The following is a 57,671-nucleotide window of genomic DNA, read 5'->3' as shown; positions in this document are numbered from 1 at the left end:
TGCATAAGCAGAAAGCTTTGCTTCCCTTCCAGAGCCGATTGAAGCTAAATAAGCATCCACACATGTACCAATATTAGATCCAAGCATAATAGCGATTCCAGTATCCAAATCCATCGTACCTGCTGTTAGGAAGCCCATTACGATACCTGTGGTTGCTGTACTAGATTGAATGATTGCTGTTATTACGATTCCTGCTAATACAGCATACAGATGGCTCTCGTTTAAAGTGAGCAGCAATTGATTAATAAATTCTATACTTTTTAACGTATCTGCAAAGTACTCAAATCCCCTCATGGCTGCGAAAACACATGAAATACCAAGTAAGGTAAATCCAGTACTGCGGAGATTTCTCTTTTTCATTAAAGCAAGGATGGATCCAATAATGGCAATCGGAATAAGATAGGCCTCTATATCAAAAGTGATGATTTCTGTCGTGAAAGTCGTTCCGATATTTGTTCCTAGAATGATCCCAATTGATTGGGGAAAACTAAGCATCCTGGCTGAAACTAAACCAATTGTAATAATCATAACTGCGGAGCTGCTTTGCAAAACTGCAGTAATTAATGTACCAACAATAACACCTTTCCATGGTGCATTCGTTAATTTTACAAGCCATATTTTTAATGAATCTGCAGATAAGTTCATTAGACCTGACCGCAAAAGCGTCATCCCGTAAATAAATAAACCAACTAACAGAATAAAAAAGATTAGCTGGGTCAAGCCCCCACCCCCTACATCTATATCTATTACACAATTATAGGGGACATGCCTCGAAATTATATTTCAAGCATGTTTTGCAGGGGCAATTCTCAATATTTTCATGGGAAAACACATTCATTACAGGCTAATTACAGTTGACCTCAGGTACGCTGTTATATTATAATTGCAAAGTACATGGAAAACATGTTGTGTTAGTGTGTTGTGTTCGGAGGGAGGGAATAGAATGTCTAAAACCGTCGTTCGTAAAAACGAATCGCTTGAAGATGCTCTTCGTCGCTTCAAACGTTCAGTTTCTAAAACTGGTACTTTGCAAGAAGCTAGAAAGCGCGAATTCTACGAAAAACCAAGTATTAAACGTAAGAAAAAGTCTGAGGCTGCAAGAAAACGTAAGTTCTAAGAGAGGGTGTATGTAATTTGAGTCTTCTCGAGCGTTTAAATGAGGATATGAAACAAGCGATGAGGAATAAAGAAAAAGTTAAGCTAACTGTTATCCGCATGGTTAAAGCTTCTTTGCAAAATGAGGCAATCAAGCTTGGAACAGAACTATCTGCAGAGCAGGAGCTTACTGTCCTTTCTCGTGAAGTTAAGCAACGCAAGGATTCCCTCCACGAATTTGATAAAGCAGGTCGCGAAGACCTTGTAGAAAAAATTCGGACAGAACTTCAGTTCGTCGAATTATATATGCCTGAACAGCTTTCTGAAGAGGAAGTTTCTAAGATTGTCCAGGAGGCAATTGCTGAAATGGGTGCTGCGTCAAAAGCTGAAATGGGTAAAGTAATGGCTGCCATTATGCCGAAAGTTAAAGGAAAAGCAGATGGAGCAGTTGTAAATAAACTTGTACAACAACACCTTTCATAAAAAACGAATATGTATAAAAGACCGTAAGCTTATTGCTTTCGGTCTTTTTATTAGGCTCTTTTCTAAAAAGATTGTTGCTTTTGAATCAAATGTTTTACCAATTAAGTCGGTTGATTGGAGCACACGTACGCGGAAATCAACCTTTAGCAACTTTATCTTAGTAAGAAACAATGTTTGCGAAAACAGCCTTTTATTAAGTTCTTTTCGATGGGCTGTCTTTCTTCATTTAGGCATTATTATTTTTATTTTCTGGAAAATAAGCTATCATAGATATATGAAATAAGAAAAAATAATGAAACCTTTCTTTATGTGAAAACGTATACAATAGAAGATAACTTTTGGGAGGGAGGGGGAAGCGTGAAGTTTAGAAGATATCTTATCGTTTTTTCATTTCTTTTTGCTATGATCTTACTCATCATTCCTTTTAAAGGAAATGCTACGAATGAAGTTGTATATGTTGCACCAATTGAAGAGACTGTTGAAAAAGGGTTGTATGCTTTTTTAAGCAGGGCAGTAAAAACGGCTGAAGAAGCAAATGCGTCTGCAATCATTTTTGAGATTGATACGCCTGGTGGAGTCGTTGATGCGGCAGGGAAAATTGGGAAATTATTATCCTCAACAGATTTGAAGACAATCGCATTTATTAATAATCAGGCATTATCAGCAGGTGCTTATATTTCTCTGAATACGGACGAGATTTATATGGTTCCAGGAGCTACGATGGGGTCTGCTGCTATTATTGACCAGCAAGGAAATACGGCCGGGAAGAAAGCGGAATCCTATTGGTTTGCGGCAATGGAAGAAGCGGCAAAGCAACATAAATTAAATCCAAGCTATGCACGGGCAATGGCGGATGAATCTGTTGATCTACCTAAGTATGATGCACCGAAAGGCGAACTATTAACGTTAGGAACAGAGGCTGCGCTTGAGGTCGGTTATTCAAAAGGGACAGTAGCTAACTTAACAGAACTAGTTGAAACGCTTGGATTTTCAAATGCAGAAATAAGAATGCTCGATGAAAGCTTTGCTGAAAAACTAGCTCGCTTTATTACGAATCCTGTTATTATTCCAATCCTTCTATCCATTGGAAGCATTGGGCTTGTTGTAGAATTATATTCACCAGGCTTTGGGATTCCAGGCCTTATGGGAATCAGTGCATTATTGTTATTTTTTTACGGGCATTTAGTTGCAGGTCTAGCAGGATTTGAGACGTTAATCTTATTTCTTATAGGTATTGGTTTGATCATTGCAGAGTTTTTCCTGCCTGGAGGGATAGCAGGTACTTTAGGAACTGCTGCAATTTTTGGAAGTCTTTTTCTCGCATCAGACAATGTCATTCATATGGGGATATCGATATTAATAGCGATAAGTGTAGCAATCTTAGCATCTATTTTAATGATAAAGGTGTTTGGTAAAAAGATGAAAATATTCAGGAAGATGATTTTAACGGATGCAACAAAAACAGAACAAGGCTATGTCTCAAATAAGAATAGACTTGAACTGATTGGCTTAGAAGGATATGCTGTGACAGCTTTAAGACCATCGGGCACGATTGTGATTGAGGATGAGCGAATTGATGCTGTGAGTGAAGGTGCGTTTATTTTGAAGGATGCACGGGTACGAGTTGTGAAAGCTGAAGGTTCACGAATTGTCGTTAGAGAGATCACAAATTTAAGTAAATAATAAAGATGTAGGAGGAAGAAATATGCCATTTGATGCAATTTCTATTATCACATTGCTCATTGTTGTAGGAGCTATTATTGTATTGGCCATTTTATTAACATTTGTTCCAGTTATGCTATGGATTTCTGCATTAGCAGCTGGTGTCAAGGTAAGTATATTCACGCTAGTAGGAATGCGTCTCCGTCGGGTTATTCCGAGTCGAGTTATCAATCCACTTATTAAAGCGCATAAAGCAGGATTGGATGTAACAACGAATCAATTAGAAAGCCATTATCTTGCAGGCGGAAATGTGGATCGTGTTGTAAATGCATTAATTGCTGCACATAGAGCAAATATTGAATTGAAATTTGAGCGCAGTGCTGCAATCGATCTAGCGGGCCGTGATGTATTAGAGGCGGTACAAATGAGTGTTAACCCAAATGTGATTGAAACACCATTTATTGCTGGTGTCGCAATGGATGGGATTGAAGTAAAAGCAAAAGCAAGAATTACTGTTCGTGCAAATATCGACCGTCTTGTCGGTGGTGCAGGTGAAGAAACGATTGTTGCCCGTGTAGGTGAAGGGATTGTATCGACAATTGGTTCATCTGAAAACCATAAAAAAGTATTAGAAAATCCTGATAGGATTTCACAAACGGTTCTTTCAAAAGGGCTGGATGCAGGTACGGCTTTTGAAATATTATCGATTGACATTGCAGATGTGGACATCGGTAAAAACATCGGTGCTGAATTACAAACGGAGCAGGCAGAAGCAGATAAGAAAATTGCCCAAGCAAAAGCAGAAGAACGCCGTGCGATGGCTGTAGCAGCTGAGCAGGAAATGAAGGCGAAAGTAGAAGAAATGAGAGCAAAAGTAGTTGAAGCTGAATCACAAGTACCATTGGCGATGTCAGAAGCGCTACGTTCAGGCAATATCGGTGTAATGGATTATATGAATTACAAAAATATTGCTGCTGATACAGACATGAGAGATTCGATTGGCAATGTGACGGATGACCGTAAAGATGGACGGAAAGAGTAATTCCTGCTACTAAACTGTAGGAAGGAGGGGTTTACCTTTGGAATTTTTAATGGATAATCCGTTTATTCTCTTCATTATTATTGCGATGCTTTCCTCCATGTTTGGCAAAGGAAAAGGGAAAAATCAGCAAAATCAGCAAAAACAGAATCAATCACGCCCAAGGCAAGCGCCTGTTCAATCTAATCCAATTGAGCCGATTCCTTCTGAAGCAAGGAATGCTTCAAGTCAAATCAAAAGAGAGTATTTAGAAAGAAAAAGACAAGAAGAAAAAAAACGGCAGGAAATAAAAAATAGGCCGCCGATCATGCAGGAAATGAGCAAGAAGCAGGCTGTGAAGAAGGAAGAAAAAACATTGTACAATCCAAGCATTGTACCTGTTGAAAAAAAGCCTGCACTCTCGATAGAAAAACAAAAATTAGTTGATGGGGTTATTTGGGCAGAAATTTTAGGTCCACCAAGAGCGTTAAACCCTCATAGGTCGATTAATCGAAAAATCAAGTGAATGAAAAAAGAAAAAAGTGCTAGAACCCCCCTTCATTTCATACATATGAGATGAAGGGGGGTTCTTTTTTTATGGCAAAAAACTTTGGTCAATTCATGAAAAAATGGATGACGAAAAATCTAGAGCTTCCTCAAGATGTCATGATGGATTTACCCCGCATTACGATGGTCGGACAAATTCATATATATATTGAGAACCACAAGGGTCTAATTTCATTTTCAGACAAAGAATTAAGGCTCCTTCTAAAACAGGGTCAGCTCCTTATTAAAGGGAATTCTTTTGTCATAAAAACGATTTTGCCTGAAGAAATATTGCTGGAGGGGCAAGTTGATCAAGTCACCTATTTAAACGAATAGGTGAGAAGTTAGTGGATCAGTGGGATAGCATCCAATACAAGTGTGCTCTCCCACAGTTAGCATGATGGTCATTTGCAAGAGGAGGAAGGAAATGAACAATTTATGGGTCGAGTTTATTGGGGGCATTATTACAGTTGAAATAAGAGGCAAAGGGATTGAACGATTAATTAATACATTCACACGGAATGGCATCTTAATTTGGCATGTGAAAAGGCATGGGACAGAATCAGTTACAATTAAGATGAGACTTAAAGATGTTCATAAAATAAGACCAATCATAAGGGGAAGTGAGTGTAAAGTTACCTTCTTGAGGAGGACAGGCATTCCTTTTCTGTTCAAAAGATTAATCAAGAATAGTGGGTTCATTATTGGTGCGGCAGCTTTTCTACTAGTCATCTTCTTACTATCTAATATGGTATGGGGCATTGAAATAAAGGGAGCTGGCCCTGAAACAGAGCATAAAATTCGTAAGGAGCTAGATGAAATTGGCGTAGAGAAGGGGAAGCTTCAGTTTTTACTCGAAAATGTTGAAGGCATTCAACGGCATCTCTCCAACCAAATTGAGGAAATTACTTGGGTAGGTGTTGAGTTAAAGGGGACAACCTTCCATTTTCAAGTAGTTGAGAAAAATGAACCTGAGCAACCTGAATATGCAAGCCCAGGACATTTAGTTGCCAAAAAGAAAGGTGTTATTGTGGACATGTTCATTGAAGAGGGGCAGCCGATAGTTAGTATTCATGACCATGTAAAGCCAGGGCAGCTTTTAGTTTCTGGAGAAATTGGAAAAGAGGGAAAGACAGAAATAGTAGCAGCTAAAGGAGAAGTATTCGCTGAAACATGGTACAAGACAGATGTTAAATATTCATTGAAAAGGACCTTCCAAGTTTTTAATGGGAATGAAAAACAAAAGCATTTTATAGGAATTGGTGATTGGCAAATGCCAATTTGGGGGTTTGGCAAAGTAGAGTATCAAGAATTTGAAACAGAGTACAATAAAAAGAACTTTCGTTTTTTAAAATGGGAGCTTCCTATTTCATATACACATACAACGATACGTGAACGGGAACAAGAAACAAAAATCCTCACGAATGAAGAAGCATTTGCAGCAGCAAAAGTTGAAGCAAGAAATGATATAAGAAACAAGTTAAATGAAAATGATAAAATAAAAGGTGAAAAGGTTTTACACAAGTCTGTAGAGGATGGTAAAGTAATACTATCAATACATTTCCAAATTATTGAGAATATTGCAGTAGCCCAACCTTTAATTCAAGGAGAGACAGAATGACAGAAGAGTTGAAAACAATCAATGTACAACTTGATAATCCGAATGAAGCCATTTCCTTATTAGGCAACTCAGATGCAAATATTATCATGATCGAACAAGAGCTTAATGTGTCAATCATTACCCGAGGAGAATCCATCTATATATCTGGAGAAATGAATCAGGTGGAGGATGCTGGACGCATATTGGCTGAATTATTAATGATCATAAGAAAAGGGATTACAATAAATCAAAGGGATGTAATGTATGCCCTTCAAATGGCTAAAAAAGGCACATTGGAATACTTTAGAGAGTTATATAATGAAGAAATAGCTAGGAATGCAAAAGGAAAGATCATTAGAGTTAAAACAATTGGACAAAGCGAGTATATTCGTGCAATTAAAAAGAATGATCTTATTTTTGGCATTGGTCCTGCTGGAACAGGGAAGACGTATCTTGCCGTAGTGATGGCCGTGAATGCATTGAAGAATGGTCAAGTGAAAAGAATTATTCTTACACGTCCGGCAGTTGAAGCAGGTGAAAGTTTGGGGTTCTTGCCTGGTGATCTAAAAGAAAAGGTAGACCCTTATTTAAGACCATTGTATGATGCATTACATGATATTTTAGGGACAGAGCATACAGAAAGAATGATTGAAAGAGGAACAATTGAAATTGCTCCATTGGCATATATGAGAGGGAGAACGCTTGACGATGCGTTTGTTATTTTAGATGAAGCGCAGAATACGACACATGCACAAATGAAGATGTTTCTTACCCGTCTTGGCTTTGGCTCAAAAATGATCATTACTGGAGATAAGACGCAGATTGACCTTCCTAAAGGGGCAAAATCTGGATTGATTGTTGGGGAGGAAATTCTTCAAAATGTAAAAGGGATCTCCTTTGTACATCTGGAAGAAAGCGATGTTGTGCGCCATCCGCTCGTCGCAAAGATTATTCACGCATATGGACAACATGAAAGCTAAAACCGTCGGAGGATCCGTACGGTTTTCTTTTGCATTAATTGACAATATTTTCTTTAATAAAGATGCATCTTACATAAAAAACTGTTATCATTTTACATAATTGCTTATTCTATTTAGTTAAGATTGGAGGGATTTTAATGGAAAAGCTCCATCACTATATGACAAAAGTGAAAAAACTGTTAGAAATGACTTTTTTTAAAGTATTATTATTTCTTTTGCTTGGAGTCATCTTGTTCTTTGCTATGTTCAGTAATGTAAAACCAGAAAAGCTTGATTTAAGCTTATTTTCAATTGCTGAACAAACCATTCGATCACCAATTACAATTGAAGATAAAGCAAGTACGGAAAAAAAGAAAACAGAAGCTGCCGACCAAGTGAAGGATGTCTATGTAGTTAAAAAAGAAATTGCCCAAAATCGGGTCGATCTGATTACTTCCATCTTTGGTTCAGCTACTGAGGTAAATGATGAAATAAAAGAAGAATTAGAAGCGAAGCAAAAACAGGCACAAATGGGAGATGACGGGGAAGTAGATTATGTCCCGCTAACAGAGCCAACAGAGTCAGAAAAATTAGCTAGAATGAAAGAAAAATTGACTGGAGATGTAATTAAGGAAGTTTCCAATCAAACATTGCTTTCGCTCGTACAAGCATCAAAAAATGAGTTGAATTTAGCAAAAGATGTGACAGTGACGGCGATTAACAATGTGATGAGTAGTCGAATTCCTGCTGATGAAGTTGAAAATGCTAAAAAACGTCTGGAAGAGGAATTAAAATATACGAGCCTGAATGCGAGCTTAAAAGCGGCTGCTATTGAGTTAGGCAGGTATGCGGTATATCAAAATGAGTTCTATGACCCTAATACGACAGAGGAGCATCGACAGCAAGCAATAGAAGTAGTTGAACCAGTTAAGATCTTGCAAGGACAAATCATTGTGGAAGAGCAGCAATTAATTAGCAGTGATATTTATCGCCAATTGGAGCTTGTTGGCCTTCTTGACAGTGTGAATTCTAATCAGCCATTCATTGGATTGGCTCTCTTTACACTGATTATTCTTGCTGCCCTTTATTACCACTTTAATGAGTTAAAAGTGCATGTGGAGACAAAGCAAAGCTATTTATTATTGTTTAGCATTATTTTCACATTATCGATTTTGCTCATGAAGGGCATCAGCTTTTTCCATGAATTTAAGTATTCAGAAATCAGCTATATTTTCCCTGCGGCCATGGGAGCTATGCTTATCAAAATTCTTATCGATGAGCGGATGGCAATATTGTTTACGATTATTATGGGCCTATGTGGCAGCATTATTTTTAATGAAGGAATTACGGGTACCTTCCATGTAACGGCGGGAATCTATATTATATCAAGTGGAATCGCAGGCATTCTATTCTTAACGAAACAAAATCAGCGTGCCAAAATTCTACAAGCAGGAATGTTCGTCTCAGGAATCAATATTTTAGTTATTTTATCTTTAATGTTTTTAAGGAATGGTCAATATGATGGGATGGAATATGGATTTTATTTTGCGATTGGCCTAATATCCGGCATACTCTCGGCTGTATTGACAATCGGGCTGCTGCCATTTTTCGAAGCAGGCTTCGGAATTCTTTCAACTATGAGACTTATTGAGTTATCAAGTCCTAACCATCCGTTGCTTCGCAAAATTTTAACTGAAGCACCAGGAACTTATCATCATAGTGTGATGGTTGCTAATTTATCAGAATCGGCGTGTGAAGCGATTGGTGCAAACGGGCTTCTTGCAAGGGTAGGATGCTATTATCATGATATTGGCAAGACAAAGAGGCCACAATTTTTTATTGAGAACCAAATGAATATTGAAAATCCACATGATCGACTGCCATCGCAAACAAGTAAAAATATTATTATTGCTCATGCAACTGATGGGGCTGAAATGCTAAGAAAGCACAAAATGCCACGGGAAATTGTTGATATTGCAGAGCAGCATCATGGAACAACATTGCTTAAATTTTTTTATCATAAAGCGAGTCAAAACGGTCTCGAAGTTAAGGAAGAAGATTATCGATATCCTGGACCAAAAGCACAAACAAAGGAAGCGGCTGTTATTGGAATCGCTGATAGTGTAGAGGCTGCTGTTCGTTCGATGTCACATCCAACACCGGAACAAATTGAAGGATTAGTTAGAAATATAATCGCCGATCGACTTCAGGACGGTCAATTGAATGAATGTGATTTAACATTGAAGGAATTGGAGACCGTTGCAAATGTGCTTTGTGAAACGTTGAATGGGATCTTCCATTCAAGAATAGAATATCCAGAAATGACAAAACAGAAGGTGAAAGAAGCATGAGTTTAAGTATTGACCTAATAGATGAAACGAATCAACTTTCAGAGAAAGAAATGGACGAGATGAACGCATTACTCAATTATGCAGCCGCATATGAAAAAGTAGAATCAGAAAGTGAACTATCCATTACAATCGTAAGCAGTGAAAAAATAAGAGAGATTAATAAAGAATATCGAAATAAAGATGCTGTAACAGATGTCATTTCTTTTGCGATGGAAGAGATGGGAGAAGGAGAAATGGAGCTAGTCGGATTAGACATGCCTAGAATATTAGGTGATATCATTATTTCAGTTGAACGTGCGAAGGAGCAGGCAGAGGAGTATGGGCACTCTTTCACACGTGAACTTGGTTTTTTAGCCGTTCATGGATTTCTCCATCTTCTTGGCTATGATCATGAAACAAAAGAAGATGAGATCGAAATGTTTTCTCGTCAGAAGGTCATTTTAGATGAGTTCGGCCTCCAAAGGTAAAAAGCACCGGCTCATTAAATCATTTGGTTTTGCTTTTACTGGGATTCGTACGGCAATTTTGAGTGAAAGAAATATGAAGATTCATCTTTGTATTACTATTATCGTGATCTTCGCTAGTATTGGGCTGTCCATATCGATGATTGAATGGCTATTTGTTATTCTCGCAATCGGTGGAATGTTGTCGCTCGAAATGTTGAATTCTGCAATCGAAAGGGTCGTTGATCTTGTAACTGAGGAATACCACCCTTTGGCAAAGCAAGGGAAGGATATCGCAGCAGGGGCTGTTCTTATTTATGCGATGATGTCTGTTATGATCGGATTGATCATTTTTTTACCAAAGCTTTTCCACCTATTCTTTTAACAGGAACTGCCCATTTTGGGCAGTTTTCTTTTTAAAATTGTCATTTTTATTTGATCATTTGAAATGGAACAGTAAATTCGTTAAAATGACTAAGCAGTAAATAATAATCCGTGCCTATTTTTAGAAAATTCAATATTTTTATATTACGATTTTGCTACAATCGATGATTTTGTTTTTAAAATGAGGTAAAATAAAGAAGAAATATTCTTCTGTCAGAAAGGAAGCATTTTAGTGAATGTTGAAGAATTAATTGAAGAAGCGAAAATTGCAAGAGATAAAGCATATGTTCCGTATTCGAAGTTTAAAGTAGGAGCGGCACTTTTAACAGAAGATGGAAAGGTGTATCATGGCTGTAATATAGAGAATGCAGCTTACAGCATGTGTAATTGTGCTGAAAGAACGGCACTATTTAAAGCGTATTCAGAAGGGGATAAAAAGTATACAGCAATGGCTGTTGTAGCAGATACAGATCGTCCATGTTCTCCATGTGGTGCTTGCCGTCAGGTTATTGCGGAATTATGCCCTAAAGATATGAAAATGATCTTAACGAATTTAAAAGGGGATATTCAAGAAATTTCAATTGAAGCGCTATTACCTGGTGCCTTTTCTCCGGAGGATTTGAATGAATAACATCGAACAAGAACATAAATCAGGATTTATTTCAATAATCGGCAGACCAAATGTTGGAAAATCAACCTTTTTAAATCGAGTAATTGGGCAAAAAATCGCTATCATGAGTGATAAGCCGCAAACAACAAGAAACAAGGTTCAAGGTGTTTTAACAACAGATGATGCTCAATATATTTTCATAGATACACCGGGGATTCATAAACCAAAACATAAACTTGGCGATTTTATGATGAAGGTTGCCCAGAATACACTGAAAGAAGTAGACGTAGTCTTATTTATGGTTAATGCAGAAGAAGGCTATGGCCGTGGGGAAGAATTTATTCTGGAAAAGTTTCAATCGATTCGTACGCCTGTGTTTCTAGTTATTAATAAAATTGATAAGATTCACCCGGATAAATTAATGACTATCATTGAATCCTATAAGGAAAAGTACGAATTTAGTGAAATTATTCCGATATCTGCTCTAGAAGGAAATAATGTTGAAACATTGCTTGCGCAAATCAAAAAATATATTCCTGAAGGACCGCAATATTACCCAGCAGATCAGGTAACTGATCATCCAGAACGTTTTATTGTTTCAGAGCTTATTAGGGAAAAAGCCCTTCATTTAACAAGGGAAGAAATCCCTCATTCTCTTGCTGTCGTTATCGATAAAATGGAGAGCCGTGATGACAAAGAGATTGTTAATGTGATGGCTACGATTATTGTGGAGCGCGATTCACAAAAAGGGATTGTCATTGGCAAGCAAGGAAAAATGCTAAAGGAAATTGGTCAGCGTGCACGTCTTGATATTGAAAATTTACTCGGTTCAAAGGTATTTCTAGAGCTTTGGGTAAAGGTTCAAAAAGATTGGCGCAACAAAATGTCCCAACTCCGTGATTTTGGCTTTAGGGACGATGAATATTAAAAAGGAAAAGCTATTTTCTAAAAGATTGTTGTTTTTAAATCAAATATTAGAATGAATGGTTTACCAAATAGGTCGGTTGATTGGAGCGGAAGGTGCGAGATCCTCGAAAATGCTATCACATTTCCTTCGTGCGGTGTGAATTCTAAGAAGCCTACTCAATGTCCTGCGGGATGCGTAGGACAGCTGAGACCCCACAGGAGCGTAAGCGACGAGGAGGCTCAAGCGGACTACCCCGCGGAAAGGGAGCACACGTGCGCGGAAATCAACCTTTACCAAAATTAAGTGTAAAATAGCAACAATGTTTACGAAAACAGCCAAAGGAAAAGTACAAGTGGCTTGCTATAAGGCGGCAAGTGTAAGTCAGATTGGTCTGAAGCATTGTAATCTCCCTATTTGGATTATGTGAAGCAAGTCAAAGACTATTTCATATCCATAACTAAAGTATTATGGACAAATGCAAAATATGTATGATTTAGATTTACAATATTTTTCTCTTATGAAATCGGAAAGACAGGCTATGATAAATGGTAAGGATTTGGGATAAATAAAATTGCGTTGAATAACGGAAAGGTGGGGTTTTCGATGATGGATTTTACCTGGAAGGTCTTTTCGCAGACAGGTAATATTGACACATATCTTCTCTTTAAGGAGCTAGAAAAGGAAACTCAAGATATACCCGGAAATCAGGACGCAGAGCAAGAAATTGACTTTCCCATCTCATAGGTTTGTCAGTAATTAGGGATGGTGCTAGAGATGCTTGAAAAATGTGAGGGCATCGTGATTAGAACAACGAATTATGGTGAAACAAATAAAATTGTTACCCTATACACACGTGAATGGGGAAAGATTGGTGTGATGGCACGAGGCGCTAAAAAGCCTAAAAGCAGACTTGCTGCCGTCACCCAGCTTTTTACATACGGATATTTTTTAGTTCAAAAAACAAGTGGCCTCGGAAGCTTGCAGCAGGGAGAAATGATTTCATCCATGCGAAGGATTAAGGAGGATATATTTCTTACTGCCTATGCAAGCTACATAATCGACCTAACTGATAAAAGTACGGATGAGCGGAAACCAAATCCTTATTTATTTGAATTAGTGCATCAAATATTAAATTATATCAATGAAGGCTATGACGCAGAAATCCTCGTGAATATTTTTGAAATGAAAATGTTGAATATACTTGGGCTGTATCCAGTATTAAATCAGTGTGCCATATGCGGGAATACGGATGGCCAGTTTTCCTTTTCCATTCGAGAAGGGGGGCTCCTTTGCCACCGCTGTCTCGAGAAGGACCCTTATCATTTCAAAATATCTGCTGCTGCCGTGAAGCTCATGCGAATTTTTTATTATTTAGATTTATCTAGGCTTGGAAACATATCTGTTAAGCCTGAGACAAAGGCTGAATTAAAAAAGATTATAGATGCCTATTATGATGAGTATTCAGGCTTACATTTAAAAACAAAGAGATTTCTTGAGCAAATGGCCAAGTATGATGGAATGTTTTAAAGAATATTGACTTTCAAGATGAATTGGGCTATGATTCAAATTATTATTAAATGTATAGTTGCATTGAAGGAGAAGAGTACTTAACTCACTCGATAAAAAGCGAACCTAGGATAGTGGAAGCTAGGGTATGGATAGTTAAGGAAGGCACTCTCGAGCAACAAGAGTCGTATTGACAATAAAGTGGCTGCTTCTATTAAGAATGCAGCAAATAGGGTGGAACCGCGGGTTAACTCTCGTCCCTATGCTTAAACGCATAGAGATGGGGGTTTTTTGTTTTTTCTCAAAATAAGAGTGATTGGCGGTTGCCAATTGTCACTACCCTCACCTCACATATCTAAAAAAAGGAAGGTGTCCTATGAATATTCAAAACATGATATTAACATTACAGAAACACTGGTCAGAACAAGGTTGTATTTTAATGCAATCATATGATGTGGAAAAAGGGGCTGGAACAATGAGCCCATATACGTTCTTGCGAGCGATAGGTCCTGAGCCTTGGAGTGTCGCTTATGTAGAGCCATCCCGCCGTCCTGCTGATGGGCGTTATGGCGATAACCCAAACCGTCTTTATCAGCACCATCAATTCCAGGTCATTATGAAGCCGTCGCCTGACAATATTCAAGAATTGTATCTTGAATCACTGAAGAAATTAGGAATTGATCCACTTGAGCATGATATTCGTTTCGTTGAGGATAACTGGGAGAATCCTTCTCTTGGCTGTGCTGGTTTAGGCTGGGAAGTATGGCTGGATGGAATGGAAATTACTCAATTTACCTATTTTCAACAAGTTGGCGGATTAGAATGTAAGCCTGTTTCTGTTGAAATTACATATGGAATAGAGCGTCTTGCGTCCTATATTCAGGATAAGGAAAATGTCTTTGATTTAGAGTGGACAAATGGATTTACAGTAAGAGATATTTTTGGGCAGCCAGAATATGAGCATTCAAAGTATACATTTGAAACATCTGATACAGAAATGCTATTTAATCTCTTTACAATTTACGAAAAAGAAGCACATCGTCAAATGGATGAAGGACTCGTACATCCTGCTTATGATTATGTATTGAAATGCTCACATACCTTTAATCTGCTAGATGCAAAAGGAGCCATTTCTGTTACTGAAAGAACAGGATATATTGGTCGTTGTCGAAACCTAGCACGGAAAATTGCCAAAACATTCTATGAAGAGCGTGAAAAACTTGGTTTCCCAATTTTACAAACAACAAAGGAGGAGAAATAAGATGGCGAAGAAAGATCTCCTTTTAGAAATCGGGCTGGAGGAAATGCCAGCAAGATTTGTGACAAGCTCAAGTGAGCAGCTATCAAATAAAGTACAGGCATGGTTAATGGAAAAGAAAATTGCCTTTGATCATATTACGGCTTTTTCTACACCGCGCCGGTTAGCCGTTCTTGTTGAAGGGGTTGCTGAATCACAAGAAGATATCCATGAAGAAGCAAAGGGTCCTGCCAAAAAAATTGCTCTAGATGTAAATGGGGAATGGTCAAAAGCGGCAATTGGCTTTAGTCGTGGCCAAGGAGCAAATGTTGAAGACATCTTTTTTAAAGAAATAAATGGTGTTGAATACGTTCATGTAAAGAAATTTATTAAAGGTCAAGAAACGATTACGTTATTGCCAGAGCTTGAGCATATTATTACAGCAATGACCTTCCCGAAAAATATGCGCTGGGCAGATAAGGAAATGCGATATGTTCGTCCGATTAAATGGCTTCTTGCTTTATACGGGAATGAGGTAGTTCCATTCAGTATTGCAACAGTCGAAACTGGCAATACGACAATGGGCCATCGATTCCTTGGAAATAAAATAGAAATTGTGGAAGCAAATGAATATGAAAAGTCATTACTAGGCCAATATGTCATCGTTAATTATGATGAACGAAAAAGTGCGATTGTTTCCCAATTAAAAAGAATTGAAGAAGAAAATAATTGGATCATCCCGATTGATGAAGATTTACTTGAAGAGGTTACAAATCTGGTGGAATACCCAACCGCATTATTTGGCCGTTTTGAGGAAGAGTTTCTAGAGATTCCTGAAGAGGTTTTAATTACATCAATGAAGGAGCATCAACGTTATTTTCCTGTTAAATCAGCGGGAGATAAGCTTCTGCCATACTTTGTGACCGTTCGCAACGGAGGACATGAGCATATTGATAAAGTAGCAAAAGGAAATGAAAAAGTATTAAGAGCAAGGCTATCTGATGCTTCATTCTTTTATAAAGAAGATCAGAAAACGGAAATAAATGCTTCACTCGAAAAGCTGAACGCGATTGTTTATCATGAGGAAATTGGTACATTATCAGAAAAGGTTGCACGTGTTCGTAATCTTGCAAATGAAATGGCAGATGTATTAGTATTCTCGGCTGAGGAAAAAGTGATTGTTGATCGAGCGGCTGAAATCGCTAAATTTGACCTCGTTACAAATATGGTCTATGAATTTCCTGAACTGCAAGGTTTTATGGGTGAAAAGTATGCACTCCAAAAAGGTGAAAAGCAGGAAGTTGCCAAAGCAATTAATGAGCATTATATGCCAAGAAATGCCGATGATGAAACACCTAATAGCCCAGCAGGTGCTGCTCTTTCTATTGCTGAAAAAATGGATACAATTGCTTCTTGCTTTGCTATTGGAATTATTCCAAGCGGATCTCAAGACCCGTATGCATTAAGACGTCAGGCAACAGGAATTGTACAAACATTATTAAATAAAGAGTGGGGCATCTCTCTTGAATGGCTCATCCATACGGCATTAAAACATATGGAAGCTGCTGGAATTGCGAAAAAGGATATCGGTGAAATTAGCAACGATATGGTTGCGTTTTTCAAATTACGCATTAAGCATATTCTTCAAGAAAAGCGGATTAGATATGATTTAATTGAAGCTGTGCTAGGCAATGAAATTAGGGCTCTTCCTTCTCTTGTGAAAAAAGCGGAAGTGCTTGAAGCAGCGAAGGAGCAACTGGACTTTAAAGAAAATATTGAGGCGTTAAGCCGCGTATTAAATATTTCTGCTAAGGCCGAAAAAGAAAGTCCTATCAATCGAGATCTATTCGAAAATGAATTTGAAAAACAATTGTATAGTAAATACATGCTTGTGAACGAGCAGTTTGAACAAGAGCTGTCAGAAAATGAAGCATTCGATCTTCTTATTTCTATGAAACCGGAGATTGATCAATATTTTGATCATACAATGGTAATGGCAGAATCACAGGAAATTCGCGTAAACCGACTTAGTCAAATGGCAGTTATTGCTAGACTAATCAAGAGATTTGCTAATATGAATGAGATCATCGTTAAGTAATTTTAAGAGTCTGTCCTAAGACAGACTCTTATTTGTAAAGAAAACAACATAAACAAATCTTTTTATTTTCAAGAAATAAGCTATAATAATTATTAATAGTATGACACTTTAAGCGATAGGTGGTGAGTACAATCGAATTAAATAAGCGTCAGGAGAAAATATTAGAAATTGTCAAAGAAAATGGCCCGATAACAGGGGAAAACATTGCAGATCAACTGAATTTAACTCGTGCAACCCTTAGACCAGATTTAGCCATCCTTACAATGGCAGGCTTTTTAGATGCAAGGCCACGAGTCGGTTACTTTTATACAGGCAAATCAGGTGTACAGCTGCTGACAGAAAATTTGCAGAAGCTTTATGTAAAGGATTATCAGTCAATTCCAGTTGTTGTAAACGAAAATGTATCTGTCTATGATGCGATCGTGACGATGTTTCTAGAGGATGTAGGCACATTATTCGTTGTGGACCAGGCATCATTACTTGTTGGTGTTCTTTCGCGGAAAGATTTATTACGTGCGAGTATTGGGAAGCAGGAGCTGATCACGATTCCTGTTAATATCATTATGACTCGTATGCCAAATATTACGATGTGCACAAAAGAGGATCTATTAATCGATATTGCGAAAAAGCTCATTGAAAAGCAAATTGATGCACTGCCTGTTGTAAAAGAAACAGAAAAGGGATTTGAAGTAACAGGAAGAATAACAAAAACAAATCTAACAAAAGCATTTTTAGCTCTATCTGAAAATAAATAGGAATCTAAGCATGGGAGATGGTTTTAAAGAATGGATAAGAAGCCGATCATCTACGTTGTGTCTGACTCAGTTGGAGAAACTGCTGAACTTGTTACTAAAGCTGCTGTCAGTCAATTTAATGGAAGTGAAATAATCATCAAGCGCTTTCCATACGTTGAGGATAAAATACATATTGATGAAGTCATTTCATTAGCGAAAATCGATAAAGGAATGATTATCTATACACTTGTAAGACCTGAAATTCGCTTATATATTAATGAACAAGCAGCAAAGGAAGGGATCTATGCTTGTGATATCATCGGGCCGCTGATGGATAAGATACAAGTGCAATATGGGTTAGATCCTCTTCATGAGCCAGGTCTAGTCCGCAAGCTTGATGAGGATTATTTTAAAAAAATTGAGGCAATTGAGTTTGCTGTCAAATATGACGACGGACGAGATCCTCGAGGGATTCTAAAGGCAGACATTGTGCTAGTAGGTGTTTCAAGAACATCAAAAACGCCATTGTCTCAATACTTGGCCCATAAAAGATTAAAGGTAGCTAATGTGCCACTAGTACCTGAAGTGGATCCGCCTGAAGAGCTCTTTCTTGTTCCGCCAGAAAAATGTTTTGGGTTAAAAATCAGCCCAGAGAAATTAAACTTTATCCGTAGAGAAAGATTGATCTCACTTGGATTAAGTGATAATGCAAGTTACGCAAATATAGAAAGAATTAAAGAAGAAATCACATATTTCGAATCGATTGTGAGTAAAATTAACTGTCATGTAATTGAAGTAACGAATAAAGCTGTTGAAGAGACAGCAAACTTAATTTTAAACCAATACCGCAAAAGTTTTCCGAAGATGTAGAAATCTAGAGTTCTTAACGATATAAAGCCGAAGATCGAGGGTGCTGAAAAGAGTAAGAGCTTGTCCCATAGGAGAGTTCAATGGGCAAAAATTAGCAGAAATCAGTAATCGCTTGTCCCATAAGAGAGCTCAATGGGACAAAATCAGCAGAAATCAGTAATCTTTTGTCCCATAGGAGCGCTCAATGGGACAAAATTAGCGGAAATCAGAAAGCTTTTGTCCCATAGGAGAGTTCAATGGGACAAAATCAGCAGAAATCAGAAAGCACTTGTCCCATAGGATAGCTCAATGGGACAAAATTAGCAGAAATCAGAAAGATTTTGTCCCATAGAAGAGCTCAATGGGGAAAAATTAGCAGGAATCATTAATCGCTTGTCCCATAGGATAGCTCAATGGGACAAAATCAGCAGAAACCGATAAGCACTTGTCTCATAGAAGATTCCAATAAGACAAATCCGGCTGGAAAATCATAGAACCTTTCTATTGGAGAGTCCAATTATATTCCGAATGGAAAAATAAAAAAAGAGCTGACTTATAAAGCTCTTTTTCTATGGCCTTTATGAGACAGTCTATTTCTTTATTAGAAGGATCTAATCACAGAGGGCATCATTTTACTAAGACCCCTAAGCGGCACAGAAGTCCTATAAGTATGAGCGCTATTTAAGTGCTTGTACTTTTTTATGCTTTTTAATGAAATAATAATAGAAAACTTCGGTATTTTATACTATAATAAAAAATTGTGATAAAAATGTTACATATTAGGTTTAGAGTTCGGGGTGAACGAATAAACTATTTATTGTGAGAAGTCAAGGGCATGACCAGGAAAAAATTCGACAAGTTGAAGAAACGCTGTTTTTTTCTCATTCAAAGAAGGAAAATGCGGAGTGATGTAGAATTATTAGAACATTAGGCAATCCAATAGTGATGGTTGATGCCGATTCTTGTCCTGTTTAGGAAGAAAATGTCGAAAATAGCAAGTCTTTTTCTGTTGGAGGTATTTATTGCTCCTAAGCCATATGAAAAATGATTAAAGTCAAGCCTAGAGAGAATTTATTGATTCAAGTAAAGAGGCTATGAATTTATATTTCATGAATCATGTGAAGGCAGGGGATGGTGTGGTTACACACAAGATATCGGATTTGCATCAACATTATTACTAAAAAATGTGCATGTCATGAACCCAAAGGGAATTTTATTTGATGAGAGTGAAATTCATACCACGCTGGACATGAGGTATTTATCTGCAAAGGCGCACCGAAGGGGGATGTACGGAAAACGGTCTAAACCTTTCAATCAAGAAGATCAATCAAGATTTATTTATTAATTAACTAAAATTTTGTCGAAATTTGCAGGGGATTTATAATTTATCACGAATATAACATATGTAACATGCAAAGATAATTGGGGTTGTTCACATGGCAGAGCGTATCGCCGAGGATAAAGTGAATGAAATTCGGCAAGCTGTCGATATTGTAGATATTATTAGTGACTATGTCCAATTAAAAAAACAAGGACGAAATTATTTTGGCTTATGTCCTTTTCATGGGGAAAACACACCATCTTTTTCTGTCTCAATGGATAAGCAAATATATCATTGCTTTGGCTGTGGTGCAGGTGGAAATGCTTTTTCTTTTTTGATGGATCTTGAAGGCTATTCGTTTCAAGAGGCTGCTGTTAAGTTAGCTGAGAAAGGCAATGTAAAGCTGGACATTGATTCTTCCTCTATCTCAACACGCAATTCACTACCTCCAGAGACACAACAGATGTATGAAGCTCATGATCTTTTACGTAAATTTTATCATCATCTGCTCGTAAACACAAAAGATGGCCAGCATGCACTAGAGTATTTACTTGATAGGGGCTTTACGTTAGAGTCCATTGCCAAATTCCAAATCGGCTATTCTCTTAACTCGTGGGATTTTGTTTTAAAGTTTTTAACGAAAAGAAAATTTCCAACCGAGGTAATAGAAAAGGCAGGATTGATAATTAAACGCGAAAAGGATGGCAATTATTTTGACCGCTTTCGCGACCGAATTATGTTCCCTATTTATGATCGGAATGGTCAAACCATTGCTTTTTCAGGAAGATCTCTTGGGGCCGATGAGCCCAAATACCTGAATAGTCCTGAAACAGTAATTTTTAATAAAAGCAAAATTTTATATAATTTCCATTTAGCTAGACCACAAATTAAGAAGCAGCAGCAGGCTATCCTATTTGAAGGATTTGCAGATGTAATCGCTGCAGACCGTGCTGGTGTTGAAAACGGCATAGGTACAATGGGAACCTCACTAACTGAGGACCATGTTTCTGCCTTAAGAAGAAATGTTCAATCAATCACGATATGCTATGACTCTGACCATGCAGGTATTGAAGCAGCCTACAGGGCAGGCAATATGCTATCTGAAGCAGGCTGTCAAGTAAGAGTGGCTTTAATGCCAGATGGAATGGATCCAGACGATTATATTAAACAGGTTGGAGAAGAACCATTTCGTAAGGAGGTAATCGGTGCAAGTGTGACGCTTATGGCGTTCAAGCTGCGCTATTATCGAAGAGGAAAAAGATTGCATGATGAAGGAGATCGTCTCCTTTATATCGAAGAAGTATTAGCAGAAATTAGCAAGCTTGATAATGCAGTCGAAAGAGATCACTATTTGAGACAAATCGCTAATGAATTTTCTCTTTCATTAGAAGCGCTCAAAGAGCAGCAGAAACAAATATTCTTTAATCAAAAAAGAAAAGATAAGGGCGCGAATACAAATCGTACCGCAAAAATTCAGCTTCAGCCTATAACGAAAGTAAACCAGCTTAAGCCAGCGTATTATACTGCTGAAAGACGATTAATTGCACATATGCTAAGAAGTAGTGATATCGCATTTAAAGTGCAGGAATTATTGGCTGGCAACACCTTTAACATCGATGAACATCAGGCAATTATTACTTATTTACTTGGATATTATGAGAATGGGTACTCACCTGACCCGAGTGCATTTATTAACTTTATACATGATGAAAAGATAAAAAGAGCAGTTGTTGACATTGAAATGATGTCTGTAAATGAGGAAATAGGTGAACAGGAATTAACTGATTACATGAAACAGGTGTTTAATTATCAAAAGATGTTAAAGATAAAAGAAAAAAAGGTTGAGGAAAAAGAAGCAGAGAGACAAGGTGATTTTGTGAAGGCAGCGAAAATTGCTATGGAAATCATGCTTTTACGCAAGTCTCTTTAATAGTAAGTAAAAGGATTAAGGATTAACGTGTGATTTTTGGAAGGAGGGGGACAAATGGCTGAAAAATCAGCTCGCTCAAAAGAAGTTGATTCAGAATTGACCCTAGAACAAGCAAAAGAGCAATTAACCCAAATTGGAAAAAAGACTGGTGTTCTTGCCTATGACGATATAGCAGAAAGAATGTCCCATTTTGAATTGGATTCACACCAAATGGACGAATTCTACGAATTTCTTGGTGATCAAGGGATCGAACTTGTTGGTGATAATGAAGAAGATGCAGACCCGAATGCACAGCAATTGGCAAAAGGGGAAGAAGAATTCGATTTAAATGATTTAAGTGTTCCACCTGGGGTGAAAATCAATGACCCAGTACGCATGTATTTAAAAGAAATTGGACGCGTTGATCTCCTCTCAGCAGAAGAGGAAGTCTCACTTGCTGAACGAATTGAACAAGGAGATGAGGAGGCGAAAAGACGCCTTGCAGAAGCAAACCTCCGTCTTGTTGTTAGTATTGCTAAAAGATATGTAGGCCGTGGAATGCTCTTCCTTGATCTTATTCAGGAAGGAAACATGGGTTTAATTAAGGCTGTTGAAAAATTCGATTTTCGTAAAGGCTTTAAATTTAGTACGTATGCAACATGGTGGATTCGCCAGGCCATTACAAGAGCAATTGCTGACCAGGCTAGAACAATCCGAATACCTGTTCATATGGTAGAAACAATTAATAAACTAATTCGTGTTCAGCGTCAGCTTCTTCAAGATCTTGGTCGTGAGCCGTCTCCTGAAGAAATTGCGGAAGATATGGATCTCACTCCTGAAAAGGTAAGAGAAATTCTAAAAATCGCACAAGAGCCGGTTTCCTTAGAGACACCAATTGGTGAAGAGGATGACTCACATCTTGGTGATTTCATTGAAGACCAGGATGCTACCTCTCCTTCTGATCATGCAGCATATGAGCTGTTAAAAGAGCAGTTAGAGGATGTTCTAGACACATTAACCGATCGTGAGGAAAATGTACTTAGACTCCGCTTTGGACTTGATGATGGCCGCACACGCACGTTAGAAGAGGTTGGAAAAGTATTTGGTGTGACCCGTGAGCGTATTCGTCAAATTGAAGCAAAAGCATTGCGCAAATTAAGACATCCAAGTAGAAGCAAGCGTTTAAAAGACTTTTTAGAGTAAAATAATACGTATCCTTGGTACAAAAGGATTGCTAGAAAATGGTTTACTTCTTACAATAGAAGTAAACTATTTTTTTTTAATAATTTTTACTTTAGTGAATTGTCTTATTTGTACCTGTTGCCTATTTACTCAATGTAATACTAGGTAAATTTCTAGAACGGACGTGTGACTGTTGGATGAAAATAGAAAAACAATTATTGTAAATGAAATTACCTCATGGAAAAAAAACCGTATGCTTCCTGAACAATATTGTGATTACCTTTTAGCATTATACACAGAAGGGAATCAACAAGAGGAGGTCGGGGGAAAACGAAAAAGAGATCGATTTTGGAAAAACCATTTTCTTTTCATCCTTTTCATTCCATTAACCCTAGTTTTAATCCATTTTACTGAATTGTCTATAACTTTGCAAATTACCTTTTCAATTTTATTTATTTTAATAGGAGTTATTTTTACAATTTACTTTTGTAGAAAAGGAATTCTTTTGCAAATCCCTTTTATTGTTTCTGCATTTATTCTTTTGTTTTCTTCAGTGGAGTTTATCTCGCGAATCTTTCCAGATCAATCATCTTTGCTCTATGCAACCTTAATTGCGAATTGTTTGATTTGGATATTAAGCGGGTGGAAGTTGAAGATACAAGCATTGCTAATTTCAGGTGTGTTGGGCATCACGATGCTTATTATTTATATTTTCATATAATAAAATATTTTATAATATTTTTAAATGTTGTGAAAATTATCTATTCTCTTTTATAATAAGAATGTAAGCGTGCACATTATTATAAGGGGGATGGAGATATGAACTTTGATTTAACTTCTGAGCAGGAAATGATTTTAAAAACAGTAAGGGAATTTGCTGATGAAGAGATTGCACCAGGTGCACTCGAAAGAGACCGAAAGAAAGAGTTCCCAGTAGATGTTTTTAAGAAAATGGCTAGCCTCGGTTTAATGGGTCTTCCTTTTCCTGAAGAATATGGCGGTGCAGGCGCTGATACGGTCAGCTTTGCTATCGTCACAGAAGAATTAAGCCGTGCGTGTGCTTCGACGGGGATTACATATTCAGCACATATTTCTCTAGGTGGTGCTCCATTGTATTTGTTCGGTACAGAAGAACAAAAACAAAAATACTTAGTCCCTATTTGTACGGGTGAGACATTTGGGGCATTTGGGTTGACAGAACCGAGTGCAGGTTCAGATGCTGGGGGCACAAGAACAACAGCAGTGGAAAAAGACGGAGAATTTGTGATTAATGGTAATAAATGTTTTATTACGAATGCTAGCTATGCTAAGCATCTAGCGTTAACTGCAATCACGGGTGAAGATAATGGAAAAAAGGAAATAAGTGCGATTATTGTACCGACTGACGCAGAAGGTTTTAAAGTCATTGATAACTATGAGAAAATGGGCTTGCATGCTTCTAATACAACTGAACTTGTCCTTGAAGATGTGCGCGTGCCGACTGAGCACTTGCTCGGAGAAAAAGGAGAAGGCTTCAAGCAGTTCTTAATTACACTAGATGGAGGAAGAATTGGCATTGGAGCAATGGCTGTTGGGATTGCTCAGGCGGCCTATGAGAAGGCCTTGCGATATGCGAAAGAGCGAGAGCAATTTGGACGTTCTTTGTCAAGCTTTCAAGCCACTCAATTTAAATTAGCAGATATGGCAATGAAAATTGAACTGGCTCGAAATATGGTCTATAAGGCAGCTTGGCTTAAAGACCAAGGAAGACCATTTTCGAAAGAAGCATCCATGTGTAAGCTTTATGCATCAGAAATTTGTATGGAAATTACAGATCAAGCCGTGCAAATTCATGGTGGTTATGGCTATATGAAGGATTATCATGTGGAAAGATATATGAGAGATGGAAAATTAACGGAAATAGGTGAAGGAACTTCGGAAGTTCAACGTCTCGTCATTGCCCGGCAAATTTTGAATAATTAATGAACAAAGAGGAGAAACTCCATCCTAATAGATGGAGTTTTTGTCTAATTTACGAATTTGCTGTGACAAAGTTTGCTTTAGGTCTTTTCCTTCAGCATTTTTTGAAGTAGAATAGAGATTGTTTGTACAATTACTTATTATTTGATGTTCTTACATAAGGGAGGTTAAAACATGAAAAATACAGCAATGCCGTATCTTTATATTTTTGCTTTCGGGATCGTAGCCATTTTCTTTATGTCCTTTATTGGTCTAAATAATATGGAAGAGATTTCAGCGGAAAAAGAGGGCGGCGGAGAAGCTACTGAAGAAGTTGCAGCAAGTCCAGAAGAAATTTATAACAAAAGCTGCATCGCTTGTCATGGTGACCAATATCAAGGCGGAGTGGGTCCTGCTTTAACAGGTCTAACAAAGTCACCGGAAGAGTTGAAAGCAATTCTTGTGGATGGTACACCTAACGGAATGCCTGGAGGATTAATCCCTGGTCAAGAAGATGCAGTAGCAGAATGGTTAACAACGTTAAAATAATTATAGAAAGAAAGTCCTTTGCATATGTAAAGGACTTTTTTTATACTTATAGAGATGACCGTCTGGTTGAAAATAGAAATGTGGTGAAGAGATGAATACAGAAAAATTATCACAGCGTTTAGAAGCTGTTGCAAATTATATCCCTAAAGATGCTCGCTTAGCTGATATCGGTTCAGATCACGCGTATTTGCCTTGCTATGCAATTAAAAAGGAAATGGCGGTTTTTGCAATCGCTGGTGAAGTGGTTGAAGGGCCGTATCAATCTGCCAAACGGCAGGTTGAATTAGAAGGGCTAACAGATCAAATCGTTGTTAGAAAAGGGAATGGTCTAGAAGTCGTTGAGCCTGGAGAAGTAGATTGTATTACAATTGCAGGTATGGGTGGAACGCTCATTGCTAGTATTTTGGAAGAAGGAAAAAGTAAGCTAGGTTCGGTTCAGCGCCTAATTTTACAGCCGAATATTAGTGCCATATCTATACGGTTATGGCTACTCGATCATAAGTGGGAATTGATTTCAGAGGAAATCCTTGAAGAGGATGGCAAGATTTATGAAATATTAGTTGCAGAGGCAGGAGATCCTCATAAATCATACAAAGAGTTACATAAGGAATTATTATTAGGACCGTTATTGCTTAAAAATAATTCAGCTATTTTTAAGAAGAAATGGCAGCTAGAACTGAAAAATTGGCAAAGAATCTTAATGCAGCTCGAAAAAGCGGTTGAATCAGAAGAAACAACACAGAAAAGGCTGGAGCTTAACGAGAAGATTCAGATGGTTGAGGAGGCACTAAATCAGTGAAAAAAGTAAATGGTCATGAAGTTATTCAATTGTTTGAACAGTTTGCGCCAAAAAGCTATGCAATGGAAGGTGACAAAATTGGTTTGCAAATAGGGAGACTCAACAGACCAATAGAAAATGTGATGATTGCACTTGATGTGTTGGAAGAAGTGGTGGACGAAGCCATTGAAAAAAATGTTCAACTTATTATTGCACATCACCCGCCGATATTTCGTCCATTGAAAGCAATAGCAACAGAAACCCCTGCTGGGCGGCTAATAGAAAAGCTCATTAAACATGATATTGCCGTATATGCAGCCCATACGAATCTTGATGTCGCAAGTGGAGGAGTCAATGATATGCTTGCGGAAGCGCTCCAGTTAACGAATACAGAAGTGCTTTATCCGACCTTTGAGACAAAGTTAAAAAAGCTCGTTGTCTATGTACCAGCAGAAAATGCCGAAGAGCTAAGGGAAGCTTTAGGGAATGCTGGTGCGGGTGCAATCGGCAATTACAGCCACTGTTCATTTTCAGCCAATGGCGTTGGCCGTTTTTTACCAGGCGAAGAGACAAATCCGCATATCGGGAAGCAAGGTATGCTTGAGTCTGTACATGAGGAACGAGTAGAAACTGTCTTTCCAGCACATGTAGAGAAAAGAATCCTCCAAGCGATGTTTAAAGTACATCCATATGAAGAGGTTGCATATGATATTTACAGCTTAGAAAACAAAGGAGAGGTTCTCGGTTTAGGGAAAATTGGCGAGCTTCCTGAAATGACGCTTGAGGCATTTGCAGAACATGTAAAAAACTGCCTCGATGTGAAAGGTGTTCGTGTGGTTGGTGATTTAACGTCTAAAGTGAAAAAGGTAGCTGTCCTCGGAGGAGATGGAAATAAATATTTCACATCTGCTAAATTTAAAGGCGCTGATGTATATGTAACAGGTGATATGTACTACCATGTTGCCCATGATGCTATGATGCTAGGGCTGAATATCGTGGATCCAGGCCATAATGTCGAGAAAGTAATGAAAAAAGGCGTGGCCATACAGCTAGAGAAAATGTGTAAGGAAAAAGGCTATGAAGTATCGATATTTGCCTCTGAATTAAATACAGATCCATTTCAGTTTGTGTAAGAGAAGCGGATCATAATTGGTCGAATGTTACTGAGCTGTTCGGTTCAGAGGTAGAAAAAGAAGCAAGCGAATGAGTATAAATTTCTGCTTGCTTCTTTTTATTGTTAATTAGAGATGACTAATTTTAGTATCGAAAATAGCAACAGATGTAGCATAGTTTTTAACAATAGGGCAATTGCTATTGGTCACAAAAATAAAATAGGTTAAAAGCATTGTTAATAACGGTGAATTAATTATCTACGATAGGGAGGGGATGTTGTTGATTCCTTATCTAGGAACAAGAAGGTCCGCACTGATCGGTTGGGGGATCTGCTGGGATCTGCTAGAGCACTCGAGTGGATAAATAGACGGAAAATTTCCGCCTATTTCATAATTATGAATAAAAAAAGCCCAAATAAGCGGAGAAATTCCGCCTATTGACTTAAAAAAATCAAAAATAGCCGATTTTTCATGGAATAAGCGGAAAATCTCCGCCTATTTCACCCAAAACGAGCTTCATTCTGCAAATAAGCGGAATTTCTCCGCTTGTTTTATTTTTGCTGCTTACTCGATTACGGAAAACCATACCACAAGAAAGTGGGATTATAAGCAGGGACGTTCTATAGCAAAATTCATATATTTGCCTTATTAGCTTAAGATGTGTTAATTGAAGAATTGGTCATTATATTATAAAAAACGCAGAGGATGCAAACCTCTACGTTTTACTGTGTAAATTAATAGTCTAAAGTATGTGATTTAGCTTGATATTGACCTTATGCATTTGGTTTATCTGTTTCATAACCGAACTACTTAGGATGTTACTGGTCCTATTTCTTATCTTTTAATTTTAGGAAGGATTTTATTTAATGGCACCTTCTTCTCTCTTACCCATGTTGTTTCGTCGTTAGGATTAAATTGTTCGATGAAGGCAATAACTTCTTTAGTAATGGGTGTTGGTGTTGAAGCACCAGACGTTACTGCAACGGTGTCAGCATTTTTAATCCAATCAATATTCAATTCACTCACATCAGCAATCCGGTAGGCTTTTGTACTAGCAATCTCTTCTGATACTTGTGCTAAGCGATTGGAGTTATTGCTCATTGGATCTCCGACAACAATTGTGACATCTGCTTGCCCTGCTTGTGTAGCAACTGCTTCTTGGCGAACCTGTGTAGCATTGCAAATCTCTTTGTGGAACTCGGCATGCGGATATTTCTCTGCAAGCCTATCCATAACATCTTTAACATCCCACTGACTCATCGTCGTTTGATTCGTAACAGCAATTTTTTCTCCATGAATTTCAAGTGCATTCACATCTTCAATTGTTTGTACAAGATGGACAGCATTTGGTGCAATTCCAACGGCACCTTCAGGCTCTGGATGACCTTTTTTTCCAATATAAACGATCTGGAAACCATCCTTTACTTTTTCTTCAATTAAATCATGTGTTCTCGTTACATCTGGACATGTTGCATCAATCGTTACAAGTCCTTTTGCTTTTGCTAGTTCTCTTACTTCAGGTGAAATGCCATGTGCTGTGAAAATAACAGTTCCTTTATCAACTTTGTTTAAAATGTCTTTCCGATCTTTTCCGTCAAGAGTAATGATGCCCTCTTCCTCAAATGCATCTGTTACGTGTTTATTATGAACGATCATCCCTAGTATATAAATAGGGCGTGGCAAGTTTTTATCAAGAGCTGCATTTCGTGCTATAACCATTGCATCAACAACCCCATAGCAATAACCACGCGGAGATATTTTTATAATTTCCATGTATTCTAGCCCCTCCTATAAATGGTGCATCTATTTAAAAAGTTGAATGTTGTCTCATTCAACCATCGTTCGTAGATTTAAGAAAGAACGATTACTCTATACTATTATATAGGACTTTTGCTAATAATAATACTAAAAGACAATGGAAGGAGCTGTGTTTGTTATCATATATATAGTGTAAATGTTATCAAAAATAAAAAAGAATGCAGCTGCATTCTTTTAAACATAAAGTTTTGGCATGGAGAGGCCTGTTGTTTCTTTTTTTATTGGCTGTGCTGGAGTTGGATCTATTTCAGTTTCTTTGTTTATCGTTGTATTTGTTTTTCTTTTTGATGTGGAATTAGGACGGCTCTCTTTTTTCTTTGGTGTTTCTTCTGGAGCAGCCTCTGTTTCATCGTTTGAACTTGTTAGCCCTTTATACATTTTCCACATGGAGGGAATGTTTTTAACAAGCGGTCCATATTGCTGAACCATTGGCCCTACTTGCTGAGCAGTATTTAATACCTTTTGAGTATTTGCTAAAAATCCGCTAATAGCGGTAGGATTGCTTATTGCCTTGAGGATGCCGCCAGCTCCTGATCCGCTTGCACCAGCAGCTCTTGTGGCGATTCCGGCTGCTCCGGAAGCTCCTCTTGCTTGACCTGCACCACCTAATAGCTTCGACAGTAGACCCCCTCCTCCACCGCTAGCTTGCCTCATTGGTGGGGCGCCTCTCATCATTGGTCCCATTGGCGGTAAACCTTGCATTTGGTTTGGAAAAGGTTGTGGGGGCATTCCGCCACCTCGTAATGGCATTCTTGGTCCATATTGCATGTGCATAGCCTCCTTTCTCATTCTAATAATAAGGTATGCGCATTTCCTATAATTGGTTTAGGCATGTTAAAATGGGCAGCTTTAATGAAAAAGTGGTGCTTTCTTGCGAATTCTATTATAATTACAGGATGATTTACTATGAAACGATATAAGGAGTTTTTTTGATGAATGAAACAAAATTTGAACGGTATGAATTTCAACCATTTATAATCGAAGCAGTGAAAAAGTTAGGTTTCTATGAACCAACTGAAATACAAGAACGACTATTCCCGACACTTCTTAAAGGGGAAAGCGCAATCGGACAATCACAAACAGGTACGGGAAAAACACATGCATATATTTTGCCAATCCTCCAAAAGATCGATCCAGCTAGAAATGAAGTACAAGCAATTATTACTGCTCCGACAAGAGAGCTCGCCAGCCAAATCTATCAAGAGATTTTGAAGGTAACGGAGTGTTGCCAAGAAGGCGAAGAAATTACAGCTCGTTTATTTATTGGTGGAACGGACAAGCAGCGTACAATTGAAAAATTAAAAATACAGCCACATATTATTGTTGGAACACCAGGGAGAATAAATGATTTAGTCAAGGAACAGGCATTATTTGTTTTTAAGGCTGACATGCTTGTTATTGATGAAGCTGATTTAATGCTTGATATGGGATTTATTGAAGATGTGGATCAAATTGCAAGTAGAATGCCAGAAAAGCTACAGATGCTCGTGTTTTCTGCGACAATCCCTGAAAAGTTAAAACCATTTTTGAAAAAGTATTTAGAAAACCCGAAGTATATTCAAGTAGAGCCGAAGCAAATCACAGCTGCAAAAATTGAGCACTGGATCATGCCTGCTAAGCATCGAAATAAAATAAACCTTGTTTTTGATGCATTATCTACATTCAATCCATATTTAGCGATTGTTTTTACAAATACGAAGAAAAAGGCAGATGAAGTGGCAGATGCCTTAATTGAAAAAGGATTAAAAGTTGGCAGAATTCATGGAGACCTTGGTCCTCGTGAACGGAAAAAAATGATGAAACAAATTCTAGATTTAGAATTCCAGTATATTGTGGCAACAGACTTAGCTGCTAGGGGCATTGATATTCAAGGGATCAGCCATGTCATCAACTATGAAATGCCGTCAGATTTAGACTTTTATATCCATCGTGTTGGAAGAACGGCCCGTGCAGGATTTTCAGGCATTGCCTTAACTATTTATGAAGGTTCGGATGAAGATGCATTAAATCGCTTAGAGAAAATGGGCATTGAGTTCCACCATACAGATCTTCATAAAGGAAGCTGGGTGAAGCTTGATGATCGAAATAAACGAAAAAACCGACAAAGAAAAACGGATGATATTGATAAAAAAGCAGCGTCTCTTATCCAAAAGCCGAAAAAGGTAAAACCAGGTTATAAAAAGAAAATGAAATGGGAAATGGATAAAATTAAAAAACGTGAAAGAAGAATAAAGAGAAAATAATGTAAAGGGAGAGAAAGGAACATGTTAAAAATTGGTTCACATGTATCAATGAGCGGGAAAAAAATGCTTCTAGGAGCGAGTGAAGAAGCTGTATCTTATGGGGCAAATACCTTTATGATTTATACAGGTGCACCACAGAATACAAGAAGAAAAAAGATTGAAGAATTAAATATCGAAGCAGGATTGAAGCATATGGAGGAAAATGGGATAGTAGATATTGTCGTCCATGCCCCATATATTATTAATATTGGGAATACAACAAACCCAAGTACATTTGAGCTTGGAGTTAACTTTCTGCGTACCGAAATTGATCGTACAGAAGCATTAGGTGCCAGACAAATTGTTCTTCATCCTGGTGCACATGTTGGAGCAGGTGCAGAAGCAGGAATAAAGAAAATTATTGAAGGCTTAAATGAAGTATTAAAAGGGGACGAAAAGGTCCAAATAGCCCTGGAAACAATGGCGGGAAAAGGTTCTGAATGTGGAAGATCATTCGAGGAATTGGCGATGATCATTGATGGAGTAAAGTACAATGATCATCTATCTGTTTGCTTTGATACATGCCATACACATGATGCTGGCTATCATATTGTCGAGGATTTTGATGGTGTTTTAGAGCAATTTGATCGAATCATTGGGATTGATCGCTTAAAGGTTCTTCATATTAATGATAGTAAAAATGAATGTGGCATGAGCAAGGACCGTCATGAAAATATCGGCTTCGGTCATATCGGTTTTAAAGCACTCAATTATATTGTTCACCATCCACAATTAATGGATGTGCCAAAAATTCTTGAGACACCGTTTGTTGGAGAAGATAAAAATAATAAAAAAGCACCATACAAACATGAAATAGCAATGTTGCGCGAACAAAAATTGAATGAAAATGTATTAGATTTGATTATGCAAGGATAATCTTTTCGAAAAAAAAAACTGCGAAGCATCTCGCAGTTTTTTTTATGCTTTAGTAAATTGAATAAATAGCTTATTTACTGCTCGAGCTGTTTCAGGTCCTGCAACTTTAGCAATTTCTTTTACTAGTCTCGAACGTTCACTGTCATTGAAGATATTTACTTGTTGTCCGCGTAAATATCCAGCAATTTTATTTGCCTGCTGTTTTGTGATTATAATCTGGAATTGTTTTCCGTATTTTAATAATTCGTCCCCAGTGATATTACTGATTTTATGATTAATGATGTTTTCAAAAATTTTCAATCTGCATCACTCCTCCACTGTACTGTATGATATTAATTTAGAAATCGTGCCAGTATTAACGAGAAATGTAGGAGAGAAAGTTTGTTCCGTTCTATTGAACTAGAAAATTGATCTTCTAAGCGCATAGCACCTAACAAATTTCAGCACTTCTCCGCAATAAATGGACGGAAATGCTCAAGGCACCTACGCTTTGTTCCTTTACAAGAGAATCTTCTTCCTGTATACTACTAAATCGTAATGATTCTTAAATTCTAATCTGCTGTTACAAAAGACAAACTGCAGATTTAAAGGTGATTGAATGGAAAAACAAAATAAACCTATTATTGAAATAAAAAATGTTTCCTATCGTTATGAGAAAGAAGATGTACTTGAAAATATTAACCTGACGATTCAAGAAGGTGTGTTTTTAGGAATTGTAGGACCAAATGGTTCAGGAAAGTCCACTTTATTAAAGCTTGTTCTTGGGTTGCTAAAGCTGCAAAAAGGAGAAATTCAGCTTTTTGGACAGGACATATACCGATTTAAAGATTGGCATCATATTGGCTTTGTATCGCAAAAGGCGAATTCCTTTAATACAGGATTTCCTGCTACAGTATATGAAGTTGTATCAAGTGGATTAACAAAAAAGCTTGGGTTATTTAAATTTATGAAGAAAGAAGATCATCATAAGGTGACAAAAGCAATTGAATCAGTAGATCTTCTAGCTTTTAAGGATAAAAATATTGGGGAGCTTTCTGGGGGGCAGCAGCAGCGTGTTTTTATTGCTCGAGCACTTGTTAGTGATCCAAAATTAATGATTCTTGATGAACCGACAGTTGGTGTTGATGCTCAAAATGTCCAATCCTTTTATGGGATGCTTGATAAGCTAAACAAACAATTAGGCATTTCACTTTTATTAGTGACTCATGATATTGGTGCAATTTCGGATAAGATTACACATGTTGCCTGTCTAAATAAGCATTTACATTTCCATGGGAAAACAGAGGAATTTGAAGAGCTTAAGAAGAATGATATGTCAGCAATCTATGGCCATGATATTCAAATACTAACGCATGATCACGAACATCACTATCATCATCACGGAGGCACGGTGTAATGATTTCTAATATTTTACAATATGAATTTTTACAAAATGCCTTTTTGACGGGGATTATTATCGGCATTATTGCCCCATTAATTGGTGTATTTATTGTTGTTCGAAGACTCTCACTAATTGCTGATGCACTAAGTCATGTCACACTTGCTGGAATAGCAGCAAGCTTGCTTCTTGAGAAGAAGTTTTTGCTATTTAGCGGGTTAAATCCGATGTATATGGGGATGGTCTTTTCTGTTACCGGTTCATTATTTATTGAAAAGCTGCGTACCGTCTATAAGCACTACCAAGAGCTGGCAATTCCGATCATTTTATCGGGTGGAATTGGGCTAGGGGCAATTTTCATTTCTTTAGCTGATGGCTTTAATACGGATTTATTTAGCTATTTATTCGGAAGTGTAAGTGCAGTAAGCCGACTGGATTTATGGACAATTTTAGTCATAAGCATTTTAGTCATTGTCTTAATCATTCTTTTATATAAAGAGTTATTCTTGCTTTCATTTGATGAAGAACATGCAAAGGCTTCTGGAATTGCTGCAAAAAGTGTTCATTTCATATTTATTATAATGGTTGCCCTTGTTATTGCTGCATCTATGCGGATTGTTGGGATTTTACTCGTATCCTCATTAATGACCTTGCCTGTTGCAGCAAGTATTCGGATTGCTAAGGGCTTTAAACAGACAATTTTTTATTCTGTGCTTTTTGGTGAAACATCTGTTTTAGGAGGGCTCATGCTTTCCTATCATTTAGATTTAGCTCCAGGTGGAACAATTGTTATAATCGCGGTGTTCATTTTAATTTTGACTATTTTACTTAAAAAAATGGCAGTTAAAACATCTCTTGCTTCACATCAGAAGTAAGAGTGTCGTAAAAGGGAATGAAGAGGTGAAAAGGATGAATGTGAATGAGGCGTTACAGCTTTTAAAGGAAAAGGGCTATAAGTATACAGGGAAGCGTGAAGAAATGCTGCAATTTTTTGCTAGCAGCAATAAATATTTAACAGCTAGAGATGTACTTGAGTGGATGAAGGATGACTATCCAGGTCTTAGCTTTGATACGATCTACAGGAATTTATCGATATTTGTTGAACTTGGCATTTTTGAAATGACTGAGTTATCGGGTGAGAAGCACTTTCGCTATACGTGTAAACATGAACATCATCATCATCATTTTATTTGTTTAGACTGTGGAAAGACGAAAGAAATTGACACTTGTCCGATGAAAGAATTACAAGACAATTTAAAAGGATATGATGTGTCCGGTCATAAATTTGAAATTTATGGGCGATGCCCTGATTGCTTTGGGCAAACGGATATCGCATTTGGTTAAAAAATAGGCTCTGTTAAAACTGAATGTTGATTTTACAATGTTTGAAAAATAAGCGGAGAAATTCCAGCTATATTGGGAAATACCTCTATTTCCTTAAAAATAAGCGGAGTGTTTCCGCTTATCTAATCCAAATGGATGGATTTTGTCTTATTTAAAGCAGTTAACCGGAATTTCTCCGCTTAAATTCTCTTTTTAAGCTTTCTTTTTTATATTAACCGGAATTAATCCGCTTATATTTTGCTTCTTCTGATTTCTGGCCAGAAATCCTCCGTGTATGAATACTCATACATACAGAAAAATGTAACAGTGAATAATAACAGAGCTAAAATAAAAAAACGGCATACCGTTTTTTTATTTTAGCCAGTTTTCAACCCATGCATTTGCTTCTAACCAATTATTTACACGTATGACCCCGTTAGGAATGGGCTCTTGATTATAGGGTGTATCAAATAAGAGTACCGGTATATTGCACTCCTCGTGAATCATAACAGCATTATCATGTTTGTCTTCAAAGAAGAGATCCACTTGATACTTTTTTGCGGCTTGAATTTTATTATGTGTACCTAAAAGATCAATGTGATCGAAGTGAAGCGTTTTTTCCAGAAACCATTCTTTAGTAATTTCTAGAAGATGGGGACCTCTTGCACTAATAAAAAATAATTCATGTTTCAATTCCCATTTCTTTAATATTTCTCTTGCCCCTGCTGCAAGTGGGGATTCTGCATATATAAGAGGCTCGTTATTTACAAACCAGTCTGCAAATACATCCTCCGATATATTTACTGCACATGTTAAATCATACTTCGTCACATCATTTAAAGTAATATTGACATTAAAATCTTTATTGATATATGGAAGTATGGAGGCAGGACAAGTTATCGTTCCATCGATATCGATACCGAAGCGCTTCTTCATTTGAAACTCTCCTTTAAAATATAAGTCCATTTTATCTTAACGTAAATGAGTGAACAGGTCGAGAATGGAGTTCAATTAATTAGTAAGGAAACGATAATATCGCACGTTGTGTATAACTTTATGAGTAGTTTAGTCTACGTCTAGCTCCAGCGCCTATCGCCTATCAAATTTCAGTACCGCTCCCTCCGATAAGTCAACATCGGTATCGCTCTCGCTCACCGTGTTTCCTTTATCGAAAGGGGCAGACATCCTCTTTGTATGGCGAGACCTTAGGCGCCTGCGCTTTTGTTCTAGAAAACATTAACAATGATAAAATGATTGGATTTGTGAACAATAATAATGCTCCACCAATAAATGTGAGTATCAGCTTGCATTTTGGAAATGTTCCACTAATGAAAGTGAGGGGATCAAGTAAATGGCAGATCATGACCGCGAATATGAGGATTACGATCTTCGACATAGCGAGCAAATTGGGGAAAAGAACCAATATGGAGCTGCAGATTACTCAGAGGAAACCTCAGCTGAACTCGCAGCGCCGATTTCCTTCGATAGGAGCATGAATAGAGAAGAGCGGAATCAAGAAGCAGCTTCCGCTGGAAAAGGGATAGGATTTGCTGCACTCATCCTTTCCATAGTGTCTTTATTTGTGCTGCCAGTTCTATTTGGTGCAGTAGGAATTGTTCTCGGTTTTGTTGCAATGAGACGTGGGTCAACAAGCCTTGGCAGTTGGGCAATTGGAATCGGAGCAGCTTCTATTGTTATTGGAATGTTTATCCTGCCATTTTTTTAAAATGAATGGATAAATAAAACGAGCAATAAGTGGATTCATCCTCACTTATTGACATATTCAAAAAAACAGTGTGCGAATCCATTGAAATGGTTTCGCACACTGTTTTTATCCTGTTTAGCGGAAAATATAAAATTTAATTATTGTGGATTACTTTGCGACAAGTTCTGCATCCAGCTCCACAAGGAATCCTTCGGCAGCATAAGCATCGCACGACTATAAGTGTATTTCTTATAGGAGGAGCGCCTACCTCCGACGTACAGGATGTACTAGTGTTGACAATGCGACAGGACGTCGCGTTTTTGTCGACCTCGAGGTCACAAGCCAATCCTCTAAAGATCGGTAAAGGACACCTTTTTAGTGAGGATTGGCTTGATCAGCCTCGAGGCTGTTCAAGGCGCTTCCGCTTTTGTTCCTTAAACTTCAGCCTTTTTCTTTTCTTCTTCTTGTTTTGCAAAGTATTCTTCAGCAATTTTGTCGATTTCAACTTTTAATTCCTCGACCATTGTTGCTTCAGGAACTTTTCGAATAATCTCGCCCTTTCGGAATAGGAGACCTTCTCCACGAGCACCAGCAATTCCTATATCTGCTTCACGCGCTTCTCCAGGACCATTTACAGCACAGCCGAGAACAGCTACCTTGATAGGTGCTTTGATTTTTTGAATATATTCTTCCACTTCATTCGCGATGCTAATTAAATCAATTTCGATTCGTCCACAAGTTGGGCAAGAAATTAGTGTCGCTGCATTTGAAGATAGGCCGAAAACTTTCAGCAATTCTCTAGCAACCTTTACTTCTTCAACAGGATCTGCGCTAAGTGAAATTCTTAAAGTATTTCCGATCCCTTTATGAAGAATTGCCCCTAATCCTGCAGCACTTTTTACTGTTCCAGCAAAAAGTGTACCAGATTCTGTAATACCTAAATGCAATGGGTAGTCAAAGGCTTTAGATGCCTTTTCATAAGCTTCAATTGCAAGATTGACATCAGAGGCTTTCATCGACACGATAATATCATGAAAGTCGAGGTCCTCTAATATTTTGATATGATGCAATGCGCTTTCTACCATTCCATCAGCAGTAGGGTATCCATATTTTTCAAGAATACGTTTTTCAAGTGAACCTGCATTCACGCCAATTCGAATAGGTATGCCCTTTTCTTTAGCAGCTTTTACAACGGCTTCTACTTTTTCACGCTTTCCGATATTACCTGGATTGATTCTAATTTTATCTGCGCCGCCCTCAATTGCTTTTAGGGCAAGTTTGTAATCGAAATGAATATCAACAACAAGCGGAATATTAATTTGCTTTTTAATATCAGCAATTGCATTTGCTGCACGCTCGTCAGGACAAGCTACACGAACAATTTGACAGCCAGCCTCTTCTAGACGCTTAATTTCAGCTACTGTTGCTTCGACATCATGTGTCTTTGTTGTTGTCATACTCTGAATGAACAGCTCATTGCTGCCACCAATTGTTAATGGTCCGACTTTAACAGGACGGGTTTTTGATCGATGTATCATCTCAGTCAATGGAGATTCGCTCCTTTTATTTACAGTTAAATTATTACGTTTCTACTTTCATATTGTATCAATGAATGAATGATATTGACAAGAATATGGTTTAACCATTAAAGGGAACTTTTTTAGTTTGTGCTCATATAAATTGGGAAACGATAAGTTTCTCCATATTTTAATTCCTCTGGCTTCAGTCCATTATTAAGGTTTGAGAAATCAGCAATGACATCTGTAATACTAACTGGAAGGGGGCCATTCGTTTTTTGTTCAATAATGGATAGCACCGTTTCACCTGGATTTACTTTCTTTTCAAAAAAGGTTGTAGTTGTACTGATCATGTTGGAAGCTTCGATCGTTTGTTCATCCTCGGTTGGCAATGTCCCTTTGCTTAAATCATAATAAATAATAAAAATGGTGAGTGCTGTAAGTAGGAGTGCGATTAATCTTTTCATATGGGCCAAACCTCCGGAATAATCAGCTTATATAACCAATATGTATGCTTGTCTATTGAAGAGTAGAACAAATGTTTACAATAAAGTTACTGCAGATTTACAATTCCTTCATATTCCTTTGTCATAATGTAGGTAGAAAGTCCGTAATATGATGAATGATAGACGGAAAGGTAGGATCCTTATTTTGTTAAAGAAATTCTCGCTGCAAACGAAATTATTAGTATTAATTTTGGGCTTGCTATTATTGACTGTTTCATCAGTAGCTTATATCTCATATAGCAAGTCGAAGAAAACTACGATTACATTAATGGAACATCGGCTAAAGCAGGAAGTAGGATCTATTTATGATATCGCTCAAAATATAATGCTGATCTATGTTGGGCAGGAAGAAAAGTTTAATAAAAAAATGAATCAATTAATTAAAAGTCAGGATGCAGACCTGGCACAGGATGGTTTAAAAGGAGAATATTTTCTAGTCAATGAAAAGGGAGCTACACCTTTTCAAATCAGTAAAAATTCTACGATTCAATTTCCAAAAGCAACCGTTTCAGAAATTAATAAAATGGAAAATGGCTTAATTCATCGAATGATAAATGGAGAGCTTTACACATTTACCTTTCATTCAGTGCAGGAATTAAAAGGCATTTATGTTATAGCTATTCCGCAAAAACAATACTTAAAAGATATGAATGAGATGGCAAAATACATATTTATTGTTGCGTTAATTAGTCTGATTCTCACTTCTTTGATTCTGATCATAATGGTGAGAAGTTTAACCAATCCGCTTATTAAGCTAAGAGAGGTAATGAAAGAAGCAAGAAATGGAAATCTAGATATTCAAATAGAAACAAATACATCTACTTCAGAAATTGCTTCTCTAGTTAAAAGCTTTAATGAGATGATCAGGCAAATGAGCACACTTTTATATAAAATTTCCTCAACAACAGAGGATTTATCCTTAACGGGTGTGGAACTGAGGAAGATATCAGGTCAAGCATTAGAAGAGAATGAACAGCTTATGGAATCCGTACAAGTCGTTAAAGTTGGAGCTGAACAAACCGCAGTAAGCTCCGAAGACAGCATTCGAATGTTTCAAGAAATGAGCCAATCACTTAGCGCGATTTTTACTCAAATGAAAGAAATTATGGGAAAAGTACAAACGATGAATGGATCGGCAAATGAGGGAGAAAAGAATGTTGGGAAATTAATCGGTACATTTAACAGCATCGAAACAGAATTTAAAGATGTGGCAATATCTGTGAAGGCAGTAAAAGATCATTCAGAATCAATTGCTGATGTCGTAACATTTATTCAACAAATGGCCGAGCAAACAAAGCTATTAGCGCTGAACGCCGCAATTGAAGCTGCTAGAGCGGGGGAGTCAGGAAAAGGCTTCGCAGTAGTTGCTAATGAGGTAAGGAAATTAGCTGAACAGTCTTCTGTTGCAACGGTTGAAATAAAAAATACGATCGAACAGATGGCCTTCATTTCTGTGAAAGCTTCGAATGAATTTACAGAAATGCTTGATAACTTCCAATCGCATATTAAAACAGCATCAGCCACAAGAGAAACATTTGATCATTTAATGCTAGAGATCGCGGTTGTGAGCAGAATGATTGAAAATGCGCAAGGAGAGTTAATTGGAATCAAAGATTTATACCCTAGGATAGAAGCTGCTTCTGAGAACTTTGTATCAGTTTCTCAAGAGACACTTGCAAGCACAGAGCAAATGATGGAAGCTTCAGAGCAGCAAATGATTAAAATGAAGCAAAGCCATGAAGCAGGAGAAAGATTAACAGAATTATCCCAATCACTCGTCCTTTTACATTCGAAATTTTGCTATAAAAAATAGAACGCGCATTGCGCGTTCTATTTTTTTTCTTCTCTAGGTATTTCTTTAATAGTTAAAAATAACATCATGAGTGCAACAAACCAATGGAGAAGAGCCCCGTTAGGCACAACCGTTTTAATGCTATCCATAATCGCAAAGAAGATAGTCGGGAGTGTCACACTATATGCTGCAAGTCGCCAAGTATGGCGGTATTGAATATTAACATCCAGCAGTTTTTTAAATAATAGACCAAATATGGCAAGAATAGAAATCTCAAAAAATTTAAACCCAGCAGTAACGATGAAAATAATGACGACAACAATTGGGATAATAATGACTAAAGAGGAGTCGATTGTTGCTAATAATTCCTGTAAATTCTCATTTGTTAATGTTAGATCATTTAACATGGAATAAGAGATCGATTGACTTTGGCCACCAGAAATTATGTATGCATCATTCTTTAATAGTGCAATCGTATTATCACTGTTTGACAATTCTTCTTCGTCAACCGTCCCGGTAGAATCAAAGATGATCGTGAAATCATCTTTATTGATTATTTTTGGAACATCAAGATCTGTTTTCATTTCACCATTTTCAATAATGAATGAAGGCAAATCTGTTTTAACACTATCTTGAATGGCATCCATCCCATTAATTAGTGCTGAACTAAAATAGAAGATGACTGGAAGGATGGATAGCAGTGTTAGACAAAACACAAACAATATCGTTTTTCCTATTCCTTGTAAATGAAACTGTGCGATATCCTTCGGAGAATATAGGCTTTTGTAAAACTGTTTAAAAATATTCATTTTGACACACCCTTAATAGAATTCAACTTATATTCTACCTGCATAAAATCTTCTGTACAAGTAAATAGCAAAATGATTTTGTAACACAATTGTAATATAAGGGCCATTTGTAAAGGTATTGTAAATTTAGCTGAAGATATCTTTACACTTAATACATATTCAATAATAATTATATGTGACTTGTGAAATGTGTCGAAAATTGATGTAGGGGTTGTAAAAAGTGGAATTAGATATTCAGAAAATGATTTTTGAATTCCTAGGTGGTCTTGGGATTTTCCTATATGGAATTAAAACGATGGGAGACGGTCTCCAGAAATCAGCTGGGGATCGCTTAAGAGACTTATTAGACCGATTTACTACGAATCCTTTAATGGGTGTTTTGGCGGGGATATTAGTTACAGTATTAATTCAGAGCAGCTCAGCAACGACGGTTATTACAGTTGGATTAGTTAGTGCGGGCTTTATGACATTAAGACAAGCGATTGGTGTCATTATGGGTGCAAATATTGGAACAACTGTAACAGCATTTATTATTGGGATTAATGTTGGTGCCTATTCCTTGCCAATCATTGCAGCAGGTGCTGTGTTATTATTCTTCTTTAAGAATCAGAAAATACATAATTTCGGACAAATCGTTTTTGGCTTCGGTGCTTTATTCTACGGATTAGAATTAATGAGCGGGGGGATGAAACCACTTCGAACACTTGAAGCATTTCATGAGTTAACCCTAAATATGAGTGAAAATCCTATATTAGGCGTAATTGTTGGAGCAGTGTTTACTGTAATTGTCCAGAGCTCAAGTGCAACCATTGGTATTTTGCAAGGGCTTTTCTCGGAACAGCTTATTGATATTCATGCGGCATTGCCTGTACTTTTCGGTGATAATATTGGAACAACGATAACGGCAGTGCTAGCATCTATTGGCGCATCTATTGCGGCCAAACGTGCTGCAGCAGTACACGTCCTGTTTAATATTATTGGTACAATTATATTTATAATATTATTGAAGCCTTTCACCTTTGTCGTCGAAAGTCTACAGTCAGCTCTAGGATTAAATCCTGAAATGACGATTGCTTTTGCACATGGAATTTTTAATTCATCGAATACACTAATTCAGCTTCCATTTGTTGCCGTCTTAGCATTCATTGTCACAAAGTTAATCCCTGGTGAAGACTCTGTTATGGAATATCGAGCAAAACATCTGGATCCAAATTTCATTCAGCAATCACCTTCGATTGCAATCGGACAAGCTAAAGAAGAAGTGCTTCGAATGGGGCAATTTGCCATTCGAGGTCTGGAAGAGACGAGTGAATTTTTAAAAACGAAAAACACAAAACACTCTAGTAATGCGATGCAGCTTGAAGATGCAATAAATAACCTTGATCGCAAAATTACTGATTATCTCATTACGTTATCAACAAGCTCATTAACCGCACACGAATCAGAAGAGCATACGATGCTAATGGATACGGTTAGAGATATTGAACGCATGGGTGATCATTATGAAAATATTGTTGAGCTTGCTGAATACCAACAAGCGAATAAAGTCAAAATATCAGAAAAAGCTATGGCAGATTTAGAGGAGATGTTCGAATTAACAATCTCTACTGTGAAAGAATCTATTCATGCTTTGGATCATAAAGATAGAATAGCTGCATTAGATGTAGTGAAGAAAGAAGAAGCAATTGATAAAATGGAGAGAAAGTTGCGTAAACAGCATATTCTTCGTTTAAATGAAGGTTTATGCTCAGCACAAGCAGGTATTTTTTATGTTGATATTGTTAGTAACTTAGAACGAATCGGAGATCATGCAGTAAATATTGCTGAAGCAATTTTAGGGGAAGAATATAATTAGTAAGAGTATAGCAAAGCAAGGAGGATTCTCTCCTTGCTTTATTCAATAGTTAATGGGGGTGTAGTGGTGGATTATATGTATTGGACGCTGATTATTTTATTATTTATCATTGCGTATGTAGGTCTCGTGTATCCAATTATTCCAAGTGTATTATTCATCCTTGGTGGATTTATTCTTTATGGCATTTTCTTTACCTTTGAACCGTTTAACTGGTTTTTCTGGGTTGTGCAGGGGCTATTTATTATTTTACTATTTGGGGCAGATTATATCGCAAATTTAATTGGAGTAAAAAAGTTTGGTGGCTCTAAAGCTGGTGTATGGGGAAGTACAATTGGGCTTCTAGCTGGCCCGTTTATTATTCCGGTTATTGGGATTATTATTGGTCCGTTTCTTGGAGCGGTTATTGCGGAGTTAACTGTTAACAAGAAAGGGTGGAAAGAAGCGGTTAAGATTGGCTTCGGTTCAGTTATTGGTTTTGTAAGTAGTGTAATAACAAAAGGAGCCATCCAAACAGTAATGATTATCTATTTTATATTTATGATTTAGTTCATCCTAAAAAAATGGACCCATCATGCCTCTTTAACTTAGGGCAGTGGGTCCATTTCTTAATTGATTCCACATATTTCAAACGAACAGTTTTGGCAATCTACTTCTTTTTTTAAGTAATTTAAATTTTTAATAATTATTTTTTGTTTATCATAGGAAATAACATCCTTTTCCTTGAGCTCTTTAAGCATGCGCTGAACAACTTCTCTTGTGCCAAATGTTAAATTTGCAAGCTCCTGATGGGTTAGTGGGACATCGATTACTATTCCATTCGCCGTTTTGATGCCAAAACTTGCACATAGCCGTATTAAGATTGAATATAATCCACCTTTTTTTCCATGAATAATTAAATCCTGACATTTCATCTGTGCTTTCAGATATCTTGTGCTGAGCCAAGCGGTTAGGCTGCTTAGTCGCTCTTGGTCCTGTAAGAAAAATGCTTCGAAATGCTCTCTTTTTATGACGAGCACTTCACAATTCGTAATCGTTTTGGCGAAGAAATGGTATTTAGGAGCATGTTTGAAAATTTGATATTCCATAATTATTTCTTCATCATTTAATAGTTTTAAGATAAATTCTTTGCCGTTTATATTCATTCTACCGAGTGCAACTTTTCCTGATAATAATAAATAGACGTGGTTAACATACTCCTTTTCTTGAAATAGAATCGTACCTGCTTCCATCGTTTGAATGGTTTCATTTTCAATAAAATGTTGGATAAGCAAACTATAAAGTGAAAGATTAAAGTTTTTCATTATGTACCTCCTAAGTAAGGGTCTCTACTCTTGATTTAAAGGAAATAGGAGGATAGTGTCAATGACGGATGTGGATAAAGTAGCAGTTGAATAGTCGTTAATATGACTAATGTTGTTGACAGATGGGAGCTCATTAAACTATTGACAAATTAACGAAAACTTCATTACTCACGTATACTTTCATAAAATATTGGGGAAATTTATCTTGTTACCTAAGCATTTTGATTGAAAGCATCATCCAACTTTGGTAATCTTAAGTAGAGAGTCATGAAGAATCATTCTAAAATTATAATTATATAAATAGAGGGATAATTCGGAAGGCTCAAATTATGTACATAGGAGGAATTTAAAATGGCATTTGAATTACCACAATTACCTTATGCGTATGACGCACTAGAACCAAATATTGACAAAGAAACAATGAATATTCACCACACTAAACACCATAACACATATGTGACAAATCTTAATAATGCATTAGAAGGAAATGAAGAACTTCTTTCTAAATCAGTAGAAGAAGTTATTTCAAATCTTGATGCAGTTCCTGAAGCAGCTCGTACAGCTGTACGTAATAATGGTGGCGGACATGCAAACCACTCTTTATTCTGGCAAGTAATTTCTCCAAATGGAGGAGGCGCTCCAACAGGTGCATTGGCTGAGGCAATCAATGGTAAATTTGGAAGCTTCGATAGCTTCAAAGAAGAATTTGCTAAAGCAGCTACTACACGTTTTGGTTCTGGTTGGGCATGGCTTTCAGTTAACAATGGCGAGCTTGAAGTGTCAAGCACACCAAATCAAGATTCACCACTAATGGAAGGCAAAACACCATTATTAGGCTTAGACGTTTGGGAGCATGCTTACTATTTAAATTATCAAAACCGTCGTCCTGAGTACATTGCATCTTTCTGGAATGTTGTAAACTGGGATGAAGTTTCTAAGCGTTACGACGCTGCGAAATAAGAATAGATAAATTGGAAAACACGACAAGACAGTACTTGTCGTGTTTTTTCATATACTGATGCTATCGCATTTACGCTTCCATTAAATGGAAAGGGGGGTCTCGTCAGTTTGTAGAGTGAATGCTCATATGTATGATGGAGCGAATAATAGTCCTGCGCTTTTCTAATGGATTCCTAAAAAACTGAATAAGTGATTTCGTTTTGTTGGAAACTACCCTTTATAACCAAAGGGGAGTTTTTTTTATGAGTAAAGTTAGAAAATTGATCGGAGATGTTGATTTAACAAAGGATCTTGGGCTATTACTAATCATTGGAGGGCTCTATTCATTAAGTGTGGCATTGTCCAATACATTTGTGAATATTTATCTTTGGAAGCAGTCAGGTGAATTTAAGGATTTAGGCTTATATAATCTAGCGATTGTGATTACGCAGCCACTTACCTTTATCTTAGCAGGCAGGTGGGCAAAGAAAGTGGATCGAGTAATTGTCCTCCGTATTGGCGTCATATTTTTGGCTGCCTTTTATGTGACGGTATTGGCGATAGGGACAAATGCTTCCACATATTTACTGCTATTAGGTGTTTTACTAGGTGTTGGTTATGGCTTTTATTGGCTTGCATTTAATGTGCTTACATTTGAAATTACAGAGCCTGAAAATAGAGATTTCTTTAATGGGTTCCTTGGTATCTTATCGTCTATAGGAGGAATGATTGGCCCAATTACTGCTGGTTTCATCATATCAAGAATGGAAAAGTTTACAGGTTATTCGATTATTTTTGGTATTTCACTTGGGCTCTTTACATTAGCTGTCTTTTTAAGCTTTTTTATAAAAAGAAGACCTGCAAGCGGGAAATATTGTTTTCGAAGAATTATATCGGAAAGAAAATACAATATGAATTGGCGGCTTATTACAAATGCCCATTTTTTCCAAGGGATGCGTGAGGGAACGTTTGCTTTTATCATTTCCGTGTTTGTTTTTATTTCTACTGGCAGTGAAATGGCTTTAGGGACTTTCGGATTAGTGAATTCAGGCGTTTCATTTATTACATACTATACAGTATCTAGGTTGTTAAAAGAGAATCAGCGAAAAAAAGCCATTTTAATTGGTGGGGTCATTTTGTATGCATCCATTTTTCTGATCATTTTTAATTTGACCTATCCGAAATTGCTTCTATATGCAGGTGTTATTGCGATCGCGTATCCTTTATTATTAGTCCCATATATTTCGATGACATATGATGTGATCGGTAAAGGCTGGAAAGCAGCTGAAATGAGAATTGAATATATAGTCGTTCGTGAATTGTTCTTAAATATGGGCAGGGCGTTTTCGATTATTTGCTTCTTAGGGGTAGTCATCTTTTTTAATGAAGAAAGAGGCATTCCTATCTTGCTGCTTTGTTTAGGCATGGGGCATTTAATTATTTATTTCTTTATTAGGAAAGTTCAGCTGCCTAATTAATTGGTCTTTTCAATAGGTTATCATAGAAATATTTCTCTGTTTCCTTTAGAATGGAATGGGTTGACTATGTTTTTTCCATAAAGGATGTGAAATATAAATTGAAACAAAAAAAGAAAAAGAAGAAGTCCCATGTTCCATTTCGGTTGAACATCCTTTTCTTCATTGTATTTGTTTTGTTTTCGGTATTAATTCTTAGGCTTGGCTTTGTGCAAATTGTCTATGGAGATGATTACCGTCGAGAAATTGAGCGTACAGAAGACATTACTGTAAATAACCCTGTCCCACGCGGCAAAATGATCGATAGGACGGGTAAAATTATTGTTGACAATACACCACAGAATGCCATTACATATACAAATAGTGGTGCAAAGCAGGATGAAATGCTTAAAATTGCAGCTAGATTGGCTGTGCTCATTGAAAAAGATACCGATAAAGTGCAGGAAAGAGATAAGAAGGATTATTGGATTATTAATAATTTAGAACGTGCAGATGAAAAGGTAACTGAAAAGGAAATAGATAAATTAAAAGAAAAGCTAGAAGGTAAAGAGTTAGATAAGGAAATCTATCGATTAAAGCTTGAGCGAATTACTGAGGAAGAGCTAAATGAGCTAACAGATTTTGACCTTGAAGTGCTTGCTATTTATCGTGATTTCTCAAGCGGTTACGCATTGACTCCACAAATCGTAAAAAATAAAGATGTAACAGATGAGGAATTTGCGATTGTAAGTGAGAACTTGCAGCTGCTTCCAGGAGTAGATACGACGACCGACTGGGAAAGATATTATACATTTGGTGACACATTAAAGTCTGTGCTGGGGAGTGTTTCAGATGATGGACTTCCAGCTGAACAACTTGATTATTATTTAGCTCGGGACTACAGCCGGAATGATCGAGTAGGGAAAAGTCAAATTGAGAAGCAGTATGAAGATGTTCTGCATGGACAAAAAGCGAAAGTGAAGAATGTGACGGATAAGGGTGGAAAAGTCTTGGAGACGATTCCGATCTCAGAAGGGAAAAGAGGAAAGGATCTCGTTCTTAGCATTGATATGGATTTTCAAATAGCAAATGAGAAGATCATTGAAGAGGAATTATTAGCAGCAAAGTCAATTGGCGGGACCAGCTTACTTGATCGTGCATATGTTGTAGCTATGGATCCTTGGACAGGTGAAATTTTATCAATGGCAGGGAAGCGAATTGTCAAAAAAGAAAATGGGGAAAGAGTCATCATTGATGATGCCCTTGGAAATATTCAAACAACCTATAATGTAGGATCCACAGTTAAAGGGGCTACGATTATGGCTGGATTTAACGCAGGCGCGATTAGCCCTGGTGACACATATCTTGATACACCTGTTAAAATTAAAGGCACTCAACCAAAGAAATCATGGAGAAGCGGTCTAGGCGTAATGAATGATATAACTGCACTTCAATACTCCTCAAACGTTTATATGTTCCAGACAGCGATAAATATTGGTGGAGGGACATATCAATACGATCGGCCATTGCGATTAGATGATGAGGGATTTGATATCATTCGTGATTCCTTTGCGCAATTTGGTTTAGGAATAAAAACAGGAATTGATCTTCCAAATGAACAATCTGGTTTTAAAGGTTCAGGAATAAAGCCAGGTTTTATGCTTGACTTAGCGATTGGACAATATGATACGTATTCGAATATGCAGCTAGCGCAATACGTGTCGACCATTGCAAATGGCGGAAATCGGATGGAGCCTCATATTGTTAAAGAAATCCGAGAGCCTTTAATGGAAAATGGCGAGATTGGTCCTATTATTCAGGAGATTGCGCCAAAGGTATTGAATCAGATTGAAGGAAAAGAAGAATGGCTTGGTCGTGTTCAAGAGGGGTTCCGAAAAGTTACCCAGGAACCAGGAGGTACAGCCTATTCCAGCTTTGGTGCAAAAGGAAAGGATTATAAATCAGCTGGCAAAACTGGTACAGCCCAAGCATCATACGATGGACCAGAACGGAGTAAGTTTGGAAAGATACCACCTGAAGTGATAAATTTAAGCTATGTCGGGTATGCACCTTATGATAATCCGGAAATTGCTATTTCCATCATAGTTCCTTGGGCGTATCAAGGTGGAAAAGGGCATTATGCGAATCGGATGATTGCTGAACGGGTGATGGATACGTACTTTGAACTAAAAAAACAAAGACAGCAAGGAACTGATGATGCAAGTACATCTGAAGAAAATACAGCAGACACAAAAGAAAATGAAGAAATAGAATAATAGTAAAAGAGCCTAAGACCTGTTTCCAATTATGGAGCAGGTCTTTTATTTAGGCTCTTTTCTAAAAGATTGTTGTTTTTAAATCAAATGTTAGAATGAATAGTTTACTAAATAGATCGGTTGATTGGAGCGGAAGATGCGAGATCTTCGAAAATGCTGTCGCATTTCCTTCGTGTGGCGGGGATTCTAAGGAGCCAACTATAATGTCCTGCTTTAGATGCGTAGGACAGCTGGACTTACGCAGGAGCGAATGCTCCGAGGAGGCTCAAGCGGACTACCCCGCGGAAAGGGAGCACACGTGCGCGGAAATCAACCTTTACTAAAATTATGTGTAAAATAACAGCAATGTTAGCGAAAACAATCTTTATTTACCCTGCAGGACCCTTTCAATTCTAGTATTCTAAGAAATTTACATAAGCTTTACATTGAATTCATACTGGATTAACTCTTTCGCTTTATTCTATACATGTAGGACAAATCAACCAATTTCTTAGGGGGAATAAAGAAATGAAAAGCTTTAAGTACTTAGCACTATCAACAATGATTGGAGCAGTACTAGCATTCACTGCTGCTTGTGGCGCAACTGAAGAAGAAGGAACAACAAGTAGTTCCCAAACAGCTGGAAATAATACAGAACAGCAAGCTAGTGATGAAGATAAGCAGCTTCAAGGCGAAATAAATATTGATGGTTCTTCTACTGTGTACCCAATTATGGAAGCAATTGTCGAGGAGTTCGGAATGACTCAGCCTGGTGTAAAAGTGTCTGTCGCTTCTTCTGGAACTGGTGGCGGATTTAAAGCATTCATTGCCGGAAGTACTGATTTTAGTAATGCTTCCCGCCCTATTAAAGATGAAGAAAAGGCGCAATTAGAAGAAGTTGGGCTTGACTATACAGAATTTAAATTAGCAAATGACGGTCTTTCAGTCGTTATTCATAAAGATAATGATTGGGTTGATTATCTAACAGTTGAAGAATTAAAGCAAATTTGGGTTGAAGATGGAAATGCAAAGAAATGGTCTGATATTCGTGCAGATTGGCCAGATGAAGAAATCAAATTTTATTCACCAGGAACGGATTCAGGAACGTTTGATTACTTTAATGAAGTCATTTTAGAGGATGCACAAATTGTTGAAAGTGCAACACTTTCAGAGGATGACAATGTATTAGTACAAGGGGTTACTGGTGATGTAAATGCAATTGGTTATTTCGGTTATGCCTACTATGCTGAGAATAAAGATAAATTGAAAGTTGTTCCAATCGATGGTGGCAATGGCGCTGTTGAGCCAACGAATGAAACGGTTGAAAGCGGAGAATACGCACCACTATCCCGCCCGCTTTTCACATATGTAAAAAATGAATCAGTAAAGAACGAAGAAGTATACGAGTTTCTTAAATATACATTAGAAAATGCTGCCGTCCTGTCTGAAGATGTTGGGTATGTAAGACTAACAGATGAAGAATATGAGGAAGCGCTGAAAGTACTAGAGGGGTTAAAGTAAGGAAACGCTTATTTCTTTAATAAAGATGGGAAGTGCATAAATTGTACTTCTCATCTTCCTTTGCTACATCGCCTGAAAGGGGTTTTCATTTTGGCTTTACAAAAGTCTTCAAATACATTTTCTATTCAAGAAATGATTCGGGAGAAAAAAAATAAAAAAGCGAAAAAGCTGCAAATTGAAAAAATTGTGCCGTTTTTATTATTGCTCACAGCAATCGTATCTGTTTTAACTACGATTGGAATTGTTTTCACTTTAATTGCTGAAACATTTACTTTTTTTACAAAAGTGTCGATCACTGAATTTTTAACTGCACAAAAATGGTACCCTTTCTCAGAAACAAATGGAGCATTTGGGATTCTTCCACTAATTTCTGGAACGTTAAAAGTCTCGATTATTGCTGCAATTGTTGCGATACCGATTGGACTCGCATCAGCCATATTTTTGAGTGAATACGCAACTGACAGAACTCGCAGAACGATTAAACCGATTCTAGAAGTACTAGCAGGCATTCCGACAATTGTATATGGTTTCTTTGCTTTAACCTTTGTTACTCCGATCTTAAGAGAAGTGATTCCTTCCCTTGAAATTTTTAATGCATTAAGTCCCGGTATTGTAATTGGGATTATGATTACACCGATGATTGCTTCTCTATCAGAGGATGCAATGTCAAGTGTACCAAATTCAATGCGCGAGGGTGCACTTGCACTAGGAGCAACAAAATTTGAAGTGGCTATAAAGGTTGTTTTGCCAGCTGCCATTTCAGGAATTATTGCTTCCATCGTATTAGCGATTTCGCGGGCAATAGGTGAAACGATGATTGTAGCTGTTGCAGGAGGCTCCACACCAAATTTAAACTGGGATGTTACGGGCTCCATTCAAACAATGACTGCTTATATCGTTCAAGTCAGTCAAGGGGATGCAGGATATGGGACGACGATTTATTACAGCATTTATGCGGTAGGATTTACATTGTTCTTATTCACATTAATCATGAACCTGCTTGCCCAATTTATTTCTCGTCGTTTCAGGGAGGAATACTAAATGAAATTAATTGATCATGCTAAGGTACTAAAGCAAATGAAATCTAGAAAAGCGTCGAATATCTTTTTTAAGCTATTATTCATGGCAGCAACAACATTTGGCTTACTAGTCTTAGGAATTTTATTATATCGGGTAATCACTCAAGGAATTGGCTATCTTGATTTTCAATTTTTGCAAAATCTTCCTTCGCGAAAACCAGAACAAGCAGGTGTTAAAACGGCTCTAATCGGTACAATATGGTTAATGGGAGTTGTTGCACCTGTTACGTTGCTTCTAGGTGTAGGCACAGCGATCTATTTAGAGGAATATGCAAGGAAAAATCGATTTACAAGGTTTATTCAAGTGAATATTTCTAATCTTGCAGGAGTACCTTCGATTGTTTTTGGTTTATTAGGCTTAACCGTGTTTGTTCGGGCTTTAGCGCTTGGAACAAGTATTTTAGCAGCTGGTTTTACAATGAGCTTGCTTGTTCTTCCGATCATTATTGTTGCTTCTCAAGAAGCAATCAAGGCAGTGCCAAAGGAATTAAGAGAAGCGTCATTTGGAATGGGAGCGACGAAATGGCAGACGATCTTGAATGTTGTACTTCCGGCAGCAATACCAGGGATATTAACAGGTGGTATCCTTGCATTGTCAAGGGCAATCGGTGAAACAGCGCCATTAGTTGTACTTGGTTTGCCATTATTTCTTGCTTTTTTGCCAAAGTCTGTATTTGATATGTTTACAGTATTGCCGATGCAAATTTATAACTGGACTGGTCGTCCACAAGAGGAATTTCAGGGAGTGGCAGCAGCAGGGATCATTGTGTTACTAACAATGTTAATTATTATGAATTCTATTGCTGTTTATATCCGAAATAAGTTTCAAAAACGTTACTAAGTCCAGGACCTTAATTTTGAAGGAGGAATGTATGGATGAATGCGACAATTGTAAAACCAACGATAGAGGCAGTGATGAATCATAATAATAGCAAGCAATCGGCAAAAGCTATTGTCTATAAAACAAGTGGGTTGAATTTATGGTATGGTGAGAATCATGCATTGAAAGAAATTAATTTAGATATTCATGAAAATGAGGTTACAGCAATCATTGGTCCATCAGGCTGTGGGAAATCAACATATATAAAGACATTGAATCGCATGATTGAATTAGTGCCAAGTGTAAAAACATCCGGGACAATCGAATATCGCGGAAGAAATATTTTTAATAAATCATATAGTGTGGAAGAGCTCCGGACAAGGGTGGGGATGGTCTTTCAAAAGCCTAATCCCTTTCCTAAATCAATTTATGAGAATGTAACGTACGGTCCTAAGATTCATGGCATAAAAGATAAAAGAATACTCGATCAAATTGTGGAGGAAAGCTTAAAAGGGGCTGCGATTTGGGATGAAGTAAAGGATCGTTTGAATGAGAATGCATTTGGTCTTTCAGGTGGACAGCAGCAACGCTTATGTATTGCCCGATGCTTAGCAGTAGAACCAGATGTAATCTTAATGGATGAACCGACTTCTGCCCTTGACCCAATCTCTACATTAAAGGTAGAAGAACTCGTCCAGGAATTAAAGAAGGATTTCAGTATTATTATTGTTACTCACAATATGCAGCAGGCTGCACGTATTTCAGATAAAACAGCATTCTTCTTAAATGGGGAAGTGATTGAGTTTACGAATACAGACAAGATTTTCTCCACACCTTTAGATAAACGAACAGAAGATTATATCACTGGCCGCTTTGGATAAAAATATATATAGGTGGAAAAGTTCATTCAATTCTATCATTTTCCAAGATATTGGTGATATACTGCGTAATAAGTGAAAGATGTATTGAATTAGGAGGAACCATTCATGATGTCTGTACGAGAAAAATTTGATGGCGATTTAATTGAATTACAAAATAAATTGCTTGAAATTGGCCGTTTTACTGAAGAGGCATTAACAAAATCAATTATTGCTTTAGAAACGCAAAATGTTGAACTTGCACTTGAAATAATGGATGATGATACACATGCAGATTTAATGTACGAGGAGATTAATGATTTTGCAATCCTGTTAATTGCAAAGCAAGCACCAGTTGCAATCGATCTTCGGAGAATTATTGTTGCAATAAAAATTGCAACAGATATAGAAAGAATTGCTGATTTTGCTGTGAATATTGCCAAAGCAACGATTCGAATTGGCAATGAACCACTTGTAAAACCAATTGTTCATATTAAAGAAATGCATAAAATCACCCTTGAAATGTTGAAATTATCATTAGAGGCATTTAGCGATGAAGATGTAGAAAAAGCAAGAAATGTAGCGTTAATGGATGATGAAGTAGATGATTTATATGGACAAATCATTCGTGATTTATTGCAAATTAATATGCAGAATACAGAATTTACAGCTCAAATTACACAGCTTTCTTTTGTGTGCCGCTTCTTAGAGCGGGCTGCCGATCACGTAACAAATATTTCAGAACATATTCTTTATCTTGTAAAAGGCAGACAATATGATTTAAATAATCATTAATAAAAAAAGCTAAAGGAGATTGATTCAGTCTCCTTTAGCTTTTTGTTATAAGTTTTGCTATTTCTTTATAACTCATTTCTGAAGTTAGATTAAATGATCCAAGTTGAATTTTAGTGCTGTAGCCATGTTCCTCAAGATATGTTTCAAATTGTGTGGAATCATCAATAATTTGTTTTTCAGCAAGAAGAGTCGCAATATCATGTGAATACATGCCGCTATTAATTTCAAGCTGATAAGAAATCACCTTGTTTACAGAAGGAACTTCTTCTGGCTCTTGCAGGCTGTCTTGAGCAGATTTTTCCATCTTTTCATGTTCAGTAATTGTTTTTTTCATTTGTTCATATTCAGCAGTTGATAAAACAGTGAAACCCTTTTCCTCTAAAAACTTTTTTGCCTTTTCATTTGATATGTCATTGGCAGGTTTCTTTTCGATTTGAAAAAAGAAACCACCTATAATACAAACTGCAACAAAAATTCCAAATGCGAAGGCACGAGTATTTCTTTTATTCATATTTTTGTCCTGCCAATCATTTCACTTATAATAGCCTCTACTTCAGTGATTGTTAATGAAGATTGTCGCGCAGCTTGTTCAACTGTATGGCCTTGCTGGATTAATGCCCATACTTGATTTTTAATGATTTCATGTATGTCTTTTTTCTCATTTGTGTAGGCGGGCTGCTGAGGAAAAGAAGGCTGTAATCCATCATCGCTTATAAGTAGTTCTTCCTCAAGTACCTTTAATTTCTTCTTAATCAAATACATATCTTGAATTTGCTGCATCGAGAGTTGATCGATTTCTTCACGAATCGTTTTGTAGGGATCTTTCAAAAATAGTGAAATAATAAAAAGCAGGATTGAAAAGCAAAGTAAGCTAATCATTACATATTCCAAAGAAAACACCTCAATTTAATGTAATTACCAAATGACTAATATTATATATGCTGAGGCTATTTTATCATTATTGTCGACAAAATTCGATGGGGTTCGTAAAATCTGGAAAAATGAAGTGATTTTTGTCGTTTAGTATTTGAGATACGACAATTTCCGTTCATTGTTAGACATTCATTTCGATGCTAACATTATAAGTAATAAAAAGAGATCTATATTGCATATCTTTATATTTTGCCCTTTCATACTGAAGCAGGATGAGGTGTCATGAAAAAAAAGCAAATTGAAAACTTTTCAAATTGGGACAAGCACGTAAGTACGTATACCTATTATGAGAATAACCCTTATTCTATATGTGAACAAAATATTCATTTAGACAATTCCTTTATTTATAGGGTCAGGAATTCATATGTGAAAACGAATGCTAATCTTGCAGGCCAAGACGATGAGTTTTCGATCCTTCTCCTAGCATGGGAATATCCGCCACATCTGATTGGTGGGTTGGCTAAGCATGTTTATGGGCTTGCTCATGGGCTACAAAGGCAAGGGTGCAGGGTATATGTAATTACGGCAAATCCAGGTGATTTGGAAGTGTTTGAAGAAGATGAAAGTATTCAAGTCTATCGTGTGGAATCAGTCCATGCAGAAGCTAAAGATTTCTTAGTATGGATTAATGGTCTAAATATGGCTATGATTCAAAAGGCAATAGAGCTGTCTTATCAATACGATTTCAAAGTCATTCATGCCCATGATTGGCTTGTTGGTGATAGTGCAGTAATACTAAAGTCCATTCTCTCTATTCCTCTAATAAGTACGATTCATGCTACTGAGTTCGGCCGCAACAATGGAATCCACACAGAGCTGCAAAAACATATTCATGAAAAAGAGCACCAATTAATATCTAATTCTGATCAAATCATTATTTGTAGTCGATCAATGAAAGAAGAGTTAATGAACGTTTTTACAATCAAAGGAACGCAACTATCCATCATTCCGAATGGAATTGAGAAAGTTCAAATAGCAAAACATTGTAAAGCCCTATCAAATATGCCATTACAACCAAACAGACAGTTCATTTTATCTATTGGTCGGATTGTTAAGGAAAAAGGATTTGACACATTGATCGAGGCCGCAATACGTATGCGTGATACGTATCCAGAAGTGTATTTTATTATTGCTGGGAAAGGCCCGATGCTTGATGAATATAAGAAACAAGTAGAGTTATTGAATTTGACGGATTACGTATTTTTTGTCGGATTCATAACTGAAGAAGTGAAAAATAATCTCCTTGATGCTTGTACAATGGCCGTCTTTCCAAGTAAGTATGAACCATTCGGCATTGTTGCCCTTGAAGCAATGAGAGCAGGTATTCCGACAATTGTTTCGAAAGTTGGCGGATTAACCGAAATAATTTCTCACTTAAATACAGGTTTATTTATGTTGCCTGGTGATGCTGGTAGTTTTATTGAACAGGCTAGCTTTTTATTTGAAAACGAACAGGATGCAAAAAGGATTGCACAGAATGGAAAATCCTACGTTGAAAAGAATTTTAGTTGGGATACGATTGCACTCAAAACAATAAAAGTTATGGAATCAATAATTAATCATCAGAAAAAATTAGATCATCAATCAATGCTGAGGTGAAATGGTCATGAAAACAGAAGTGTGTATGGAAACACAGTTTTCTGGAGAAATTGAACAAATAACTAAATCAGAAATGAAAATGATTCCCGGAGTATGGGTGAATGGAAAAACATATTGGATGAAGCGGGGGATGGATGCTCTTGTACTTGATGAAGGAATTACTTTACAATTGACAGAAGAAAACATTCATCATAATACGCGGATATTTGTTGTAAAGGTAACAAACCATTTCCGTCGATCAATTAAAGTGAAACTCCTCCTTCAACATCGATGCTGTCAATGGGATTACAATCATCTTTCATTTATCTCCCCTTTAGAAGATGTTGTTTTCCATTTAGCGAATGATTCTGTTCATTTGGTTAATGGAGTTGGTAATTGTAGGAATGCGAAGAAAATATGTACAGTACTTCCGTTATGGAATATTTATAAAGATCAAATCTGGAAATCTTCTCAATCTGGTACGGTTCAATATTGTCCTCTGGCTAATGGCAACGCAGTTAGCTTATTATTATACGACCTAAATTTTGTTGATAAAGGCTCTTTTGAAGGGAAATCTTGGATTATAAGTGGAGAGAATGAAGTAGAGTTAGTAAAAATAAACGAATCACTTTTAAAAACAGACTAGCATTTCATTTTAAAAAGTGATATTATAGAAAAGTCGTATGAACGAACTAGTCATCAATAGTTTGGAGGGAAATTACATGCGTGTGAATATTACGTTAGCTTGCACAGAATGTGGAGATCGTAACTATATTTCTAAAAAAAATAAACGAAACAATCCAGATCGTCTTGAGCTTAAAAAATACTGCCCAAGAGAAAAGCGTTCTACTACACATCGTGAGACAAAATAAGCAGTGGGGTGATTCCTACTGCTTTTTTTGTTGATTAAAAAAAGAAAAGCGAAGGCGACTGTTTAGACCCGACAAGCATAAGGAAGGCTGGATGGAAGGTTGTTCTTTAACCTTCAAGCCAGCCAGCCTTATGAC

General features: G+C 37.2%; 58 protein-coding genes and 1 other annotated feature (1 of these 59 running past the window's edge). Of the genes, 47 read left to right on the top strand and 11 right to left on the bottom strand.

Annotated features, from left to right (window positions below):
• Positions 1-720, bottom strand: partial view of a Na/Pi symporter gene (locus J2Z40_RS11040; RefSeq protein WP_066396073.1) — the 5' portion only. Its footprint begins 201 nt before the window's first position; only the first 720 of its 921 coding nucleotides appear in the window; the start codon lies at positions 718-720; its stop codon lies off the left edge, out of view.
• Positions 721-943: 223 nt separating this feature from the next.
• Here J2Z40_RS11040 and rpsU point away from each other — a divergent pair, with 223 nt between their 5' ends.
• The 27 genes from rpsU to J2Z40_RS10905 all read left to right on the top strand — a co-directional run bounded on the left by rpsU (position 944) and on the right by J2Z40_RS10905 (position 27,292).
• Complete coding sequence (gene rpsU, locus J2Z40_RS11035) at positions 944-1,117, top strand: 30S ribosomal protein S21 (protein WP_066201342.1); 174 nt, start codon at positions 944-946, stop codon at positions 1,115-1,117.
• A gap of 17 nt (positions 1,118-1,134) precedes the next feature.
• A complete protein-coding gene (locus tag J2Z40_RS11030) occupies positions 1,135-1,578 on the top strand; it encodes a GatB/YqeY domain-containing protein (protein ID WP_066396071.1) in 444 nt (147 codons plus the stop codon).
• A 402-nt stretch (positions 1,579-1,980) separates the two neighbouring features.
• Positions 1,981-3,261: an NfeD family protein gene (locus J2Z40_RS11025; protein ID WP_083954015.1), complete on the top strand. Its 1,281-nt coding sequence runs from the start codon at positions 1,981-1,983 to the stop codon at positions 3,259-3,261.
• Positions 3,262-3,283: 22 nt separating this feature from the next.
• Complete coding sequence (gene floA / locus J2Z40_RS11020) at positions 3,284-4,282, top strand: flotillin-like protein FloA (protein ID WP_066396068.1); 999 nt, start codon at positions 3,284-3,286, stop codon at positions 4,280-4,282.
• Positions 4,283-4,319: 37 nt separating this feature from the next.
• The gene (locus J2Z40_RS11015; protein ID WP_066396066.1) at positions 4,320-4,784 is read left to right on the top strand and encodes a hypothetical protein; all 465 of its coding nucleotides are present in this window, start codon (positions 4,320-4,322) and stop codon (positions 4,782-4,784) included.
• 71 nt (positions 4,785-4,855) lie between these two features.
• Entirely contained in the window at positions 4,856-5,140 is a 285-nt protein-coding gene (gene yqfC / locus J2Z40_RS11010) for a sporulation protein YqfC (RefSeq protein ID WP_066396065.1), read from the top strand.
• A gap of 91 nt (positions 5,141-5,231) precedes the next feature.
• A complete protein-coding gene (gene yqfD / locus J2Z40_RS11005; protein ID WP_066396064.1) occupies positions 5,232-6,425 on the top strand; it encodes a sporulation protein YqfD in 1,194 nt (397 codons plus the stop codon).
• Positions 6,422-7,384 carry a PhoH family protein gene (locus J2Z40_RS11000; RefSeq protein ID WP_066396063.1) on the top strand — a complete coding sequence of 321 codons (963 nt, stop codon included), beginning with the start codon at positions 6,422-6,424 and terminating at the stop codon, positions 7,382-7,384. Before yqfD ends, J2Z40_RS11000 begins: the two co-directional genes overlap by 4 nt.
• A 137-nt stretch (positions 7,385-7,521) precedes the next feature.
• Entirely contained in the window at positions 7,522-9,714 is a 2,193-nt protein-coding gene (locus tag J2Z40_RS10995; RefSeq protein ID WP_066396062.1) for an HD family phosphohydrolase, read from the top strand.
• Positions 9,711-10,181 (top strand): rRNA maturation RNase YbeY, encoded by a 471-nt coding sequence (gene ybeY, locus J2Z40_RS10990; protein WP_066396059.1) that lies wholly within the window; start codon positions 9,711-9,713, stop codon positions 10,179-10,181. Before J2Z40_RS10995 ends, ybeY begins: the two co-directional genes overlap by 4 nt.
• Positions 10,159-10,542, top strand: coding sequence for a diacylglycerol kinase family protein (locus tag J2Z40_RS10985; protein ID WP_066396058.1), 384 nt, complete (start codon positions 10,159-10,161; stop codon positions 10,540-10,542). Before ybeY ends, J2Z40_RS10985 begins: the two co-directional genes overlap by 23 nt.
• A gap of 231 nt (positions 10,543-10,773) precedes the next feature.
• Positions 10,774-11,172, top strand: coding sequence for a cytidine deaminase (locus J2Z40_RS10980; RefSeq protein WP_066396057.1), 399 nt, complete (start codon positions 10,774-10,776; stop codon positions 11,170-11,172).
• Positions 11,165-12,079 (top strand): GTPase Era, encoded by a 915-nt coding sequence (gene era / locus J2Z40_RS10975; protein WP_066396056.1) that lies wholly within the window; start codon positions 11,165-11,167, stop codon positions 12,077-12,079. Before J2Z40_RS10980 ends, era begins: the two co-directional genes overlap by 8 nt.
• A gap of 582 nt (positions 12,080-12,661) precedes the next feature.
• Positions 12,662-12,802: a YqzL family protein gene (locus J2Z40_RS10970; RefSeq protein WP_066396054.1), complete on the top strand. Its 141-nt coding sequence runs from the start codon at positions 12,662-12,664 to the stop codon at positions 12,800-12,802.
• Between the two features lie 30 nt (positions 12,803-12,832).
• Positions 12,833-13,585, top strand: a complete 753-nt coding sequence (recO, locus tag J2Z40_RS10965; protein WP_066396052.1) for a DNA repair protein RecO — start codon at positions 12,833-12,835, stop codon at positions 13,583-13,585.
• 54 nt (positions 13,586-13,639) lie between these two features.
• Positions 13,640-13,829 (top strand) — a binding site (T-box leader).
• A gap of 111 nt (positions 13,830-13,940) precedes the next feature.
• Entirely contained in the window at positions 13,941-14,825 is an 885-nt protein-coding gene (glyQ, locus tag J2Z40_RS10960; RefSeq protein ID WP_066396050.1) for a glycine--tRNA ligase subunit alpha, read from the top strand.
• 1 nt (position 14,826) lies between these two features.
• Entirely contained in the window at positions 14,827-16,899 is a 2,073-nt protein-coding gene (gene glyS, locus J2Z40_RS10955) for a glycine--tRNA ligase subunit beta (RefSeq protein WP_066396048.1), read from the top strand.
• A 119-nt stretch (positions 16,900-17,018) separates the two neighbouring features.
• A complete protein-coding gene (gene ccpN, locus J2Z40_RS10950) occupies positions 17,019-17,654 on the top strand; it encodes a transcriptional regulator CcpN (RefSeq protein WP_066396043.1) in 636 nt (211 codons plus the stop codon).
• A 30-nt stretch (positions 17,655-17,684) separates the two neighbouring features.
• The gene (locus J2Z40_RS10945) at positions 17,685-18,503 is read left to right on the top strand and encodes a pyruvate, water dikinase regulatory protein (protein ID WP_066396041.1); all 819 of its coding nucleotides are present in this window, start codon (positions 17,685-17,687) and stop codon (positions 18,501-18,503) included.
• A gap of 1,174 nt (positions 18,504-19,677) precedes the next feature.
• On the top strand, positions 19,678-19,827 hold the full coding sequence (locus J2Z40_RS19795; protein WP_245350060.1) for a DUF188 domain-containing protein: 150 nt from the start codon (positions 19,678-19,680) through the stop codon (positions 19,825-19,827).
• A 91-nt stretch (positions 19,828-19,918) separates the two neighbouring features.
• Positions 19,919-21,733, top strand: coding sequence for a DNA primase (gene dnaG / locus J2Z40_RS10935; protein ID WP_066396039.1), 1,815 nt, complete (start codon positions 19,919-19,921; stop codon positions 21,731-21,733).
• Between the two features lie 54 nt (positions 21,734-21,787).
• Complete coding sequence (gene rpoD / locus J2Z40_RS10930; protein WP_066396037.1) at positions 21,788-22,915, top strand: RNA polymerase sigma factor RpoD; 1,128 nt, start codon at positions 21,788-21,790, stop codon at positions 22,913-22,915.
• Positions 22,916-23,087: 172 nt separating this feature from the next.
• Positions 23,088-23,615, top strand: coding sequence for a hypothetical protein (locus J2Z40_RS10925; RefSeq protein ID WP_066396035.1), 528 nt, complete (start codon positions 23,088-23,090; stop codon positions 23,613-23,615).
• Positions 23,616-23,713: 98 nt separating this feature from the next.
• Positions 23,714-24,856 (top strand): acyl-CoA dehydrogenase, encoded by a 1,143-nt coding sequence (locus J2Z40_RS10920; protein ID WP_066396034.1) that lies wholly within the window; start codon positions 23,714-23,716, stop codon positions 24,854-24,856.
• Positions 24,857-25,027: 171 nt separating this feature from the next.
• The gene (locus tag J2Z40_RS10915) at positions 25,028-25,381 is read left to right on the top strand and encodes a c-type cytochrome (protein WP_066396029.1); all 354 of its coding nucleotides are present in this window, start codon (positions 25,028-25,030) and stop codon (positions 25,379-25,381) included.
• Positions 25,382-25,472: 91 nt separating this feature from the next.
• Entirely contained in the window at positions 25,473-26,180 is a 708-nt protein-coding gene (locus tag J2Z40_RS10910) for a tRNA (adenine(22)-N(1))-methyltransferase (protein ID WP_066396023.1), read from the top strand.
• Positions 26,177-27,292 (top strand): Nif3-like dinuclear metal center hexameric protein, encoded by a 1,116-nt coding sequence (locus J2Z40_RS10905; protein WP_066396019.1) that lies wholly within the window; start codon positions 26,177-26,179, stop codon positions 27,290-27,292. The genes J2Z40_RS10910 and J2Z40_RS10905 overlap by 4 nt, the downstream gene beginning before the upstream one ends.
• 813 nt (positions 27,293-28,105) lie before the next feature.
• Here the strand turns inward: J2Z40_RS10905 and J2Z40_RS10900 are convergent.
• Positions 28,106-29,044 carry a 4-hydroxy-3-methylbut-2-enyl diphosphate reductase gene (locus J2Z40_RS10900; RefSeq protein WP_066396013.1) on the bottom strand — a complete coding sequence of 313 codons (939 nt, stop codon included), beginning with the start codon at positions 29,042-29,044 and terminating at the stop codon, positions 28,106-28,108.
• A gap of 219 nt (positions 29,045-29,263) precedes the next feature.
• On the bottom strand, positions 29,264-29,857 hold the full coding sequence (vrrA, locus tag J2Z40_RS10895; RefSeq protein ID WP_083953928.1) for a VrrA/YqfQ family protein: 594 nt from the start codon (positions 29,855-29,857) through the stop codon (positions 29,264-29,266).
• A gap of 164 nt (positions 29,858-30,021) precedes the next feature.
• Between vrrA and J2Z40_RS10890 the strand changes: the two genes are divergently transcribed.
• Together J2Z40_RS10890 and J2Z40_RS10885 are read left to right on the top strand one after the other, a co-directional pair.
• Positions 30,022-31,332, top strand: a complete 1,311-nt coding sequence (locus tag J2Z40_RS10890) for a DEAD/DEAH box helicase (RefSeq protein WP_066396008.1) — start codon at positions 30,022-30,024, stop codon at positions 31,330-31,332.
• A 21-nt stretch (positions 31,333-31,353) separates the two neighbouring features.
• Positions 31,354-32,247 carry a deoxyribonuclease IV gene (locus J2Z40_RS10885; protein ID WP_066396005.1) on the top strand — a complete coding sequence of 298 codons (894 nt, stop codon included), beginning with the start codon at positions 31,354-31,356 and terminating at the stop codon, positions 32,245-32,247.
• Between the two features lie 42 nt (positions 32,248-32,289).
• Here the strand turns inward: J2Z40_RS10885 and J2Z40_RS10880 are convergent, their stop codons facing one another.
• Complete coding sequence (locus J2Z40_RS10880; protein ID WP_066396003.1) at positions 32,290-32,547, bottom strand: DUF2624 domain-containing protein; 258 nt, start codon at positions 32,545-32,547, stop codon at positions 32,290-32,292.
• A gap of 298 nt (positions 32,548-32,845) precedes the next feature.
• Here J2Z40_RS10880 and J2Z40_RS10875 point away from each other — a divergent pair, with 298 nt between their 5' ends.
• From J2Z40_RS10875 to zur, 3 genes are read left to right on the top strand one after another with little or no spacing between them, the layout of a single operon-like run.
• On the top strand, positions 32,846-33,643 hold the full coding sequence (locus tag J2Z40_RS10875) for a metal ABC transporter ATP-binding protein (protein ID WP_066395995.1): 798 nt from the start codon (positions 32,846-32,848) through the stop codon (positions 33,641-33,643).
• Positions 33,643-34,500 carry a metal ABC transporter permease gene (locus J2Z40_RS10870; protein WP_066395993.1) on the top strand — a complete coding sequence of 286 codons (858 nt, stop codon included), beginning with the start codon at positions 33,643-33,645 and terminating at the stop codon, positions 34,498-34,500. Before J2Z40_RS10875 ends, J2Z40_RS10870 begins: the two co-directional genes overlap by 1 nt.
• A gap of 34 nt (positions 34,501-34,534) precedes the next feature.
• A complete protein-coding gene (gene zur / locus J2Z40_RS10865; protein ID WP_066395991.1) occupies positions 34,535-34,969 on the top strand; it encodes a zinc uptake transcriptional repressor Zur in 435 nt (144 codons plus the stop codon).
• Between the two features lie 351 nt (positions 34,970-35,320).
• Here the strand turns inward: zur and J2Z40_RS10860 are convergent, their stop codons facing one another.
• Entirely contained in the window at positions 35,321-35,884 is a 564-nt protein-coding gene (locus J2Z40_RS10860) for a hypothetical protein (protein WP_066395988.1), read from the bottom strand.
• A 415-nt stretch (positions 35,885-36,299) separates the two neighbouring features.
• Here J2Z40_RS10860 and J2Z40_RS10855 point away from each other — a divergent pair, with 415 nt between their 5' ends.
• Positions 36,300-36,674, top strand: coding sequence for a DUF4190 domain-containing protein (locus J2Z40_RS10855; RefSeq protein ID WP_066395987.1), 375 nt, complete (start codon positions 36,300-36,302; stop codon positions 36,672-36,674).
• A gap of 413 nt (positions 36,675-37,087) precedes the next feature.
• On the opposite strand, the gene ispG is transcribed toward J2Z40_RS10855, so the two are convergent.
• A complete protein-coding gene (ispG, locus tag J2Z40_RS10850; RefSeq protein WP_162840514.1) occupies positions 37,088-38,191 on the bottom strand; it encodes a flavodoxin-dependent (E)-4-hydroxy-3-methylbut-2-enyl-diphosphate synthase in 1,104 nt (367 codons plus the stop codon).
• Positions 38,192-38,313: 122 nt separating this feature from the next.
• A complete protein-coding gene (locus tag J2Z40_RS10845) occupies positions 38,314-38,637 on the bottom strand; it encodes a hypothetical protein (protein ID WP_066395985.1) in 324 nt (107 codons plus the stop codon).
• A gap of 184 nt (positions 38,638-38,821) precedes the next feature.
• On the opposite strand from J2Z40_RS10845, the gene J2Z40_RS10840 reads away from it, so the two are divergent.
• Positions 38,822-40,489 carry a methyl-accepting chemotaxis protein gene (locus J2Z40_RS10840; RefSeq protein WP_245350059.1) on the top strand — a complete coding sequence of 556 codons (1,668 nt, stop codon included), beginning with the start codon at positions 38,822-38,824 and terminating at the stop codon, positions 40,487-40,489.
• Positions 40,490-40,506: 17 nt separating this feature from the next.
• Here J2Z40_RS10840 and J2Z40_RS10835 read toward each other — a convergent pair whose 3' ends face one another.
• The gene (locus tag J2Z40_RS10835) at positions 40,507-41,277 is read right to left on the bottom strand and encodes a DUF1189 domain-containing protein (protein WP_066395984.1); all 771 of its coding nucleotides are present in this window, start codon (positions 41,275-41,277) and stop codon (positions 40,507-40,509) included.
• A gap of 241 nt (positions 41,278-41,518) precedes the next feature.
• Here J2Z40_RS10835 and J2Z40_RS10830 point away from each other — a divergent pair, with 241 nt between their 5' ends.
• Both J2Z40_RS10830 and J2Z40_RS10825 read left to right on the top strand, forming a co-directional pair.
• Positions 41,519-43,132: a Na/Pi cotransporter family protein gene (locus tag J2Z40_RS10830; RefSeq protein ID WP_066399418.1), complete on the top strand. Its 1,614-nt coding sequence runs from the start codon at positions 41,519-41,521 to the stop codon at positions 43,130-43,132.
• Between the two features lie 66 nt (positions 43,133-43,198).
• Positions 43,199-43,678, top strand: a complete 480-nt coding sequence (locus J2Z40_RS10825; protein WP_066399416.1) for a DUF456 family protein — start codon at positions 43,199-43,201, stop codon at positions 43,676-43,678.
• A 59-nt stretch (positions 43,679-43,737) separates the two neighbouring features.
• On the opposite strand, the gene J2Z40_RS10820 is transcribed toward J2Z40_RS10825, so the two are convergent.
• A complete protein-coding gene (locus J2Z40_RS10820; RefSeq protein ID WP_066395982.1) occupies positions 43,738-44,433 on the bottom strand; it encodes a Crp/Fnr family transcriptional regulator in 696 nt (231 codons plus the stop codon).
• A 351-nt stretch (positions 44,434-44,784) separates the two neighbouring features.
• Between J2Z40_RS10820 and J2Z40_RS10815 the strand changes: the two genes are divergently transcribed.
• The 8 genes from J2Z40_RS10815 to phoU all read left to right on the top strand — a co-directional run bounded on the left by J2Z40_RS10815 (position 44,785) and on the right by phoU (position 54,153).
• A complete protein-coding gene (locus J2Z40_RS10815) occupies positions 44,785-45,393 on the top strand; it encodes a superoxide dismutase (RefSeq protein ID WP_066395979.1) in 609 nt (202 codons plus the stop codon).
• Positions 45,394-45,635: 242 nt separating this feature from the next.
• Entirely contained in the window at positions 45,636-46,850 is a 1,215-nt protein-coding gene (locus tag J2Z40_RS10810; RefSeq protein WP_066395977.1) for an MFS transporter, read from the top strand.
• Positions 46,851-46,900: 50 nt separating this feature from the next.
• The gene (locus J2Z40_RS10805) at positions 46,901-49,102 is read left to right on the top strand and encodes a peptidoglycan D,D-transpeptidase FtsI family protein (RefSeq protein ID WP_066395975.1); all 2,202 of its coding nucleotides are present in this window, start codon (positions 46,901-46,903) and stop codon (positions 49,100-49,102) included.
• 507 nt (positions 49,103-49,609) lie between these two features.
• Positions 49,610-50,602: a PstS family phosphate ABC transporter substrate-binding protein gene (locus J2Z40_RS10800; RefSeq protein ID WP_066395974.1), complete on the top strand. Its 993-nt coding sequence runs from the start codon at positions 49,610-49,612 to the stop codon at positions 50,600-50,602.
• 132 nt (positions 50,603-50,734) lie between these two features.
• Entirely contained in the window at positions 50,735-51,643 is a 909-nt protein-coding gene (gene pstC / locus J2Z40_RS10795) for a phosphate ABC transporter permease subunit PstC (protein WP_083954014.1), read from the top strand.
• Positions 51,644-52,522 carry a phosphate ABC transporter permease PstA gene (gene pstA / locus J2Z40_RS10790; protein ID WP_066395968.1) on the top strand — a complete coding sequence of 293 codons (879 nt, stop codon included), beginning with the start codon at positions 51,644-51,646 and terminating at the stop codon, positions 52,520-52,522.
• Between the two features lie 74 nt (positions 52,523-52,596).
• Positions 52,597-53,382, top strand: coding sequence for a phosphate ABC transporter ATP-binding protein PstB (gene pstB / locus J2Z40_RS10785; protein ID WP_281064468.1), 786 nt, complete (start codon positions 52,597-52,599; stop codon positions 53,380-53,382).
• Positions 53,383-53,490: 108 nt separating this feature from the next.
• Positions 53,491-54,153: a phosphate signaling complex protein PhoU gene (gene phoU / locus J2Z40_RS10780; RefSeq protein ID WP_180316807.1), complete on the top strand. Its 663-nt coding sequence runs from the start codon at positions 53,491-53,493 to the stop codon at positions 54,151-54,153.
• A gap of 34 nt (positions 54,154-54,187) precedes the next feature.
• On the opposite strand, the gene J2Z40_RS19790 is transcribed toward phoU, so the two are convergent.
• A complete protein-coding gene (locus tag J2Z40_RS19790; RefSeq protein ID WP_066395962.1) occupies positions 54,188-54,664 on the bottom strand; it encodes an endolytic transglycosylase MltG in 477 nt (158 codons plus the stop codon).
• Complete coding sequence (locus J2Z40_RS10770) at positions 54,661-55,044, bottom strand: hypothetical protein (RefSeq protein WP_083953926.1); 384 nt, start codon at positions 55,042-55,044, stop codon at positions 54,661-54,663. Before J2Z40_RS10770 ends, J2Z40_RS19790 begins: the two co-directional genes overlap by 4 nt.
• Before the next feature lie 264 nt (positions 55,045-55,308).
• On the opposite strand from J2Z40_RS10770, the gene J2Z40_RS10765 reads away from it, so the two are divergent.
• From J2Z40_RS10765 to rpmG, 3 genes are all read left to right on the top strand, one after another.
• Positions 55,309-56,685, top strand: a complete 1,377-nt coding sequence (locus J2Z40_RS10765) for a glycosyltransferase family 4 protein (protein WP_083953925.1) — start codon at positions 55,309-55,311, stop codon at positions 56,683-56,685.
• Positions 56,686-56,692: 7 nt separating this feature from the next.
• On the top strand, positions 56,693-57,310 hold the full coding sequence (locus J2Z40_RS10760; protein ID WP_066395960.1) for a hypothetical protein: 618 nt from the start codon (positions 56,693-56,695) through the stop codon (positions 57,308-57,310).
• Between the two features lie 76 nt (positions 57,311-57,386).
• The gene (rpmG, locus tag J2Z40_RS10755) at positions 57,387-57,536 is read left to right on the top strand and encodes a 50S ribosomal protein L33 (RefSeq protein ID WP_057771568.1); all 150 of its coding nucleotides are present in this window, start codon (positions 57,387-57,389) and stop codon (positions 57,534-57,536) included.
• Positions 57,537-57,671: the final 135 nt, after the last annotated feature.

Source organism: Cytobacillus eiseniae, assembly GCF_017874625.1.
GTDB classification, from domain to species: Bacteria; Bacillota; Bacilli; order Bacillales; family Cytobacillaceae; genus Cytobacillus; species Cytobacillus eiseniae.
This window is presented reverse-complemented; position numbering and strand designations above follow the sequence as displayed.

Bases quoted from the DNA above. Each gene is read 5' to 3' on its own strand.
- dnaG (WP_066396039.1), top strand. From the start codon at position 19,919: ATGGCAGAGCGTATCGCCGAGGATAAAGTGAATGAAATTCGGCAAGCT.
- zur (WP_066395991.1), top strand. From the start codon at position 34,535: ATGAATGTGAATGAGGCGTTACAGCTTTTAAAGGAAAAGGGCTATAAG.
- vrrA (WP_083953928.1), bottom strand. From the start codon at position 29,857: ATGCAATATGGACCAAGAATGCCATTACGAGGTGGCGGAATGCCCCCA.
- rpoD (WP_066396037.1), top strand. From the start codon at position 21,788: ATGGCTGAAAAATCAGCTCGCTCAAAAGAAGTTGATTCAGAATTGACC.
- pstC (WP_083954014.1), top strand. From the start codon at position 50,735: ATGATTCGGGAGAAAAAAAATAAAAAAGCGAAAAAGCTGCAAATTGAA.
- J2Z40_RS10915 (WP_066396029.1), top strand. From the start codon at position 25,028: ATGAAAAATACAGCAATGCCGTATCTTTATATTTTTGCTTTCGGGATC.
- J2Z40_RS10835 (WP_066395984.1), bottom strand. From the start codon at position 41,277: ATGAATATTTTTAAACAGTTTTACAAAAGCCTATATTCTCCGAAGGAT.
- J2Z40_RS10985 (WP_066396058.1), top strand. From the start codon at position 10,159: ATGAGTTCGGCCTCCAAAGGTAAAAAGCACCGGCTCATTAAATCATTT.
- glyQ (WP_066396050.1), top strand. From the start codon at position 13,941: ATGAATATTCAAAACATGATATTAACATTACAGAAACACTGGTCAGAA.
- J2Z40_RS10945 (WP_066396041.1), top strand. From the start codon at position 17,685: ATGGATAAGAAGCCGATCATCTACGTTGTGTCTGACTCAGTTGGAGAA.
- rpmG (WP_057771568.1), top strand. From the start codon at position 57,387: ATGCGTGTGAATATTACGTTAGCTTGCACAGAATGTGGAGATCGTAAC.
- glyS (WP_066396048.1), top strand. From the start codon at position 14,827: ATGGCGAAGAAAGATCTCCTTTTAGAAATCGGGCTGGAGGAAATGCCA.
- J2Z40_RS10805 (WP_066395975.1), top strand. From the start codon at position 46,901: ATGGAATGGGTTGACTATGTTTTTTCCATAAAGGATGTGAAATATAAA.
- pstA (WP_066395968.1), top strand. From the start codon at position 51,644: ATGAAATTAATTGATCATGCTAAGGTACTAAAGCAAATGAAATCTAGA.
- ybeY (WP_066396059.1), top strand. From the start codon at position 9,711: ATGAGTTTAAGTATTGACCTAATAGATGAAACGAATCAACTTTCAGAG.
- J2Z40_RS10870 (WP_066395993.1), top strand. From the start codon at position 33,643: ATGATTTCTAATATTTTACAATATGAATTTTTACAAAATGCCTTTTTG.
- J2Z40_RS11025 (WP_083954015.1), top strand. From the start codon at position 1,981: ATGATCTTACTCATCATTCCTTTTAAAGGAAATGCTACGAATGAAGTT.
- ispG (WP_162840514.1), bottom strand. From the start codon at position 38,191: ATGATACATCGATCAAAAACCCGTCCTGTTAAAGTCGGACCATTAACA.
- J2Z40_RS10820 (WP_066395982.1), bottom strand. From the start codon at position 44,433: ATGAAAAACTTTAATCTTTCACTTTATAGTTTGCTTATCCAACATTTT.
- J2Z40_RS10995 (WP_066396062.1), top strand. From the start codon at position 7,522: ATGGAAAAGCTCCATCACTATATGACAAAAGTGAAAAAACTGTTAGAA.
- J2Z40_RS10765 (WP_083953925.1), top strand. From the start codon at position 55,309: ATGAAAAAAAAGCAAATTGAAAACTTTTCAAATTGGGACAAGCACGTA.
- J2Z40_RS10920 (WP_066396034.1), top strand. From the start codon at position 23,714: ATGAACTTTGATTTAACTTCTGAGCAGGAAATGATTTTAAAAACAGTA.
- rpsU (WP_066201342.1), top strand. From the start codon at position 944: ATGTCTAAAACCGTCGTTCGTAAAAACGAATCGCTTGAAGATGCTCTT.
- J2Z40_RS10815 (WP_066395979.1), top strand. From the start codon at position 44,785: ATGGCATTTGAATTACCACAATTACCTTATGCGTATGACGCACTAGAA.
- J2Z40_RS10760 (WP_066395960.1), top strand. From the start codon at position 56,693: ATGAAAACAGAAGTGTGTATGGAAACACAGTTTTCTGGAGAAATTGAA.
- J2Z40_RS11000 (WP_066396063.1), top strand. From the start codon at position 6,422: ATGACAGAAGAGTTGAAAACAATCAATGTACAACTTGATAATCCGAAT.
- floA (WP_066396068.1), top strand. From the start codon at position 3,284: ATGCCATTTGATGCAATTTCTATTATCACATTGCTCATTGTTGTAGGA.
- J2Z40_RS10875 (WP_066395995.1), top strand. From the start codon at position 32,846: ATGGAAAAACAAAATAAACCTATTATTGAAATAAAAAATGTTTCCTAT.
- yqfC (WP_066396065.1), top strand. From the start codon at position 4,856: ATGGCAAAAAACTTTGGTCAATTCATGAAAAAATGGATGACGAAAAAT.
- era (WP_066396056.1), top strand. From the start codon at position 11,165: ATGAATAACATCGAACAAGAACATAAATCAGGATTTATTTCAATAATC.
- J2Z40_RS10800 (WP_066395974.1), top strand. From the start codon at position 49,610: ATGAAAAGCTTTAAGTACTTAGCACTATCAACAATGATTGGAGCAGTA.
- J2Z40_RS10810 (WP_066395977.1), top strand. From the start codon at position 45,636: ATGAGTAAAGTTAGAAAATTGATCGGAGATGTTGATTTAACAAAGGAT.
- recO (WP_066396052.1), top strand. From the start codon at position 12,833: ATGCTTGAAAAATGTGAGGGCATCGTGATTAGAACAACGAATTATGGT.
- pstB (WP_281064468.1), top strand. From the start codon at position 52,597: ATGAATCATAATAATAGCAAGCAATCGGCAAAAGCTATTGTCTATAAA.
- J2Z40_RS10885 (WP_066396005.1), top strand. From the start codon at position 31,354: ATGTTAAAAATTGGTTCACATGTATCAATGAGCGGGAAAAAAATGCTT.
- J2Z40_RS10910 (WP_066396023.1), top strand. From the start codon at position 25,473: ATGAATACAGAAAAATTATCACAGCGTTTAGAAGCTGTTGCAAATTAT.
- J2Z40_RS10855 (WP_066395987.1), top strand. From the start codon at position 36,300: ATGGCAGATCATGACCGCGAATATGAGGATTACGATCTTCGACATAGC.
- J2Z40_RS10830 (WP_066399418.1), top strand. From the start codon at position 41,519: ATGATTTTTGAATTCCTAGGTGGTCTTGGGATTTTCCTATATGGAATT.
- J2Z40_RS10845 (WP_066395985.1), bottom strand. From the start codon at position 38,637: ATGAAAAGATTAATCGCACTCCTACTTACAGCACTCACCATTTTTATT.
- J2Z40_RS19790 (WP_066395962.1), bottom strand. From the start codon at position 54,664: ATGAATAAAAGAAATACTCGTGCCTTCGCATTTGGAATTTTTGTTGCA.
- phoU (WP_180316807.1), top strand. From the start codon at position 53,491: ATGTCTGTACGAGAAAAATTTGATGGCGATTTAATTGAATTACAAAAT.
- J2Z40_RS10900 (WP_066396013.1), bottom strand. From the start codon at position 29,044: ATGGAAATTATAAAAATATCTCCGCGTGGTTATTGCTATGGGGTTGTT.
- J2Z40_RS10970 (WP_066396054.1), top strand. From the start codon at position 12,662: ATGATGGATTTTACCTGGAAGGTCTTTTCGCAGACAGGTAATATTGAC.
- J2Z40_RS10890 (WP_066396008.1), top strand. From the start codon at position 30,022: ATGAATGAAACAAAATTTGAACGGTATGAATTTCAACCATTTATAATC.
- yqfD (WP_066396064.1), top strand. From the start codon at position 5,232: ATGAACAATTTATGGGTCGAGTTTATTGGGGGCATTATTACAGTTGAA.
- J2Z40_RS19795 (WP_245350060.1), top strand. From the start codon at position 19,678: ATGAACCCAAAGGGAATTTTATTTGATGAGAGTGAAATTCATACCACG.
- J2Z40_RS10860 (WP_066395988.1), bottom strand. From the start codon at position 35,884: ATGAAGAAGCGCTTCGGTATCGATATCGATGGAACGATAACTTGTCCT.